The sequence below is a fragment of the Streptomyces sp. NPDC079167 genome (assembly GCF_040686735.1).
Classification (GTDB): Bacteria; Actinomycetota; Actinomycetes; order Streptomycetales; family Streptomycetaceae; genus Streptomyces.
Map to the genome: position 1 here is coordinate 285,346 of NZ_JBFBLO010000003.1, position 56,973 is coordinate 342,318.

Here is a 56,973-nt window from a genome sequence, read left to right on the forward strand (position 1 = left end):
AGCCACGAGGTCAGCATCAGCATGAGGGCGTTGACCACCAGTGTGATCAAGCCGAGCGTCAGGATGAACAGGGGCAGGGTGAGCAGCTTCACCACCGGCTTGACGATGAAGTTCACCAGACCGAACAACAGGGCCACGACGATCAGGGTGAGCGCCTTGCGCCAGGTGTTGCCACCGGTCAGCGTGATGTCCTGGAGCAACCAGATCGCTACGGCCAGCGCACCCGCGTTGGCGATCGTCTTGACTACGAAATTCTTCATGTGTCTGATCGTGGCAGACATGATCGGTGGCTGACACCGCCGGGACGGAGCAGCACGGGTGCGAGGGGCGGACGGACGATGAAGGCATTCAGACTGGACGAGCTGGAGGCGGAACGCGCTGCCAACGACGGCGCCTATCTGCAGTTCATCCGGGAACGCAACATGTCCGTGGGCCTGTACGCCCTGGACGCCGGCGCTCTCGACCCCCAGCAGCCGCACAAGCAGGACGAGGTCTACCTCGTCGTGAGCGGGCGCGCCTCGATCACGGTCGGTACGGAGACCACACAGGTGGCACGGGGGAGCGTCGTGTACGTACCGGCGGGAGCCGCTCACAAGTTCCACCACATCACCGAGGACCTCAGAGTGATGGTGATCTTCTCCCCGCCCGAGGGCTGACCCCGGTTTCCCGGGGGCGGGCCCCCTCGCGTCCCCATGTTCCCTAGGGGATCGCTCAGGGGACTTCAAGGGCTCCCGGACGCCCGTCGGCCACCCCCGCGCCTCTAGCATCGAGACAGGTACTCACAGAGACGAGGTAGCGGCGATGGCGGTGCGGGAGATTTTCGCGGGGATGCCCTGGTGGGTGAAGTGGGTCGCGGTGCCTCTCATCGCGATCGTCGTGTTCGGCGGCCTGATCGCCAGTGTGGTCGGGTTCGTCATCGGACTGCTGTTCAAGGCGCTGGTATTCGTCGTCCTCGTGGGCGGTCTGATCTTCGTCGTGCGGAAGTTCATGTCCTCGTCCGAGCGCAGCGACTGGTAGGAGCGTCGGCCGGACGACCGGGCACACGGGGCTCCGGCGTCAAGTGACGGGTCAAGGGATCCGACGATTAGCCCAGCTGAGCTAAGTCACGGTCGAAACCTCACTCGTGACTGAACGTACGGATACAGTGGCGTACCGCTGCCGCCAGCTGGGAAATGACGGTCCGTCACCATCCTGCCCAGTGGTTTGTGCGACCGTCCGGTCTCCGGACCCCAGGCTCGCGGCGGGCCCGTGGGGGCGGCCCCCGCGGGTGGGCGGAGAGCCCGTCACCATGCCTGGGGGTGACCTGTGACCACGGCATCGAGTACCGCTGTCCCGACGTTGATCGGTTCGGTTCAGCGGGCGTTGAGACTTATGGAGGCTGTGGGCACCCACCGGGACGGAGCGCCGGCCAAGCAGCTCGCCCGGGAGGCCGGGCTTCCCCTTCCCACCGCCTACCACTTGCTCCGGACCCTGACCCATGAGGGGTATCTCCGCAGGGAGAACGGCGTCTTCCTGTTCGGAGCCGCGGCCGAGCGGCTGGGGGGAGGCCCCGCGACGCCGCGCCCCGGGGTGATCGTCGAATCGCTCGCCCACTGGGCGGACGTCATCGGCGCCCCCGTGTACTGCGCCCTGTACAAGGACGGCGAGATCGAGATGATTGCCGTGGCGGAGACTCCGGCCGTCCCCGCGGTGCACGAGTGGGCCTCGTTCCGCGAGACGGGTCATGCCCACGCCCTCGGGCAGTGTCTCCTCGGCCAGCTCGACGAGCGTGCGCGCGAGGACCATCTCGACCGCCATCCGGTCCGGCCGCTGACGCGTTACTCCGTAAGGGACCGTCAGGCGTTGCTGAGCCGGCTGAGATCGATGAAACGTACGGAACCTGTCGTCGAACGGCAGGAGTACGCCATGGGAACCGTCTGCGCGGCCATCCCGATCACTGTCGGTAGCGCCGTGGCGGCCATGGCTGTTTCTCTCCCACTGCACCAAGAAGAACGGTTGCTCCCCGCAGTCGAACAACTACGCTGCGAAGTGACCACTCTCTTGCGCTCGTTCGTGTTCTCTATCAGTATCTGAAAAATCACTCCTTGTGATCTGCTATCGCGTGCACCACGATGGCGTCAATAGGGCCATGGGGGATCATTCCTGGCCAGTTTCATCTACTGCGGGGTTGAACGATGCGCGAGTCGGTTCAAGCAGAGGTCATGATGAGCTTCCTCGTCTCCGAGGAGCTCTCCTTCCGTATTCCGGTGGAGCTCCGGTACGAGGTCAGTGATCCGTATGCGATCCGGATGACCTTCCACCTGCCAGGTGACGCCCCCGTCACCTGGGCATTCGGCCGTGAGCTGCTGCTCGACGGTCTCAACAGCCCCAGTGGTGACGGCGATGTGCACATCGGCCCGACCGAGCCCGAAGGGTTGTCGGATGTACACATCCGCCTTCAGGTCGGCGCGGACCGTGCGCTCTTCAGGGCAGGCACCGCACCTCTTGTGGCATTTCTCGACCGGACGGACAAGCTGGTGCCGTTGGGGCAGGAGCACACGCTGGGTGACTTCGACGGCAATCTGGAAGAGGCGCTGGGCCGCATCCTCGCCAAGGAGCAGAACGCCGGCTGAAGTAGGAAGACCCGGCTGACCACCGGTCACCGGTGGCCCGGGTCCATGCGTCCGGTGTCCCGGCTCACGCCTTGCGGCGTCGTCCCCTCCCGGTCCGTGCGGGTGCAGGAGCTCCGGCTTCCGCGCCGAGCCCCGTGCGGTCCGCGGAGACCACCAGGGCCGCGAGCACCGTCGTCACCGGCACCGAGGCGACCAGCCCGATCGAGCCGATCAGCGTGCGGACGATCTCCTCGGCGACCAACTCGCTGTTGGCCACCGTGCCCACGCTGCTCTCCGCGATCGAGAACAGCAACAGCAGGGGAAGCGCCGCGCCCGCGTAGGCGAGTACGAGCGTGTTGACGACCGAGGCGATGTGGTCGCGCCCGATCCGGATGCCCGCCCGGTAGAGCCTGCGTACACCCATGGTCGGGTCCGCCTGGTGCAGCTCCCAGACCGCCGATGTCTGGGTCACGGTCACGTCGTCGAGTACACCGAGCGAGCCGATGATCACACCGGCGAGCAGCAGGCCGCTCATGTCGATGTCCGGGTACAGCCCATGGATCAGGCCGGTGTTGTCATCGGTGTTCCCGGACAGGCTCGCCCAGCCGATGAAGAGCGAGCCGAGCAGCCCGATCAGCAGCAGCGAGATGAGCGTGCCGATGACGGCCACGGAGGTGCGGGCCGTCAGCCCGTGGCAGGTGTAGAGGGCGATCAGCATGATGGCGCTGGCCCCGATCACCGCCACGACCAGGGGGTTCGAACCCTGCAGGATCGCCGGGAGGATGAACAGGGTCAGCACGGCGAACGACACGGCGAGTGCGATCAGGGCCATCAGACCGCGCAGCCTGCCCACCGCGACCACCACGAGCGCGAAGATCCCGGCGAGCAGCGCCATCGGGAACGAGCGGTCGATGTCGGTCACCGAGTACTGCAGGTCCCGGGGCGCGTCAGGTGCGTACGCGACGACCACCCCCTGGCCCTCGCGCAGCTGCCGGGGCGCGTCGGGCTGGACGACCTCGACGAACGTACGGCCCTTGTCCTTGCCGGTGGTCACCTCGACCGTGGCCTTCTTGCACTCCCCCGTCTGCTCGTTGACGGCTTCGCGTCCCGACGGGGTGGAGGTGTCTCCGGTCGGCGGCACCTGCGAGGCGTTGACGTCCGCACAGTCGACCCGCACGACCTCGGTGACCTGCCCGTCCTGGGTCTGACGGTCGAAGCCGACCCCCGTGCGTTCATGGGCGGGTGCCCCGCCGGGCCAGAAGGCCACGAGGCCGACCAGGACCGCCGTGGCGAAGGGGATCAGTACGGCCGCGATGACCTTGCGCAGGTGCTTGGACACGGGTGCGGCAGGCCCGTGGCTGTGGGTGTGGCCGTGCGCATGACTCTGTGCGCTGCCTGAGGCGGGGCCGTGGGGCTCGGGGGCGCTTCCGGGGGACGTCACCCCGCGATCATCCCAAGAACCGGGGATGCCCTCTGGCCAGCACGCCAGAACGGAGGTTAGCGTGGAGGCACATTTGTACACGCGGGAGCTCGGAGCACCGGGCTGAGAGGGCGCTGACCTCCGTACATCCGTACGGGACACGCTGCGCCGACCGCCGAACCTGTTACCGGGTAATGCCGGCGTAGGGAGTAGGTCTCATGACCACAGCGGACGCACGCACGCCTGCCTCGAATCAGAACGCCCCGCATGCGGAGGGCGAAGAGGCCGGGAAGTCCATCGGCTGGCACAAGGGGTACGTCCAGGGCTCACGCCCGGATCTCCGGGTTCCGGTCCGTCAGGTGCACCTCACCAACGGCAAGGACGTGACGCTGTACGACACGTCCGGGCCGTACACCGACCCCACCACCGACACCGACGTACGCCGGGGGCTCGCCCCGCTCCGGGAGAACTGGATCATCACCCGGGGGGACACCGAGGAGTACGCGGGACGGCCCGCGCGTCCCGAGGACGACGGGCTGAAGCACACCTCGCCGAGGGGCGGTCTGCGCAACCTGGACGCGGTCTTCCCGGGCCGCCCGCGCCAGCCCCGCCGCAGCCGCGACGGGCGGCCCGTCACGCAGCTCGCGTACGCCCGCCGGGGCGAGATCACCCCAGAGATGGAGTACGTCGCGATCCGGGAGAACGTCGGACCCGAGGTCGTGCGCGAGGAGATCGCGGCGGGCCGGGCGGTCCTTCCGGCCAACGTCAACCACCCGGAGACCGAGCCGATGATCATCGGCAAGCGCTTCCTGGTGAAGGTCAACGCGAACATCGGCAACTCCGCCGTCACCTCCTCGATCGAGGAGGAGGTGGACAAGATGACGTGGGCCACCAAGTGGGGCGCCGACACGGTCATGGACCTCTCCACCGGCCGCAACATCCACACCACCCGTGAGTGGGTCCTGCGCAACTCACCGGTGCCGATCGGCACCGTCCCCCTCTACCAGGCGCTCGAGAAGGTCGACGGCCGGGCCGAGGAACTGACGTGGGAGATCTACAAGGACACCGTCATCGAGCAGGCGGAGCAGGGCGTCGACTACATGACGGTGCACGCCGGAGTGCGGCTGCCGTACGTTCCGCTGACGGCCCGTCGCAAGACCGGGATCGTTTCGCGCGGCGGGTCCATCATGGCCGCCTGGTGCCTGGCGCACCACAAGGAGTCGTTCCTCTACGAGCACTTCGAGGAGCTCTGCGAGATCCTCGCGGCGTACGACGTGACGTACTCGCTCGGTGACGGGCTGCGCCCCGGCTCCATCGCCGACGCCAACGACGAGGCCCAGTTCGCCGAACTCCGGACGCTCGGGGAGCTGAACACCGTTGCCAAGCGGTTCGGCGTCCAGACCATGATCGAGGGGCCGGGGCATGTCCCGATGCACAAGATCAAGGAGAACATCGACCTCCAGCAGGAGATCTGCGAGGAGGCGCCCTTCTACACGCTCGGCCCCCTCACCACGGACGTCGCACCGGCGTACGACCACATCACCTCGGGTATCGGCGCGGCGATGATCGCCTGGTGGGGGACGGCGATGCTCTGTTACGTCACACCCAAGGAGCACCTGGGGCTCCCCAACCGTGACGACGTGAAGACCGGTGTCATCACGTACAAGATCGCCGCTCATGCGGCGGACCTGGCCAAGGGGCACCCCGGGGCGCAGGAGTGGGACGACGCGCTGTCGGACGCCCGGTTCGAGTTCCGCTGGGAGGATCAGTTCAACCTGGCGCTCGACCCCGACACCGCGCGGGAGTTCCACGACGAGACGCTGCCGGCCGAGCCGGCGAAGACGGCCCACTTCTGCTCGATGTGCGGTCCCAAGTTCTGCTCGATGAAGATCTCCCACGACATCCGGCGCGAGCACGGTGACGAGCAGGCCGCGATCGAAGCGGGGATGGCCGAGAAGTCCAGGGAGTTCGCGGCGAGCGGCAACCGCGTGTACCTGCCTCTGGCGGAGACGGGAGGCAGGTCGGCCGGCTGACACGGCCGGCTCGGCGGCGGCGGCCGGCCGGCTGATCCGGCCGCCACGGCGGAGGAGGGGCTCGCCAGGTCACCAGTGCCGGCCGGTCCGCCTCCGCCGAGCCCATCGCGAACGGCTTGTCGTCGTCGTCCGTCACGAGATGGATGCTGCCCTCCGTCACGCCGTCACCCGGCGGGTTCGTGGGGCGGTCCGGCGTAACGCGGTGCGGCAGCGGTCGTTTGCCGGGCCGTCAGATTGCGGCGGTAGAGCATGAAGAGTGCCCACAATGGCTGGTTCGAGCTGTTCGGCACCGTCCTGTCGTGCCTTCGAGGAACTTTCGGCGTCAGTATGGACACAGCCGTGCTGCAGGTCGATGTAAGTTTCCGCGGTCGCCCGAATGGTGTTGACCGTTTCCTTATCTGTGCTTTACCTTCCGCTGTGCTTGGCCGAAATTGGTGTGCGTCCCGAACGGGGGCGCCAGGGGAGGGAAGCACAGTGAACTGGTACCTGGCTGTACTCAAGAACTACGCGGGCTTCGGCGGGCGTGCGCGCCGCAAGGAGTACTGGATGTTCGTACTCTTCAACTTCATCGTCGCGGTGGTCCTGAGCGTGCTCGGCATGGCCATCGACTCGCAGATTCCTTACATCATCTACCTGCTGGCCGTGATCATCCCGACGATAGCCGTCGTCGTGCGCCGCCTGCACGACACCGGCCGTTCCGGCTGGTGGATCCTGATCTCGTTCGTGCCGCTCGTGGGCGGCATCATCCTGCTCGTCTTCATGTGCAGCGAGGGTGCGCGCGAGGTCAACGAGTACGGCCCGAACCCGAAGCTCGCCCCGCAGGGGATCTGAGCTCCTCACCGGGTGTGATGCCCGCAGAGGCCGGAGCGGCAGCGAGCCGTTCCGGCCTCTGCCGTGCCGGGCCCCGCCGGATCACTCCGGCTGGTGCTCCGGGCCGCCGTAGTCCGGGCTGGTGAAGTCGGGACTGGTGAAGGTGGGGCGGGGGCCGGCCGAGGGGCCGTCCTCCGGTCCGGAGAAGTCCGGCCTGCTGTAGCCGATCTTGGGGATCCGGTTGGCCGAGCGGTGCGGGGTGCGCGAGGCGGGCCCCGCGGTCGGATCGGCCAGCGCGTCCCGGAGGAAGGGCAGGATTCCGCGTTCCAGCAGAGCGTGGCGCCATGCCTCCCGGGCACGCGCCACGTCCTCCGGCAGTTCCTCCTCCTCGTCCACGGCCGGCAGCGCGGTGGCGCCGTTGCGCAGGGCGGTGGCGAGGAGACCGACCGCGGCGACGAGGATGGCGGCGGCGGCGACGGCGGCGAAGAACCATCCGGCGGCGACCATGGTCCCGGCGAAGGCCGGGGCCGGGCTGAGCGCCTTCAGGGGGTAGCCGACGGCCAGGAATATCAGCGCGGCCGTACCCGCGAGGACCGGTGCAAGCACGGCGATCACCGCGAGGGTGCCGGCGCCCGTGGTGTCGGATTCCTCCGTGCCGGTGCTCAGGACGGACCCGTGGGCGTCCGGTTCCCCGGGGCCGCGCAGCTCACCGCGTACCTTCACGTAGTGGTCGTACTCGGTGGCCGCCGCCGCGGTGATCAGCGGCGTGGCGTTGAGCGCCATGGTCCGCAGCTGTTCGGTGTTGAGACGGTCGCCGACTCCGTCCAGATCCGGCCGTTCGTGAGCATGACGCAGCGCGTCGGCAAGGATCCGCTCGTACTCGGGGCGGTCCTCGGCCAGCAGGTGCGGAGCGCTTTTCATGTGCATCCCCCGATGCTCCGTAAGGCCTGACCGACCGTACGGGCCGGGCGATCGGGCGGAAACGGAGGAGAGCCTGCGACTGGTACGCCGATGGTAGAGCGCCTACGGCACGGGGTGACAGGGTGTTTCCGGAAATTGGCCCAGCTGCTGACGGTGTCGGGTCGTCATGCGTCTTCCCCGACCACCGTCAGTCATGCAGGGGGAGTTGGACGACCAACAGCTTTCCGGCCATGGTCACTCCGCCGTCCATGGCGATGGCGAGCCCTTCCGCGTAGACGTGCGGACCGTCCACCACGGGCCGTGGCACGTCCTCGCCGTCCTCCGCTCCGACCTCTCCGAGGAGATACGGAATGGGGCTGTGACCGTGGACGACGCGCTGTCCGCCGTACGTCGACATCAGTTCGCGAACGGCCTCGGCGCCGCCCTCGTCGCGGAAGGCGAACCGCTTGGTGAGTTTGCGGAAGAGGTCCCAGCACTCATCGGCGTCGTTCCGCGTGAGAATGGCGTGCACCGTGTCATTGACGTCCTCGATGGTGGATCCGTAGTCGAGGTAGGCGGTCGTGTCGGAGTGCATCAGCAGATGCCCGTCCTCCTCGACCACGGCATCGAGCCGGGACATCCACTGGAGGTGGACGTCCTGGAGCCGTTCCATGTCCGTCTTCTGGCCGCCGTTGAGCAGCCAGGCGGCCTGGAAGGTCGCCGTCCCTGCACCGGAGTTCACGGGGGTGTCGCCGAACCTCTTGGCGCCGAGCAGCAGCAGTTCGTGGTTGCCCATGAGCGCCTTGCAGTACCCGCCGGCGGCTGCTGCCTCCGCGGAGAGACGCATGACGAGATCGATGACGCCGATGCCGTCCGGGCCGCGGTCGGTGAAGTCGCCGAGGAACCAGAGCCTGGCGTTGCCTGCCGCCCAACGGCCGTCGGCGTCGACGAGGCCCTGCTCCCGCAGCGCGGCCAGGAGCTCGTCCAGATAGCCGTGGACGTCGCCGACGGCGTACAGCGGGCCGCGGCCGGAGTCGGCGGCGGGCCGGGTCTCCTGGACGGTCTCCACCTGGACGGTGTCACCGCGGTTGATCACGGGGAGATCACGTTCGGTGGGGGTGTACCCCTCCGGCGGTTCGTCGCCCACCATGGCGCTGCCGGGGTGCGGCATGGGCGCGGGCACGGGCACCTGCGCATACGGCGGTACGCGGAAGTCACGCAACGTCGCTGTCCGCACCACGGGTTCCTGACCGGCCCCCTGAGTCATCGACCCCTCCACCACCGTCGCGCCTCCGTACACCTGACGGGCCCTGCCTGGTAGAGGTGGTCCGCGGTGTCGTGCGCCCATCATAGGAATGCGGATCGTGCTGTGTGACGCACCAGGGGTGTTGAATCCGTGCGAGCACCCGGTTCACCGGCCGTTTGGTCCGGATTAATCCGTTCAGTCCCCGGCGGGTGATCGCGGAGGGCTGACGGTGGTGCGTGGCGGACGCCGTTGAGAGGACGTCCGGACGATGAGCTCCGTCGGTATCACCTGCTCCACCGGGCCGTCGTGTTCGACTCCTTCGATGGCGTCGATGAGGAGCTGGACAACTGCCGTGCCGATTCTGCGGGGCTTCAGCGAGAGCGTGGTGATGGGGGGCTCGGTGGACGCGTACACCGTGGATTCGCTGCAGCAGACCAGCAGGAGGTCCTCGGGGACCCGCAGGCCGTAGCGGCGCGCGGCGGCCAGCAGATCGGTGCCGTTGGGGTCGAAGAGCCCGTAGACGGCGTCGGGGCGGTCCGGGCGGGCGAGGAGACGGTCCGCTGCGACGGCGCCGGCGCAGGGGTCGTGGGCCGGGTAGGACTCGTAGACCGGGTCCTGGCCGACCCGCTCGCACCAGTGCAGATAGGCGGTGGTGGAGAGCCGGGTGTACGTGTCGGTGGTGGTGCCGGTCAGCAGCCCGATGCGGCGGGCTCCCGCCGCCGCGAGGTGGTCCAGGAGGTCGAGGACGGCCGCCCGGTGGTCGTTGTCGACCCAGGCGGTGACCGGGAGCGTGCCTGCCGGGCGCCCGTCGGAGACGACGGGAAGCCCCTGGCGGACGAGTTCGGTGACCACCGGATCCTGGTCCGAGGGGTCGATGACGACCGTGCCGTCGAGTGCGACGTTCGACCACACGTCGTGGCGCGAGGTGGCGGGGAGGATCACGAGGGCGTAACCACGGGCGAGCGCGGCCGATGTGGCGGCTCTCGCCATCTCCGCGAAGTAGGCGAATTCGGTGAAGGTGAAAGGTTCATCCCCGTACGTGGTCACGGTCAGGCCGATGAGCCCCGACTTGCCGGTACGGAGGGTTCGGGCAGCCGCTGACGGGCGGTAGCCCAGCCGTTCGGCGACCTCGCGGACATGGCTGCGGGTGGCGTCCGGGAGCCTGCCCTTGCCGTTGAGCGCGTCGGACACGGTCGTGATGGAGACGCCGGCCGCCGCGGCTACATCCCGGATCCCCGCCCGTCCCTGCCGGCCGCTGCGCCGGGGCGTCTCTGTCCGGCTCACCTGGTGCTTCCCTGCTGCTGTCATGGCGAGCCGATAGTAGGGGGCCGGAGCCAGGTCAGGCCGCTCGCATATGCAGGCGTTGACAGGCACGTTTCTGCATGATCATTAAGCCACAAATGCCTTGCAAAACAAGGGCGTTGATGCGTTCAGTGTTGATGTGTCATGCATCGTTGTGCAGGAACCTGCTGAATGGTCCAGGTCTCGAAGAGGTCTCAACTCACCTGTTCGAGGGATGCGCGCCACGGAGTGAGCGACCGGCGTGCGGCGGAATGCGTGACGCTCCCCCTCCCGGTGCCCGCCGGGGCGGTGCGGGACGGGCGTTTCCCGGCCCGGAGGGCGATTTCGGAGCCTGGCCATTCGCACAGGTGCCCAATCCTCATAAGGTGAGCAGTATTGATGTGTACGGACGGTCGAGGAGGACCTGCGGTGAGCGAGACGAGTCCGAAGCTGCGCGCCGAGCTGGACGGCGTCCCTGCGTATGTGCCGGGAAAGCCGGCGTCCGCGGAGGGGCCGGTTGCCTTCAAGCTGTCCTCCAACGAGAACCCGTACCCCCCGCTGCCCGGTGTGATGGAGTCGGTGCTCGCCGCTGCCTCCGGCTTCAACAGGTATCCGGACATGGCCTGCACCGGTCTGATGAACGAGCTGTCCGACAGATTCGGTGTGCCCGTCTCTCACCTGGCCACCGGCACGGGTTCGGTCGGTGTCGCCCAGCAGCTGCTCCAGGCCACTTCGGGGCCGGGGGACGAGGTCATCTACGCCTGGCGGTCGTTCGAGGCCTACCCGATCATCACGCAGGTCAGCGGCGCGACGTCGGTCAAGGTCCCGCTGACCGAGGGTGAGGTGCACGATCTCGACGCCATGGCGGACGCGGTCACCGACCGCACGCGGATGATCTTCGTCTGCAATCCGAACAACCCGACGGGCACGGTCGTGCGCCGGGCGGAGCTGGAGCGGTTCCTCGACCGTGTCCCGGGCGATGTCCTGGTCGTGCTCGATGAGGCGTACAAGGAGTTCATCCGGGACGCCGATGTGCCGGACGGGATCGAGATCTACCGGGACCGGCCCAATGTCGCGGTGCTCCGCACCTTCTCCAAGGCGTACGGTCTCGCCGGTCTGCGGGTCGGTTTCGCGGTGGCGCACGAGCCCGTGGCGGCGGCGCTGCGCAAGACGGCCGTTCCGTTCGGTGTCAGCCAGGTCGCCCAGGACGCCGCGGTCGCCTCGCTGCGCGCCGAGGACGAGCTGCTGGGCAGGGTCGGATCGCTGGTCGGTGAGCGGGCCCGGGTGTACGAGGGGCTGGTGCGGCAGGGCTGGACCGTTCCGGAGTCGCAGGCCAACTTCGTCTGGCTGAGGCTCGGGGACCGCACGCAAGAGTTCGCCGGGGTCTGTGAGCGGGCCGGTGTGGTCGTGCGGCCGTTCGCCGGCGAGGGCGTGCGGGTCACGATCGGGGAGGCCGAGGCCAACGACGTGTTCCTGAAGGTGGCGGAGTCCTTCGGCCGGGAGCTTTAGCGGCGCGGCTGCCCCCTGCGTCTCCGGTGGCCCCGGACCTCGATCACCGAGGTCCGGGGCCACCGTGTTTCCTGGGCCGGAAGCCGCCGGTACACGGTCCGGCGGCGTGTCCGGTTCCGGGTGGTCCGGGCCGGTCGGCCGGAAACCACCCCCCACGCGACAGCTTCGAATGCGCGTGCGCCATAATTGCTTGTGAATGTGAACGCGTTCACAAGCGCGTCCCGTTTCCTCCCATGATCGGGTGGTTCGACGGGCGGCCTGGGGCGTGATCGCGGCGACGTAAGGAGAAGAGTCGTGGACCTGGCTCTGGCACCAGAGACCCTGGCGCGCTGGCAGTTCGGCATCACCACCGTCTACCACTTCCTGTTCGTCCCCCTGACGATCTCTCTCGCCGCGCTCACCGCCGGCCTGCAGACCGCGTGGGTGCGCACGGACAACGAGAAGTACCTCAGGGCCACCAAGTTCTGGGGCAAGCTTTTCCTGATCAACATCGCCATGGGCGTGGTCACGGGCATCGTCCAGGAGTTCCAGTTCGGCATGAACTGGTCGGACTACTCGCGGTTCGTCGGTGACGTCTTCGGCGCTCCCCTCGCCTTCGAGGCGCTGATCGCGTTCTTCTTCGAGTCCACCTTCATCGGGCTGTGGATCTTCGGCTGGGACAAGCTGCCGAAGAAGATCCACCTCGCCTGTATATGGATGGTGTCGATCGGCACGATCCTCTCGACGTTCTTCATCCTGGCCGCCAACTCCTGGATGCAGCACCCGGTCGGCTACCGGATCAACGAGGAACGCGGGCGTGCCGAGCTCACGGACTTCTGGAAGGTGCTGACCCAGGACACCGCGCTCACCCAGTTCTTCCACACCATCACGGCGGCCTTCCTCGTCGGTGGTGCCTTCATGGTCGGCATCTCCGCCTTCCATCTGGCCCGCAAGAAGCACATCCGGGTGATGCGCACCTCGTTGCGGGTCGGACTGGTCACGGTGGTGGCCGCGGGCATGCTCACCGCGGTCAGCGGGGACACGCTCGGCAAGGTGATGTTCAAGCAGCAGCCCATGAAGATGGCTGCCGCGGAGGCCCTGTGGGAGGGCGAGGACGGGGCGCCCTTCTCCCTCTTCGCCGTCGGCGACGTCGCCGAGGGGCACAACGACGTGGAGGTCTCCATACCCGGAGTGCTCTCCTTCCTCGCCGACAACACCTTCACCTCGTACGTCCCTGGCATCAACGACATCAACGAGCAGTTGCAGGAGACCTACGGGCCCGGCGACTACCGGCCCAACATCCCGGTCGCCTTCTGGAGCTTCCGCTGGATGATCGGCTTCGGAATGGCGTCCTTCGGGCTCGGCCTGCTGGGGCTGTGGCTCACACGGCGGAAGTTCCTGCTGCCGGCGGCTCTGCGCACCGGCGAGGACGAGGTGCCGAATCTGGTCCTCTTCAGGAACAAGGCGCTGAGCCCGAAGCTGGCCAGGCTGTACTGGGTCACGGCCCTCTGGACCATGCTCTTCCCGCTGATCGCCAACTCCTGGGGCTGGATATTCACCGAGATGGGGCGCCAGCCCTGGGTGGTGTACGGCGTGTTCCAGACCCGCGACGCGGTCTCCCCCGGGGTCTCGCAGGGGGAGATCCTCACCTCCATGATCGGGTTCACCGCGCTCTACGCGGTGCTCGCCGTCATCGAGGTCAAGCTCCTCCTGAAGTACGTCAAGGCCGGACCGCCAGAGCTCACCGAGGCCGACCTCAACCCGCCCACCCGGATCGGCGGCCACGACCAGGACGCCGACAGGCCGATGGCCTTCTCCTACTGAGATCAAGCGGAGCTGAGAGATGGAACTCCACGACGTCTGGTTCGTGCTCATCGCCGTCCTGTGGACCGGCTACTTCTTCCTGGAGGGGTTCGACTTCGGTATCGGAGTCCTCACCAAGCTGCTGGCCCGGGACCGCAAGGAGCGCCGGGTCCTGATCAACACGATCGGGCCGGTCTGGGACGGGAACGAGGTGTGGCTGCTCAGCGCGGGCGGCGCGACCTTCGCGGCTTTCCCTGAGTGGTACGCCACCCTGTTCTCCGGCTTCTACCTCCCCCTGCTGCTCATCCTGCTCTGCCTGATCGTGCGCGGGGTGGCCTTCGAGTACCGGGCGAAGCGGCCCGAGGAGCGGTGGCAGACCAACTGGGAGCACGCGATCTTCTGGACCTCGCTGATCCCGGCCGTCCTCTGGGGCGTGGCCTTCGGGAACATCGTCCGAGGCGTGAAGATCGACGCCGACATGGAGTACGTCGGCAACCTCTGGGACCTGCTCAATCCGTACGCCGTTCTCGGCGGGCTGGTCACGTTGTTCCTCTTCACCTTCCACGGCGCGGTGTTCGCCGCGCTCAAGACCGTCGGGGACATCAGGAAGCGGGCACGGGGGCTCGCCGTCAAGCTGGGCCTGGCCACCGCGCTGCTCGCGCTGGGCTTCCTCGCGTGGACGCAGGCGGACAACGGCAACGGCTGGAGCCTGGCTGCGATGATCACCGCCGTCGTGTCGCTGGTCGTGGCCATCGGCGCCATCGCGGCGGGACGCGAGGGCTGGTCCTTCGCGTTCTCCGGGGTGACCATCACGGCGACGGTCGCCATGCTCTTCCTGACGCTCTTCCCCGACGTGATGCCGTCCTCGCTGAACGACGCCTGGAACCTGACGGTCTCCAACGCCTCCTCCAGCCCGTACACCCTCAAGATCATGACCTGGTGCGCCGGTGTCGCCACTCCGGTGGTGCTGCTCTACCAGGGCTGGACGTACTGGGTGTTCCGCAAGCGCATCGGCACGCACCACATCGCCGACGCGCACTGACCGAGCGAACGACATGAGCTCACTGGGGAGCTGTTTCACGTGAAACCGATCGACCCGCGTCTGCTCCGGTACGCCCGGGCCACCCGGTTCTTCCTGGCCGCCGTGGTGGCACTGGGTCTGGTCGGAGCCGCCCTGGTCATCGCCCAGGCGATGCTCGTCGCGGAAGTGGTGGTGGGCGGGTTCGAGGACGGGCTGACCGTCACCGGGCTCCGCACGCCACTGCTCCTCCTCGCCGCCGTCGCGCTGGGGCGGGCGTTCGTGGCCTGGCTGACCGAACTGGCGGCGTACCGGGCGAGTGCGGCGGTCAAGTCCGAGCTGCGCGGCCGGCTCATGGAGCGTGCCTCCGGTCTGGGGCCGGACTGGTTGAGCGGGCAGCGCACCGGGTCGCTGATCGCCCTGGCCACCCGGGGTGTCGACGCTCTGGACGACTACTTCTCGCGCTATCTGCCACAGCTCGGCCTCGCGGTCGTCGTCCCGGTGGCCGTGCTGGCGCGGATCGTCACCGAGGACTGGGTCTCGGCGGCGATCATCGTGGTGACGCTGCCTCTGATCCCGCTCTTCATGGTGCTGATCGGATGGGCCACACAGTCCCGCATGGACCGTCAGTGGAGGCTGCTGTCACGGCTCTCCGGTCACTTCCTCGACGTGGTGGCCGGGCTGCCGACGCTGAAGGTCTTCGGCCGGGCCAAGGCGCAGGCCGAATCGATCCGCAGCATCACCTCGGAGTACCGCCGGGCCACGCTGAGGACGCTCCGGATCGCCTTTCTCTCCTCCTTCGCCCTGGAACTGCTGGCGACCCTCTCCGTGGCACTGGTCGCGGTGACGATCGGGATGCGGCTGGTCCACGGAGAGCTCGACCTCTACACGGGGCTGGTGGTTCTCATCCTGGCGCCGGAGGCTTATCTGCCGATCCGCCAGGTCGGTGCCCAGTACCACGCGGCCGCGGAAGGGCTGTCGGCCGCGGAGGAGATCTTCGCCGTGCTGGAGACCGAGCCCGCGGCCGGCGGCAGCCAGGACGTGCCCCCGTCCCTGCGGCTGGAACTGGAGGGGGTGACCGTCCGGCACGAGGGCCGCGCCGAGCCCTCTCTGGACGCCGCCTCCCTCGTGGTCGGGGAGGGGGAGACCGTCGCGCTGGTCGGCCCCAGCGGAGTGGGCAAGTCCACGCTCCTCGGCGTGGTGCTGGGATTCACCGCGCCCGACGAGGGGCGGGTCCGGGTCGGGGGGACCGATCTTGCCGCCCTCTCCCCCGAACGCTGGCGCGAACAGATCGCCTGGGTGCCCCAGCACCCTCACCTCTTCGCCGGAACGATCGCGGAGAACGTACGCCTCGCCCGGCCGGACGCGGACGACGCGGCGGTCATGGACGCGCTGCGGGCGGCGGGCGCGTACGACTTCGTGGCCGCGCTGCCGGCCGGTGCGGGGACGCCCCTGGGCGAGGACGGCGCCGGACTCTCCGCCGGGCAGCGTCAGCGGCTCGCGCTGGCACGGGCCTTCCTCGCCGACCGGCCTCTGCTGCTGCTCGACGAGCCGACGGCGAGCCTGGACGGTGAGACGGAGGCGGGCATCGTCGACGCGGTGCGGAGGCTGGCAGCGGGGCGCACGGTGCTGCTGGTCGTGCACCGGCCGGCTCTGCTCACGGTCGCGGACCGGGTGGTGACGCTGGAACCGGGGAAGTCCGGGGTGCAGCCGGGTGCTTCCGGTACGGCCACACCGAGCGGGCCCGGTGAGGCCGAGCGCACTCCGGGAGGGCCGGACGGCGGCGAGCGCCCGGGGGCGGCGGAGCCGGCGCTGCTCAGGGACACCGCGCCCCGCGCCGGGGGCCGAGTGCTGGCGCGGGTGCGGGAGGCCGCGGGTTCCCAGCACGGGAAGCTGGGTCTCGCACTGCTGCTGGGAAGCCTCGCCGTGGGATCGTCGGTCGGGCTCATGGCCGTCTCGGGATGGCTGATCTCACGCGCCTCCGAGCAGCCCCCGGTGCTGTACCTGATGGTCGCGGTGACCGCGACGCGGGCCTTCGGCATGGGCCGGGCCGTCTTCCGCTACGCGGAGCGGCTGGTGTCCCACGACGCCGTGCTCAGGATGCTCGCCGAGCTCAGGGTCGCGGTCTACCGCGGGCTGGAGCGGATCGCGCCCGCCGGTCTCCGGGCCACGCGGCGGGGTGACCTGCTGTCCCGGCTGGTCTCCGACGTGGACGCGTTGCAGGACTACTGGCTGCGCTGGCTGCTGCCCGCGGCGACCGCGCTGCTGGTCGGGACCGGGGCTGTCGCCTTCACCGGCTGGCTGCTGCCGGAGGCGGGGGCGGTGCTGGCGGTGGGGCTGCTCCTCGCGGGCGTGGGCGTCCCGTGGCTGAGTGGCGCGTGCGCGCGGCGGGCCGAGCGTCAACTCGCGCCCGCCCGGGCCTCGCTGGCGGTCCGGATCGCCGATCTCCTCGGCGGGACCGCCGAGCTGGCCGTCGCGGGCGCGCTGCCCGCCCGTAGGGAGCAGGTGCGTGCGGCGGACAGCGTCCTGACGCGGATCGCCTCACGCGCGGCGGCCGCGACCGCGCTGGGCGGGGGGCTCTCCGCCCTGATCTGCGGGCTCACCGTGGTGGGCGCGGCGATCGCCGCGCTGCCCGCCGTGTCGGACGGACGGCTGGCCGGGGTGGAACTGGCCGTGGTCGTCCTCACGCCCCTGGCGGCGTTCGAGGCCGTGACGGGACTGCCGCTCGCGGTGCAGTACCGCCGGCGTGTCGAGCGGAGTGCGGAGCGGGTCTACGAGGTACTGGACGCTCCCGTCCCGGTGGAGGAGCCGGCGGACCCCGCCGAGGCACCCGCCTCGCCCTTCCCCCTCGACGTACGAGGGCTGTCGGCCCGGTACGAGGGCGCGGAACGCGATGCGCTGCACTCCGTCGACCTGACGCTCCACCCCGGCAAGCGGCTCGCCGTCGTGGGTCGGTCCGGTTCGGGAAAGACCACGCTCGCCCAGGCCCTGCTCCGCTTCCTGGACGCCCGGGAGGGGACGTACCGCCTCGGTGGTGTCGAGGCGTCCACGCTGGACGGTGACACGGTCCGGACCTTCGTCGGGCTGTGCGCCCAGGATGCCCATGTGTTCGACAGCTCCATCCGCGAGAACCTGCGGCTCGCCCGCACCGATGCGACGGACGACCAGCTGCGGAAGGCTCTCGCCGCCGCGCGGCTGCTGGACTGGTCCCGGTCACTGCCGGAGGGCCTCGACACGCTGGTGGGTGAGCACGGGGCCCGGCTCTCGGGCGGCCAGCGTCAGCGGCTGGCACTGGCCCGTGCGCTCCTCGCCGACTTCCCCGTGCTCGTGCTTGACGAGCCCGCCGAGCACCTGGACCTGGCGACGGCGGACGCGCTCACCGCGGATCTGCTGGCTGCCACCGAGGGGCGCACGACCGTGCTGATCACCCATCGGCTGGCCGGGCTCGACGCGGTGGACGAGGTCCTGGTGCTGGACGGGGGCCGAGTGGTGCAGCAGGGGCCGTACGCCGTTCTGGCCGCGCAGGACGGACCGCTGCGCCGGATGCTCGATCGGGAACGGGAGCCGGTGCGTACGGAGCCGGAGCGTAGGCGACCGCTTTCGGTACGGGTCTGAGGGCGGTCGGCGGTTCGGATACGGGCACGAGGACGGCGAGCGGGCCATGCTTCCGACTTTCCGGACTATTCGGTGCTTACTAGGCTCATGTCATGGCCGAGCAGGATCCGAACGACCCGCAGGGGGCCGCGCAGCGGAACTCCGGCAGCCTGCGCGGGCTCTCCGCGGAACTGACCGCTCGGGTTCCGCAGCTGCTGGAGGCGACGAGGTCCGTCGGCACCGGCCTGGAGCTCCACTCCACACTGGAGCGCATCTGTGAGACCGCGGCGGAACTGGCCCATGCCCGCTACGCCGCCATCGGCGTCGTCGAAAGGCCGGGGGAGAGCCTCTGCGACTTCATCACCCATGGAGTGCCGGAGGAGGTCGCCCGGGCGATCGGACGGCCGCCCGACGGGCACACGGGTCTGCTGGGCGCACTGATCGAGGAGGGCGTGCCGATCCGGCTGGAGGATCTGGAGGCGGACCCACGCTTCGCCGGGTTCCCGGCCGCGCACCCGAAGATGCGTACGTTCCTCGGGGTTCCGATCCGGGTCCAGGGCAAGATCTTCGGCAATCTCTACGTGATGGAGAAGCGCGGCGGGGAGGCGTTCGGCGACGACGAACTGCACATGCTGCGGGTGCTGGCCACGGAGGCCGGGATCGCCATCGGCCACGCGCGGACGTACGAAGCCGCACGACAGCGTGAACAGTGGATCGACGGCTCGGTGGCCGTCACCACCGCCCTGCTCTCGGCCGGGGACGCCGACGAGGCACTCGCTGTCGTCGCCGAACAGGCGCGTCGCCTCGCCGACGCCGCGGCCGGCATCGTGCTGCTTCCGGCCGCGGAGGGAGGGCTGGAGATCGTCGCCGTCGCCGGGGACAAGCCGTCCGCTTCCCTGGGGGTGATCATCCCGCCGCAGAGCCCCGTGGTGGCCGCGCTCCTGCGGGGTGAGGAGGTGTTTCTGGACGATTCGGCGAGCGACCCCCGCATGATGACCGGACTGGCGGACCGGTTCGGCCCGCACATGCTGCTCCCCCTGCGCAGCGGTGGGCGGGTGCTCGGGGCGCTCTCCATCCCACGGGCCCGGGGCGGCAGGCCTTTCACCCGTGCGGAGCGGACGCTGGCCACCCACTTCGCGGCCCAGGCCGCGCTGGCCCTGAAGCTGTCCGAAGCCCAGCGTGACCGGGAGAGGCTCGCCGTGTACGAGGACCGGGACAGGATCGCCCGGGACCTCCACGACCTGGTCATCCAGCGGCTGTTCGCCACCGGGATCGTGCTGGAGGGTGCTCAGCGGCGCTCGCCGGTCCCCGCGGTGCAGGCCGGCATCGGGCGGGCCGTGGACGAACTGGATGTGACCATCCAGGAGATCCGTACGGCCATCTTCGCCCTTCAGCAGGAACCGGCCGAGGCGCCGTCGGGGCTGCGGACCCGTGTCCTGCGGGAGATCAACATGGCTGCCGTTCCCCTGGGCTTCATGCCCTCGCACCGTTTCGTGGGCCCGGTCGACTCACTGGTGGGGGAGCTCGCCGGCAAGAACCTCATCGCGGCGCTGCGGGAGGCGCTGTCCAACACCTTCCGTCATGCGCGGGCCTCGCGCGTCGAGGTGAGGGTGGATGCGACGGCGGTGCTGCCGGACGGGCGGGACGCGGTACGGCTGACGGTCGCCGACGACGGGGTGGGGATCCCGGAAGGCGGCCGGCGCAGTGGTCTGCGCAATCTCGCACGGCGTGCCGAGTCGCTGGGTGGCGCGAGCTGGTTCGGCCCGGGGGCCGGGGAGGGCGACAGCGGCACGACGGTCACCTGGCAGGTCCCGCTCTGACATCCGTCCCGCCGTCCCGACCGTCCGGCCGCGTCGGCCGACGGCTCAGCGAGCGGCGAGGATCCGTTCGATGACGACCGCGACGCCGTCCTCGTCGTTCGTGAGCGTCACACCGGACGCGGCGGCCACGGCGGCCGGGTGGGCGTTGCCCATGGCGAACGAGGCGCCGGCCCAGCTCAGCATCTCCACATCGTTGGGCATGTCCCCGAACGCGACCACCTCGGCGGCAGCGATACCGCGCTCCGCGCAGCACGCGGCGAGCGTGGCGGCCTTGGAGACACCGAGGCCGCTGATCTCCAGCAGCGCGGTGGGGCTGGACCGGGTGAACGACGCATGCTCCCCCGCCAGTTCACGAGCCAGCGCGAGGAAGGCGTCCGGAGCCATCTCCGGGTGGTGGGCGAGGATCTTGAGGACCGGCGTACCGGTGCCCGGAGCCTCCTCGTGGAGCAGTTTCTCCGCGACCGCGACCGTGGCACCCGGGTCCAGGTGGAACGGGGGGTAGGCGGGTTCGTAGTGGATGCCGGTGGCCAGTTCGACGGCGAACGAGACCCCGGGAGCGGCCTCGCGCAGGATGTCGACCACGGTCAGGGCGATCGCGCGCTCCAGTGGGTGGACCCTGATCAGCTGTCCCTCGTGGAGATCGGCCACAGCGGCTCCGTTCGCGCAGATGGCCATGCCGTGGGCCTGCACGTGCGGGCTGACGACATCCATCCAGCGAGCGGGCCTTCCGGTGACGAAGAAGACCTCGATCCCGGCCTCTTCGGCGGCTGCCAGGGCGGCGGTCGTACGGTCCGACAACGTCTTGTCGTCGCGTAGGAGAGTGCCGTCCAGATCGGTGGCGATCAGCCGGGTCACGGCAGGCAGAGGCGAGTCGGTAGCTGAGGTCACCCGCCCATTCTCCCGTACGCAGTCGCACGGGCGTGCAGAGGGGCGCACATCTGAGTGCGCGAGTTCTGAGCAGCGGAACATGACTCCGGCATATGTCCCGGGCTCGGCGTGAGAAGTCCGGCCGTGCAGGGGGTGGAGGGGGCGCCTCCCGCCGCTCCGGGGAGGCTCTCCCGGCCGACGTAGGGTCGGGTGCATGAGCATGCGCCTGAGCACCGTGATCCTGCCCGTCGACCGCTGGCACGAGGGGGGCCGCGCCAAGTGGCAGAAGGCTGAGGAGCTCGGCTTCCACGCGGCCTACACCTATGACCACCTGTCGTGGCGCACCTTCCGCGACGGACCGTGGTTCGGAGCCCTGCCCACCCTCACCGCGGCGGCCACGGCGACCGAGCGGGTGCGTCTGGGCACCCTCGTCACCTCGCCGAATTTCAGGCATCCGGTGACGCTGGCCAAGGAGCTGATCTCGCTGGACGACGTCTCGGGCGGCCGGATCACGCTCGGCATCGGGGCAGGAGGCAACGGCTTCGACGCGACCGCCCTGGGGCAGGAGCCCTGGACGCCGAAGGAGCGGGCCGACCGGTTCGGGGAGTTCGTGCCGCTGCTCGACCGGCTGCTCACCGAGGACGCCGTGAGCGAGCAGGGCACGCACTACTCCGCCGAGGAGGCCCGCAACATCCCTGGCTGCGTCCAGCGCCCCCGGCTCCCCTTCGCCGTCGCCGCGACCGGCCCGCGCGGCCTGAAGCTTGCCGCACGCTACGGGCAGGCTTGGGTGACCACGGGTGACCCGAAGCTGTACGAGGAGGGCACTCCGGAGCAGTCGGTCGAGGCCGTACGCGGTCAGATCGACAAGCTCGGCGCGGCGTGTGCCGAGGCCGGCAGGGATGTGGCCGAGCTGGACAAGGTGCTGCTCACCGGGTTCACCCCGGACCGCGGCCGGCCACTGGGGTCTCTCGGCGCCTTCGTCGACTTCGCCGGTCGCTACCAGGAGCTGGGCTTCACCGAGATCGTGCTCCACTGGCCGATCCCGGACTCGGACTTCGCCGCGGACTTCGACGTCTTCGAGACGATCGCCACCGAGGGCTCGGGGCAGTTGGCCTGATCATCGGCCCGGAGCCGGACGGTACCCAGGAGGAACACTGCCCCGGGCGGGCGGCAGTGGTTGCCGGGCTCAGGGGTGGGCGCGACGCTGGAGAGGAACCCGCAGTCGGCGTGCCCGCGCGTGTGCACGGCACCGGGTGCGGTTCGCCGGAAGGAATGAGTCGTCATGAGGATGCTGCTCACCGCGCAGATGGACACCGAGACCGCGAACCGCTCGGTGGCCGACGGAACCATGCCGAAAATCATCGAGGAGGTCGTCGAGCAGCTCAAGCCCGAAGCGGCGTACTTCACCATCCAGAACGGTCAGCGCACCTGCCTGATGGTCTTCGACATGCAGGACTCCGCCCAGATGCCGCCGCTCATGGAGCCCTTGTTCAGCGCGGGTTCCAAGATCGCGCTGCAGCCCGTCATGAATCTCGGGGACCTGCGAGCGGGCTTGAGCAGCATGAAGGGCTGACCCGCGTCATCCATGCAGGCGCAGATAGGCCGGCGGCACGGAGTCGGTGAGCCAGACCCCGTTGGCGCTGACGTGGAAGAGGTGGCCCGCGCGGTGCATGGCGCCGGCGTCCACCGTGAGCACGACCGGGGCGCCGCGCCGGGCACCGACACGGACCGCCGTCTCGCGGTCGGGCGACAGATGGACGTGGTGGCGGTTCATGGGCCGGAGTCCCTCGGCGCGGATGGTGCCGAGCACGCGTGCGACGGTGCCGTGATAGAGGTACGCCGGCGGTTCGGCCGGAGGCAGGCCGAGATCGACCCTGACGGAGTGGCCCTGATTCGCGCGGATGCGATCGCCCTCCACGGTGAACCGCTGCTTGTCGTTGACCGCGACGACGTGATCGAGGTCGTCACGGGTGAGGGCGAGGCCGTGATCGGCGCAGGCCCGCAGCAGCTCGTCCACGGGCACCCAGCCGTTGGGATCGAGACTGATCCCGATCCGGTCCGGCTCATGGCGCAGGTGCTTCGACAGGTATTTGGACACCTTGACGGTGCGTCGTTCGTCCATGCCGGAAGAGTGCCCGCGCCATCTCGTCCGGCGCACCTCGATTTCACCCCGCGTTCGCGGCACTCACAAGCGTGGGCGGGTTTGATCCACAGCCAACTCGCGTTATCCACAGGGTTTTTGACACTTCTGTGGACAAGTGCCGGGCTCCGTGGGGTATTTGAGTAACTATGCTGCCATGCAAGCCCTTTGGATGGGTTCGTGTGTCTGGCGCTCGGTAACTGGGTTCTGTGCCAATCCATATGATCAACCGCCCCTGTGTACACGCATGGTGGGTACAGCGGCTCGTCAGCGGACTCAACTGCCGCGGCATGCACCGCAGTCGCCGCAGTTGGCAGACGAACCGCGCGCCGGATCACAAAGGAGGCCTCAGTCGGGCGACGCCTCGCACTGCGCGAGGGCTGAACCGTGACAGCAGCCGCGCGCCACGCGCCTCAGGCGTCACCGGTACCACGGCACGGTTGTGCACCACGGCCCGCAGAATGGCTTGAGCCACCTTGTCCGCCGGGTAGTTGCGGATCGAGTACAGCCGGGCCGTCCGCTTCCGTAGGCGTGCCTCCTCGGCCTCGTCCACTCCTGCGAAGCGTGCCGTTCCGGTGATGCCGGTGTCCACGAATCCCGGACAGATCGCGCTGACTCCGATCGACCGCTCGGCCAGTTCCGCGCGGAGGCACTCGCTGAGCATCAGCACCGCCGCCTTCGACGTGCTGTACGCGGGCAGTGCGCGTGACGGCTGATAGGCCGCTGCCGACGCGACGTTGACGATGTGGCCGCCCTGCCCCCGGTCGGCCATCTGCCTGCCGAAGATCCGGCAGCCGTGGATGACGCCCCACAGATTGACGTCGAGAACCTTCTTCCACTCCTCGCTCGTCGTGTCGAGGAAGGACCCTGACAGGCCGATGCCGGCGTTGTTCACCAGGACGTCCACGACGCCGAGTTCGTCTGCGACCCTTTCCGCGAGGTCCTCCATCGCCTGCTCGTCCCCGACGTCCACCACCTCGGCCCACGCGGCGGCCGCCCCGATCCGCCGGGCCGTCTCAGCCGTCCGCGCGACGCCCTCCGCGTCCCGGTCCACGGCGACCACCCGAGCCCCCGCCTCGGCGAAGGAGAGCGCTGTGGCGCGCCCGATGCCCGAGGCGGCACCCGTCACCAGGACCAACTGTCCGGAGAAGCGGTCCGCATGGGCGCCCGACGCCGGCGTCCTTGCCGCTCCGGACCGGAACGGAGCCTCCTGGCCGTCGGACACCCCGCCGGTCGCCCCGCCGGACTCCCCGGCCAACTCCCCTGTGGGCTGCAGCCCGGACTCCTCGCCGACGAAGTCGCTGATCCAGTAGGCCAGCTGGTCCGGCCTGGTGCGTGGCACCCAGTGCTTCGCCGGGAGTGTGCGCCGTACCAACCGGGGGACCCACGCGTCCAGTTCGTCGTAGAGCGACGGTGAGAGGAAGGCGTCCCCGGTCGGCGTGATCAACTGCACGGGCACATGCGCGTACGCGTCCGGGCGTGGCCGGCGCAGGCGGGCCCGGATGTTGTCACGGTAGAGCCAGGCCCCGTGCGACGCGTCCCGTGGGAGCGATGCCGTCGGATAGCCGTCCGCGGGCACCTTCTCCATCCGCCGCAGAATCCTCGGCCACTGCCTGCCCAGCGGACCACGCCAGGCCATTTCGGGAAGGACCGGGGTGTGCAGCGCGTACACGTACCAGGACTTGGCGCCCTGGCCGATCAACTGCCCCAGGCCGCGGGGGGCCGGGCGGGACACGCGTCGCTTGATCCAGTGCCCGAAGTGGTCGAGGGATGGCCCGGACATCGAGGTGAACGAGGCGATACGGCCCTTGGTGCGCTCCACCGTGGCGAATTCCCAGGACTGGACCGAACCCCAGTCGTGACCGACGACATGGACCGGCCGGTCCGGGCTCACGGCGTCCACGACGGCCAGGAAGTCGTCGGTCAGCTTCTCCAGCGTGAAGCCGCCGCGCAGCGGTTCGGGCGCCGTCGACCTGCCGTGGCCCCGCACGTCGTAGAGCACCACGTGCCACCGCTCCGCCAGCCGTCCCGCGACCTCGGACCAGACCTCCTTGCTGTCCGGATAGCCGTGCACCAGGACGATGGTCGGCAGTGTGGGATCGCCCAGCTCGGCCACACACAGCTCGATCCCGCCCGTACGCACCCAGCGCTCACGCACGCCTGGCAGATCCACGCCGCCTCCTCGTCCGGTGCCGACGTTGCGGTACGCGCCCGTAACGTGACACCGCTGAATGTGGCAACCGACGGACGGCCGCGTCAAGGGATGCCCCGAACCTGTGGACAACGCCGTGCGGATGCCCCAGCCTCGGAGGGGGCCTCGAGTACGGCGCCCCTACGGGTCCGTACTCCTGGAGTCTGACGCGGATCCAGCCGTCTGGTCTGACGACTCCTGTGGCGGGCGCCACTACGGTCGATGACGTGACTGTGATCGCAACCGAAAGCCTGAGCAAGCGGTTCCCGAGGGTGACCGCGCTTGACCGGCTCTCCTTGGACATCGGACCCGGTGTGACCGGCCTGGTGGGTTCCAACGGGGCCGGCAAGTCCACACTGATCAAGATCCTGCTGGGTCTGTCCCCCGCCACCGAAGGCCGGGCCGCGGTGCTCGGGCTCGACGTCGCCACCGAGGGCGCCGCCATCCGGGAGCGGGTCGGATACATGCCCGAGCACGACTGCCTGCCCCCCGACGTCTCGGCGACCGAGTTCGTCGTCCACATGGCGCGGATGTCCGGGCTCCCGCCCACCGCGGCTCGCGAACGCACCGCGGACACCCTGCGCCACGTCGGGCTGTACGAGGAGCGCTACCGTCCCATCGGCGGCTACTCGACCGGTATGAAGCAGCGGGTGAAGCTGGCCCAGGCACTGGTCCACGACCCGAAGCTGGTCCTTCTCGACGAGCCGACCAACGGCCTCGACCCCGTCGGCCGGGACGAGATGCTCGGTCTGATCCGTCGTGTCCACACCGACTTCGGCATCTCGGTGCTGGTCACCTCGCACCTCCTCGGAGAGCTCGAGAGGACCTGCGACCACGTCGTCGTCATCGACGGCGGTGCGCTGCTGCGCTCCAGCTCCACCAGCGACTTCACCCAGTCGACCACGACACTGGCCGTCGAGGTAACCGACAGCGACACCCACCCCGACGGTACGGACGCCTTGCGCCGGGCCCTCACCGGGGCCGGGATCAAGCTCGTCGGACACGACGGTCTCGACGCCGAGGGCCTGCCGGGGGCAGGGCACATCCTCCTGGTGGAGGCGACGGGCGAGGAGACGTACGACGTGGTCCGAGACAGTGTCGCCGGTCTCGGGCTGGGGCTCATCCGGATGGAACAGCGGCGCCACCACATCGCCGAGGTCTTCCGCACCGAAGAGGCACCGCGGGCGGCCGTGGCCGCGACAGCGGGTGCCGCACAGCAGAAGGGGAGTGGTCGCGATGAGCACTGAGACCGGGACCACCGCCGGGAGCGACACCTCCCGGATCCACAACATCGGATACCGCTCCTACGACGGCGCACGGCTCGGCCGGGGCTACGCCCGCCGATCGCTGTACTCGCAGTCCCTCCGGGGCTCGTTCGGACTGGGCAGGTCCGCCAAGTCCAAGGTGCTGCCGATGCTTCTGTGCGGGGTGATGTGCCTGGTGGCGCTGATCCTCGTCGCGGTCGCCATCTACGCGCCCGGCATGACCAAGCTTCCCATCGACTACACGGACTTCGCGGTCTACCTGCAGGCCGTGATCGGACTCTTCATCGCCTCCCAGGCGCCGCAGTCCGTGTCGAGGGACCTCCGCTTCAAGAGCGTGCCGTTGTACTTCTCGCGGCCGATCGAGCGCGTCGACTACGTGGTCGCCAAGTTCGCCGCCATGGCGTCCGCCCTGCTCATCCTCACCGGGCTGCCCCTCGTCATCCTCTATGTGGGCGCGCTGCTGGCCGAGTTCGACCTGGCGGACCAGACCAAGGGCTTCGGGCAGGGGATGGTCTCGGTGGCACTGCTCTCCGTGCTGTTCGCCGGGCTCGGACTGGTGGTCGCCGCGCTGACGCCGCGCAGGGGCTTCGGTGTCGCCGCCGTCATCGCCGTACTGACCATCACCTACGGCGCGGTGTCCACGGTCCAGGCGATCGCCTGGGAGACGGGTTCGGCCGGTGCCGTCACCTGGCTCGGGCTGTTCTCGCCCATCACGCTGATCGACGGGGTGCAGACCGCGTTCCTCGGGGCATCCTCCGCCTTCCCGGGCGGTGAAGGGCCCGGAGCCGCCGCCGGTGTGGTCTATCTGATCGTTGTTCTCGCGCTCGTCGCCGGCTCGTACGCCGTACTGATGCGCCGCTACCGGAGGGTCGGCCTGTGACCACCATCGAGATCGACCACACCTCCCGCTGGTTCGGCAACGTGGTCGCCGTCAACGACGTGAGCATGACCGTGGGCCCCGGAGTCACCGGGCTGCTCGGGCCCAACGGGGCCGGGAAGTCCACGCTGATCAACATGATGGCCGGATTCCTCGCGCCGTCGACCGGCAAGGTGACGCTCGACGGCACACAGATCTGGCGCAACGAGGCGGTCTACAAGGCGATCGGGATCGTGCCGGAGCGGGAGGGCATGTACGACTTCCTGACCGGCCGCGAGTTCGTCGTCGCCAACGCCGAGCTCCACGGGCTGGGCGACGCCGCGGCGCACAAGGCGCTGGCCACCGTCGAGATGGAGTACGCCCAGGACCGCAAGATCTCGACGTACAGCAAGGGCATGCGCCAGCGCGTGAAGATGGCGTCCGCGCTGGTCCACGATCCCTCGGTGCTGCTCCTCGACGAGCCCTTCAACGGAATGGACCCGCGCCAGCGGATGCAGCTCATGGAGCTGCTGCGCCGGATGGGTGCGGAGGGGCGCACGGTGCTCTTCTCCTCCCACATCCTCGAGGAGGTCGAGCAGCTCGCCTCGCACATCGAGGTGATCGTGGCCGGCCGCCACGCGGCGTCGGGGGACTTCCGGAAGATCCGCCGGCTGATGACGGACCGGCCGCACCGCTATCTCGTCCGGTCCAGCGACGACCGGGCCCTCGCCGCCGCGCTGATCGCGGACCCCTCCACGGCGGGGATCGAGGTCGACCTCACGGAGAAGGCCCTGCGCATCCAGGCGGTCGACTTCGGTCGGTTCACGACGCTGCTGCCGAAGGTCGCGCGCGAACACGGCATCCGGCTGCTCACCGTCTCCCCGTCCGACGAGTCCCTCGAATCGGTCTTTTCCTATCTCGTAGCGGCCTGAGTAGTGGCCTGAAAGGAGCTGTGAAGCGTCATGTACGACCCCACAGTCGCCCGGCTCACCTACCGGGCCCTGCTCGGCCGGCGCCGGGCCGCCATCCTGTTCGTCCTGCCGGTCCTGCTGGTGGCCATCGCCGTGGCGGTACGGGCGTTCGCCGGTGCTGATGACGGTGTGGCCTCCGGGGTGCTGGGCGGTTTCGCCATCGCCACGATGGTCCCGCTCATCGGTGTCATCGCGGGCACCGGTGCCATCGGGCCGGAGATCGACGACGGCTCGATCGTCTATCTGCTCGCCAAGCCGGTGAAGCGGCCCGCGATCATCTTCACCAAGCTCATCGTCGCCATCGCCGTGACGATGCTGTTCTCGGCGCTGCCCACGTTCGTCGCGGGCCTGATCCTCAACGGCAACGGCGGCCAGATCGCCGTGGCCTACACGATCGCGGCGCTGGTCGCCTCGATCGCGTACAGCGCGCTCTTCCTGCTGCTCGGCACGGTCAGCCGGCACGCGGTCGTCTTCGGCCTCGTGTACGCGCTGGTGTGGGAGGCACTCTTCGGCAGCCTGGTGCCGGGGGCGAGGACGCTCAGCGTGCAGCAGTGGTCCCTCTCCGTCGCCGAGAAGGTCGCCGGGGAAGGCGTGATCACCTCGGACGTCGGCCTGCCGCTCGCGACCCTCCTGCTGGTCGGCGTGACGGTCGTGGCCACGTGGTACGCGGGTCAGAAGCTGCGGGCGCTGAAGCTCGCCGGCGAGGAGTGAGACCGGCCGCCCCGAACCCCCTGCAACCCCCGCCTTCCGGGCGGGGGTTGTCTCGTGTGCGGGGGCGGCCGGGGTCGCGTGACTGTACGTTTGTCGGCTCGTTGTACTGGGTGCGTGGAGGCAACTGGAATCTGTGGCGTCGAGCTTTCGTGAATTCGGGGAATGCCGGCGGCGGTGAGGCAGCGCCCACCCGGCCGGTCATCGAGTGAGTGGCAACCGTGAGCGACCTCCGCCCTCTCGGCCCGGGGACAGGGCTCTCCTTGTCGTCCCCACGCACGAAAGGCATACCCATGCCCACGGAAGTCGCCCTGCTCGAATCCCAGGCCCTCCGGGTCGAGCAGATGGGGCGCGTCGAAGTCCTCGACAAGGTCAAGAGCCTTGTCATGCTCCCTGATGGAATTCACCTTCGCACAGAGGAAGTGGCTCGCTACTTCGAGGTATCCACAACCTCTGTCAGAAGGCTGACGGACCGACACCAGAAGGAGTTGGTCAGCAACGGCATGATGGTGCTGCGGGGCGCTGAGCTGCAGTCCTTCCATAGCGACATGGTGTCGCTATGGAAGGGTGACGGTCTCGTAAGTTATCCACAGGCAGCCACGCAGCTCCGGCTCTACACCCGCAGGACCGTGCTCAACGTCGCCATGCTTCTTCGCGACAGCGACATCGCGCGCAGCGTCCGCACCCACCTCCTCGACGCGGAGGAGGACCTCAGGGCCTCGTACGTCTCGCTCGACCGTCGCGTCACCCGCATCGAGGGCTGCCTGGCAGACGTGGGAAGCGCGCTCCAGGAGCTCGGCCCCGTGCTCGGCCGGATGTCGCAGCGGCTCGACTCGCTCGATCGGAAGCTCGATGTGACCCATCAGGTCGTCGGTGCGATCAGCATCCGGCTCACCGATGTCTCGCACGACGTCATCCGCCTCGATGCCCGCATGGACGACCTCGCGCACCGGCTGAGGGATCTGGGCCGCCGCAGGAGCGGCTGACGTACGTCCGGGGGCCGCCGGAAAACGGGTGGCCCCCGGAGTCCGGTCTCCGGCACAGTGAGGGGACGGCGCGGGAAGGCGCCGTTCATCAGGACCGGGAGAGGAGCGCGGCGATGACCAGGAGTCCGAGTCCGTCGTGTTCCCGACAGGGCGGTCCGCAGCCGGCACCGCGGTAGCTTCATCAGCTGCCCGCGGTCGCCCGCGGCAGGACCCCCCGGGTGGCCCCCCGCTGCGCGTCGCGCGCGTGGCCACTCCCCGGAGGATTGGCCGAGTGGTAAGGCAGCGGCTTGCTAAGCCGTCGTCGGGGCGCGACCCCCGCGCGCGTTCGATCCGCGCATCCTCCGCCGGAGCCCGAAGAGCGAAGACCGGAGCCCGAGGACCGGAGCCCGAAGACGAAGAGGCTCCGAAGCCCGAATACGAAGGCTCCGGAGCCCGAAGTGGCCCCGGAGCCCGGAGAACAGCTCCGCCTACGCGCGCGTGGGCGTCCGGAGCAGCTCCTCCAGCACCACAGCGATACCGTCGTCCTCGTTCGACGCGGTGACCTCGTGCGCCACGGCCTTCAGTTCGTCGTGCGCGTTGGCCATGGCCACGCCGTGCTGCGCCCAGCCGAACATGGGGATGTCGTTCGGCATGTCACCGAACGCCACGGTGTCCGCCGCCTTGAGTCCCAGCCGGCGGGCGGCGAGCGAGAGCCCGGTCGCCTTGCTGAGCCCCAGGGGCAGGATCTCCACGACCCCCGGGCCCGCCATGACGACGTTCACCAGGCTGCCGACGGCCTGCCGGGCAGCCTCTGCCAGTGCGTCGTCGTCGAGTTCGGGGTGCTGTATGTAGACCTTGTTCAGCGGAGCGGTCCACATCTCGGCGGGGTCGGCCATGAAGACGGCGGGCAGCGGGCCCTCCTGCACCTGATACCCGGGCCCGACCAGCACCTCGCCCTCGAGGCCGTCACGGCTCGCCGCCAGCGCGAGCGGGCCGACCTCCGCCTCGATCTTGGACAGCGCGAGCCCCGCGAGCTGCCGGTCCAGGGTGAGGGAGGTCAGCAGCTTGCGTTCACCCGCGTGGTAGACCTGCGCGCCCTGACCGCACACCGCCAGGCCCTTGTAGCCCAGGTCGTCCAGGATGTGCCGGGTCCACGGCACCGCGCGTCCGGTGACGACGATGTGCGCGGCGCCGGCCGCGGTCACCGCGGCCAGCGCCTCCCGGGTGCGGTCGGAGACCGTGTGGTCGTCACGCAGCAGGGTGCCGTCGAGATCGGTCGCTACGAGCTTGTACGCGAAGGTCACTTGGAGACCGGCTCCAGAAGCTCGCGCCCGCCCAGGTACGGACGGAGGACCTCCGGTACCCGCACCGAACCGTCGGGCAGCTGGTGGTTCTCCAGCAGAGCCACGATCGTGCGCGGTACGGCGCAGAGCGTGCCGTTCAGCGTGGCCAGCGGCTGGACCTTCTTCCCGTCCCGCATACGGACGGAGAGCCGGCGTGCCTGGAAGCCGTCGCAGTTCGACGCGGACGTCAGCTCGCGGTACTTGCCCTGGGTCGGGATCCACGCCTCGCAGTCGAACTTCCGCGAAGCCGAGGACCCCAGGTCGCCGGTCGCGACGTCGATCACCTGGAACGGCAGTTCAAGACCGGTGAGCCACTGCTTCTCCCAGTCCAGGAGCCTGCGGTGCTCGGCCTCGGCGTCCGCCGGGTCGACGTACGAGAACATCTCGACCTTGTCGAACTGGTGGACGCGGAAGATGCCTCGGGTGTCCTTGCCGTACGTGCCGGCCTCGCGACGGAAGCAGGGCGAGAAGCCCGCGTACCGCAGCGGCAGCTTGTCGGCGTCGAGGATCTCGTCCATGTGGTACGCCGCGAGGGGGACCTCCGACGTGCCGACCAGGTAGAAGTCGTCCTTCTCCAGGTGGTACACGTTCTCCGCGGCCTGGCCGAGGAAGCCCGTGCCCTCCATGGCGCGCGGGCGGACCAGCGCGGGGGTCAGCATGGGGACGAAGCCGGCCTCGGTGGCCTGGGCGATCGCCGCGTTGACCAGGGCCAGCTCCAGCAGCGCGCCGACGCCGGTCAGGTAGTAGAAGCGCGAGCCGGACACCTTGGCGCCGCGCTCCATGTCGATGGCGCCCAGCGCCTCGCCGAGCTCCAGGTGGTCCTTGGGCTCGAAGCCCTCCGCGCCGAAGTCGCGGATGGTGCCGTGCGTCTCCAGGACGACGAAGTCCTCCTCGCCGCCGACCGGCACGTCCTCGTGGACGATGTTGCCGAGCAGCAGGAGGAGCCGCTTGGCCTCGGCGTCCGCCTCGTCCTGCGCGGCGTCGGCCGCTTTCACCTCGGACTTCAGCTGCTCGGCCTTCTTGAGGAGCTCGGCACGCTCCTCGGGGGTGGCCTTGGGGATCAGCTTCCCGAGCGACTTCTGCTCGGAGCGGAGTTCGTCGAAGCGGATGCCGGACGACCTGCGCAGCTCGTCGGCGGAGAGCAGGGCGTCGACGAGCGCGACGTCCTCTCCACGGGCGCGCTGGGAGGCGCGAACACGGTCGGGGTCCTCACGGAGCAGGCGAAGGTCAATCACCCCTCAAGGCTACCGGTGCGGGGATCCGCCGCTCGAACCGATATAGACGAGCGTGGCGCTTTGCCCGAATTGCCGGAATCAATAATCCTGGGGGAGTCGTGAGCCGACAATGGGGTGAAGATCGTCAATTAAAGGGTCGCATTGCCACGAAAAAGGGAACAAGGCGACCCGTCATTTGATGTATCGCCGGTGCGTGGGCGGGGAGTTGGGGGCCTCGGGTGGGTGGGTTGTCCACAGGGTGTCGTCGATCCCATTAGTTATCCACAGGCTGTGAAGAAGATCTGTGGATGCCGGAGGGGATCGTTCCGAAAGCGGCATGACGGGACAGGGATCCGCAACTCAAACCTCACTCGCGCACTCATTCGGGTGGGTTTTCCTCCTTCCAATGAGTTGATCAACGGAATTGGAGGGACACGAGGGGAGCTGTGACCCCATGAGGGATCCAGGAGTACTGGGGCGATTTGTCGACCATGTCGCGTTGCGGTGTCGACTTGTCCCCAGGTCGAAGGGGTTGCCTGTGGATAACTTTGTGCGTGAAATGAAAATCTGCAGGTAGGACCGGCAGGGATCGGGACGGCCCCTTCCCACAGGCTTCAGACACGGCCGTCCTGGCTGCGGGCCAGCCAGTCGGAAGCCTCGGTGAAATCGGTGTCCGACGTCCCGATCCGCAAGGGGCTCACCTCGTCGGGCGTCACCCCCGCGCGCGGATACGAACCCAGGAACCGGACCTTCGGGCAGATCCGCTTCAGTCCCATCAGCGCCTCGCCGACGCGCCGGTCCGCGATGTGCCCCTCGGCGTCCACGGCGAAGCAGTAGTTGCCGATGCCTGCTCCGGTGGGCCGGGACTGGATCAGCATCAGGTTGACGCCCCGCACGGTGAACTCCTGGAGCAGTTCGAGGAGGGCGCCCGGACGGTCGTCACCGAGCCAGATGACCACGGAGGTCTTGTCGGCTCCCGTGGGTGCGGAGGGCCGGGCGGGGCGCCCCACCAGGACGAAGCGGGTCTGGGCGTTCTCCGCGTCGTGGATCTCCGTGACCAGCGCTTCCAGGCCGTAGGTCGCCGCGGCGAACTCACCGGCGAAGGCGGCGTCGTAACGCCCCTCCTGGACCAGCCGCGCGCCGTCGGCGTTCGAGGCCGCCGACTCCCACACCGCGTTCGGAAGATGGGCCGCCATCCAGTTCCGCACCTGAGGCTGTGCGGCCGGATGGGCGCTGACGGTCTTGATGTCCGAGAGCTTCGTCCCGGGGCGCACCAGCAGGGCGAACGTGATGGAGAGCAGCACTTCCCGGTAGATCATCAGCGGATCGCCCGTGGTCAGCTGGTCGAGAGTCGTGGTGATCCCGCCCTCCACGGAGTTCTCGATGGGGACGAGTGCCGCCGCTGCCTCCCCGTTCCGCACCGCGTCCAGTGCCGCCGGCACCGAGACCATCGGGACGAGTTCGCGGGTGGCGGCTTCGGGGAGCGTACGGAGGGCCACCTCGGTGAAGGTGCCTTCGGGGCCGAGGTAGGCGTAGCGCGTGGCTGACATACGGTCACCCTAATGCGCCGCCGCACGGTGCCGTGCGCCTTGCTCCGGCGGGCGCCCGGGCCGTGGAACCCGCCCCCGGCCTCGGGCGTGGGGCGCGCGGCCTCACGCCTCCAGCAGCCGCTGCCCCACGTACTCCCCGGCCGCGACGCCCCCGGGTACGGCGAAGAGACCGCTCGCCTCGTGCCGGATGAACGGTGAGAGCGCGTCCCCGCGGTCGAGTTTCCGCTGGACCGGGATGAACCCCTTGTACGGATCGGCCTGCCAGCAGATGAAGAGCAGACCGGCGTCCGGGGTGCCGTCGTCGGAGATTCCGTCGTGGTACGAGAACGGGCGGCGCAGCATGGCGGCGCCCCCGTTCTTCTCCGGGGACGAGATCCGGGCGTGCGCGTTGTCGGGGATCAGCAGCCTGCCGTCCGCCCCCGCCTTGTCCAGGTCCATCCCGGTGTCCTCCGAGCCGCCGCTGAGCGGGGCGCCGTCCGCCTTCCGCCGTCCGATGACCTCTTCCTGACGCTTGACCGTGAGCTCCTCCCAGTCGTCCAGGAGCATCCTGATCCGCCGGACGACGGCGTACGAGCCGCCTGCCATCCAGTCGTACGCCGACGAGCCGCCGGAGGGCACGAAGATCCGCTTCTCGAAGTCGCTCTCGGCCGGTTTCGGGTTGTTGGTGCCGTCGACCTGGCCCATCAGATTGCGCGTGGTCATCGGGCGGTCCGTGGCGCCCGGGGTGCGGTTGAAGCCGTTCATCTGCCAGCGCACGCGGGCTGTCGAGCCGGCCTCCTTCTGGAGGGCGCGCAGCGCGTGGAAGGCGACGAGCCCGTCGTCGGCGCCGATCTGCACCCAGAGGTCGCCCTCCGACCGCTTGGCGTCGAGGTGGTCCGAGGAGAAGGCGGGCAGCGGATCCAGGGCGGCAGGGCGGCGGTCGGTCAGACCGGTGCGGTCGAAGAACGTCCGCCCGAACCCGAAGGTGACGGTCAGGGAGGACGGACCGGCGTCCAGGGACACCCCGGTGTCGTGGGCCCGGCCGTTGTCCGCCGGCTCACCGGCCATCAGGCGTTCCGCCACGGCCGACCAGCGGCGCATCAGGGCGGCTGCCTCCTTACGTCCCGCGGCGGGTGCCAGATCGAAGGCGACCAGGTGCCCGCGGGCCTGGAGCGGAGTGGTGATCCCCGCTTGATGTTTCCCGTGAAACATCGCCTCGGTCGAGCCGACCGTGGTCAGCGGCGTCGGCGCATCCCCTCGCGTCGCCGCATAGCCGCCCGCGCCGCCTGCCGCGCCCAGGACGAGGCCCGCCGCTCCGGCCGCGCCCGCACCGCCGATCAGCCGACGCCGGGAGACGACGCTCGTGCCACCGGAACTCCGGTTGGGGTTGTCCTTCTTCTTGCTCACCCTGCTCAGCCGATCTTCACGTTCTTGTCGATGGTCGTCTGGTCGATGTCCGAGGTGCGCACCGTCACGGCGACCTTCCAGTCGCCCGCCATCGGGATCTGTACCCCGCTCGCGGTCCAGTGCCCCTCGGTGAGGCGGTCGGGGACGACCGGCAGCGGGCCGATGTCCTTGGACTCCAGGGTGAAGGCGAGCTTCACCTCGGGGACGTCCAGCGGACGGCCGTCGGGTGTGTCGACCCAGAGGTGCACGCTGTTCGATCCGGTCCCGCCGGGCGAGATGTCCAGGCGCACCGTCCCCTTGCCGTTCTCGCCGCCGGTGTCGAAGGGCAGGTTCAGGTTCAGCTGCCCGCCGGTGACCGGCGCCGGAGCCGTCGTGGTGGTGCCGCGCGCGGCCTCCTCCTCGGTGCGGCCCGGCTCGGTGGACGTGAGGATCGTCGTGACGACGAGCAGCACGACGGCGATGCCCGTCTCCACCATCACCGAACGCCGCAGCCCGGAGCGGTCCGGATCGGCGTCGCGGGCGCGCTTCTCCTTCGTCGCCGTCAGGGCGGCCCGCTGCCGGGAGAGCTGGGCGGCGCGCTCCGGATCCATCTCCCCGTCGGACACGGTGACGGGTTCCGGCGATTCCGGCGCAGCGGCCGCGGCGGTGTCAGCGGTGTCATCGGTGGCGGACACGACGGTGTCAGCAGTGTCATCGGTGGCGGACGCGGATCCGGTGCGCTCGGTCAGCCGCCCCGTCCACCTCCGGGATATCCACGCGACCCCGAGGAGCAGGGCGACGAGCGCCACCTTCACGAGCAAAAGCTGCCCGTAGCGGGTCCCGGTCAGCGCGGACCACGAGCCGACCTGACGCCAGGACTGGTAGAGGCCGGTCGCGGCGAGGACGACCACACTGCCGAACGCCACGCGCGAGAACCGGCGTACCGCGCCGCTCGTGATGTCCGGCGTCCGGTACAGGGCGACCAGCAGCGCGGTGAGTCCGCCCAGCCAGGCGGCGACGGCGAGGAGGTGCAGCACGTCGACCGGCATGGCGATGCCGGGCTGGATACCCGTCGACGCGTGCTCGGCCAGGGCCCACGTACCGGCGATCCCGATGGCGATGACCGCGCCGCCCGTCGCGAGTCCGAAGGTGAGGTCCTGCTTCTCCTTCTCGTCCTCGCGCTTGGCGTACGCCCCGAAGAGGACGGCGATGAAGAGCGCGGAGGCACCCAGGAGCAGCAGCCGGGAGACCAGCGCGGCCCCCGGCTTGGTGTCGAGGACGGACTGGAGGCCGTCGAGGTCGAAGGCGTCCGCGAGCTTGCCCGAGCCGGTGTACGGATGGCGCAGGAGCAGCATGGCCAGGGTGGCCGCGGTGAGCGTGACCCAGCCGCGTACGACGAGCCGCTGCAGCGGACGCGCGCCCGCCCCGCGCTGCCAGCAGGCGAGCACGAAGGCCGAACCGCCCGCGAGCAGGATGAAGCCGGCGTACGCGGCGTAGCGCGCGATGCCGTAGAGCGCACCCACGAGCCCGCCGCCGGCTCCGCCCGAGGGCAGCGCCACGGTGGTCTCCGAGGGGGCGCCGACGGAGAACGTGAAGGCTCCCGAGACCGGATGGCTGTCCGCGGAGACGGCCTGCCAGGCCACGGTGTACGTGCCATCGGGCAGGCCGCTGTGGAGCTGGACGGCGTACCGTACGGCGCCGCCGCTCGTCAGGTCGCGGGGCGCGCCCTCGTCGGCGCGCTCACCGCTGGGGTCGAGGACCCGGATCGAGTCGTCGTCCATGGCGATCTGCTCGGAGAACGTGAGCGTCACTTCCTCGGGCGCGGTGGCGACCACCGCCCCGTCCTGCGGATCGCTCCCCGTGAGGGCGGCGTGCGCGGACGCGGGGCTCGCGCCGGCCAGCACCAGTCCGAGCAGCAGGCTGATCAGCGTGGCGAGGAGCGCGGCCGCGACGAGCGGCCGTCGTATCGGGGAGGGACCGAGGCGCGGGGCGGTAGCCGTCATGGGGTGTCAGTACCTCACTGCTTCTTCGGGTCGTAGGTGGTCTCCCGCACGGGGATGTCGACCTTGATGGGGTCGGCCTTCTCGAAGTGCAGTTCCACGGAGACCGTCTCTCCCCGCTTGGGCTGCTGCTTCAGCTCCGTGAACATGATGTGGTTCCCGCCGCGTTCGAGATCGAGCTCGCCGCCGGCGGGCACCTCGAACGACGTGACCATCCGCATCGTCCGGTTCTTCGTCTCGTGGATGGAGACGTGGTCCGAGAGGGAACTCGTCACCGAGGTGAGCCGGTCGGTGGCGTCGCCGCTGTTCTTCACGAGGAGGAAGCCGGCCGCCATGTCGCTGACGGGCTGGGGCATGAAGGCCCCGGTCACCTCCAGCCGCGGCACGCTGTCGGAGGAACACGCCGTCAGCGCGAGCCCGGTGGTGAGGGCCAGCGCTCCGGCGACGGCAGTGCGGCGGTTCACGGGGTCTCCCCCTTGACCAGTTCCGGGAGGTCCTCGGTGTAGTCCTCGGCCGTGGTGTCCTCGCTGTAGAGCACGTACCCCTTGTCGGTCTTCGGGGAGAACGCGATGACCTGGGCACCGTGCATCGAGACGACCGTGCCGTCCTTCTCCTTCTTCGGCGGGTCGATGCCGATGCCGATCTGCCGCGCTCCCGCCTGGATGGCCGCGAAGTCGCCGGTGAGACCGGTGAAGTCGGGATCCTGGGCCTTGAGCCAGCTGCCCAGGGACGCCGGGGTGTCCCGCTCGGGGTCCGTCGTGACGAAGACGACCTGGAGCTTGTCCTGTTCGGCCTCGGGCAGGGCCCGCTTGGCGACCGCGATGTTGCTCATGGTCAGCGGGCACACGTCGGGACAGTTGGTGTAACCGAAGTAGATGAGGGTCGGCTTGCCCTTGGTCTTCTCACGCAGGTCGTACTTCTTGCCGTGGGTGTCGGTGAGCACGAGGTCGGGCTTGGTGAACGGCTGGTCGAGCACGGTCGCGGGCCCGGACCCGGCCGAGGAGGAGACGTCGGCGACGGAGTTGTCCGCCGAGTCCCCTCCGCTGCCGCAGGCCGACAGGGTCAGTGCCGCCGCGGCGGCGAACGCCGCGGCCAGCACCGTCTTCTTGCTGTGCATGGAGAGCTGTTTCCTGATCTGTGAATACGGGTGGTGGGGCAGGGGGATCAGGCGCTGCGGCGGCGGCCGGCGAGGACGCCGAAGGCGACCCCCGCGATGCCGACGACGATGCCGACGACGCCCAGGACGCGGGCGGTGTCGTCGGTGCCCGACGAGGACGCGTCCTCCGACGACGCGGTCGTCTCCTTCGCCTCGTCCGTCCCGCCGCTCTTGTCATCGGCGGCGGCACCGTGGGCGTCGGCCGCCGGGGCGGTCAGCGCGAGCACCGGAGCAGGGCTCTCGGGCTCCTCGCCGCCCTCGGTGGGCTCCTCGATCCAGCGGACGACTTCCTTGTTGCTGTACGTCTGGAGGGCCTTGAAGACGAGCTGGTCGGCGTCCTCGGGGAGCTGCCCGACCGAGAGCGGGAACTGCTGGAAGAACCCGGGCTCGATACCGCTGTCGTCCGCGGTCCAGGTGACCTTGGAGACCGCCTCGTTGATCTTCTTGCCGTGCACCTCGAGCGGCTCGGCCAGCTTGCTCTTGGTGACATCGATCTTCCAGCCGGCCACCGGCTGCGGGCTGACGGACGCCAGCGGGTGGTCCGTCGGGAAGTTGACTTCGAGCTTGACGGTGGAGGCGTTGTCGCGCTCGTTGGGCACCTTGAAGTTGACGGTGGCGTAACCGCCCTTGGCGGCCTCGCCCTGCGGCTGCACGCTGACGTGGGCCGAGGCGGTGCCGGCGAGCAGCAGGACGGTGGACGCGGCGACGCCGCCGGCGAGGGCGATGCGGGAAACGTTCATGGCAGGGATCACTCCACAGGTCATGAGGAAAGGGTGGTCCGGCGCGCTGAGGCGCGACGGCATCACGACCACCTCTTCACCGGAGTCCCGGCCGAGGGGTCGTGTCAGGCTGCGCGTACGTATACGGGCGGCGGCCCGCGCCTGATCACCATGTGCTGCAGAGGGTCCCCGGTGGCCGGTGCGGGGGCGTCGACGGCGCTGCGAAGAGGACGCGGCCCGGTCGTGGGCCGGCCCGGGAGCCCCGCACGCAGTGCGCGTACGAGCGCCATCGCCGCCCGCAGCGCGCGCAGCCGGGCCGCGGCCGCGAGCTGCCGGCCGCCGTGCGCCGAGAGCCTCGCCAGCCGGAAGAGGGCGATCTCGCCGCGGCGCAGCAGCCAGCCCGTGGCGAGCGCGGCGAGCAGGTGCCCCAGGAGCATGGGAAGGCTGGGCAGGCCGGACATCAGGGTGTCCAGGAGCGTCGGAGCGGCATCCGGAGCGGCTGCCGCCCCGGACGCCAGGTGTGTGTGCCCCTGGGCCACGGTTGCGGGGTCCAGCCCCGCGGTGGTCACGATGCGGTGGGCCTCGCCGGCGCTCAGCTGCGCCGGTCCCGCCCCGCACACAAGCCCCGCGGCGAAGCGGATCAGCGAGTCGTCCCCGGACCCCGCCACAGCGGCCGGTGTGTGCCGCCCGAGCCCGAAGACGATGTGCAGGGCGAGCTGCCCGGCCGCGAGGGCGGCCGTGATCGAGAGGAGGGTCCGCTCACGTCCGGCGAGCGCCGTCGCCACGGCGAAGACTCCGGCGAAACCTGCCAGCAGACTCCAGCCGGGCACACCCACACCTGCGGCGAAGCCGTGTCCGGCGGCGGCGAACACGACGCAGACCGCGGTGAACACCGCGGTCCTCAGAAGCCGCATACCGGCTCCGGCGCGTGCGACAGGCATAGACATGGCCGGGTCATCATCCCACTGAGCCCCCCGTCCCCGTACGGCAGGTCCGGAAGGTTTGCATCCGTCCCCATCAGGGAGTGATCAGGGGGTGTTGCACCTGTTCATGCGTGGATCGATGCCGCTCCGCGCCCCTGGCCCGGGCCGGGCATACACCGGTGGACGGAGTATCCGCATCCGCCGAATGAGCGCCGTCGTGGCCGATCCGTGCTTACGGAGCGCCGATCGCGGCAATACGTATCGGTATGTCGAGCCGCAGCCAGGAGGCTGGAGCATGAGCATGTGGTGGTCACTCCATTTGCGGCGCGAAGCTGCGAGCGTTCCGCTCGCCCGTCGTTTTCTGCTCGGCACCATGGAGACCGCGGGGGTGGACCCCGACATCTCCTACGACCTCTCCGTCGCGCTCAGCGAAGCCTGTGCGAACGCCGTCGAGCACGGCGGCGGCCTGGGGGACGCGGGTGACGCCGGAGACGCAGGCCCGGCCCCCACCGGTGGCGGGCAGCCCGGGCGCGCCTGCGGGCAGTACCGGGTCACCGCGTATCTGGACGGCGAGAAATGCCGTATCGAAGTCGCCGACTCGGGGCCGGGTTTCCCCTCCCGGCGCACGCTTCGCACTGCCGCACAGTCCTCCGCCTCGCGACCTGCGGGCGACCCCTCGCACCCGCGTACGGCGGTGCACCCTCCGGTCATGGCCGAGAGCGGGCGCGGGCTCTGCCTGATCGAGGAGCTCGCCGATCACGTGCACTTCGGCAACCGGCCGGGTCACGGCGCGGTGGTGAGCTTCGACAAGGTCCTGAAATGGCGGGAGGGCGCGCTGCTCATGGTGTCCTGAGCAGCGCGCCCTCCGTGGCACGGGGCGCGGCCTTCCGCGCCGGCCGTGTCAGCCCTTGAGCCGGGCCATCCACGCCTCGACCTCGTCGGCCCGGCGGGGAAGCGTGGCGGACAGGTTGCGGTTGCCGTCCTCGGTCACGAGGATGTCGTCCTCGATCCGGACGCCGATCCCCCGGTACTCCTCGGGCACGGTCAGGTCGTCGGCCTGGAAGTAGAGTCCGGGCTCGACCGTGAGGCAGACCCCGGGCTCCAGGGTGCCGTCGACGTACGACTCCGTGCGCGCGACGGCGCAGTCGTGGACGTCCATGCCGAGCATGTGGCCGGTGCCGTGCAGCGTCCAGCGGCGCTGGAGGCCCAGCTCCAGGACCTTGTCCACGGACAGGTCGCCCAGCAGACCCCACTCGACCAGCTTCTGCGCCAGGACCCGCTGGGCGGCGTCGTGGAAGTCGCGGAAGGCGGCGCCGGGCTTCACGGCCGCGATGCCGGCCTCCTGGGCCTCGTACACCGCGTCGTATATCTTCCGCTGCAGCGGCGAGAACGTGCCGTTGATCGGCAGCGTGCGGGTCACGTCGGCGGTGTAGAGCTCGTCGGTCTCCACGCCCGCGTCGAGCAGCAGGAGCTCGCCGGAGCGGACCGCGCCGTCGTTGCGGACCCAGTGCAGCGTGGTGGCGTGGGGGCCGGCCGCGCAGATCGAGCCGTAACCGATGTCGTTGCCGTCGACGCGGGCGCGCAGGAAGAAGGTGCCCTCGATGTAGCGCTCGCTCGTCGCCTCGGCCCTGTCGAGGACCTTGACGACGTCCTCGAAGCCGCGCGCCGTGGCGTCGCAGGCCTTCTGCAGCTCGGCGATCTCGAAGGCGTCCTTGACCAGACGGGCCTCGGAGAGGAAGACGCGCAGCTCCTCGTCGCGCTCCGCGGTGACCTTGTCGGTCAGGGCGGCTTCGATGCCCGCGTCGTGACCGCGGACGTTGCGCACCGGGCCGGTGGCCTCGGCCAGGGCGGCCGGGAGTTCGCGGACGTCCTTCGCCGGGATGCCGAGCAGCTGCTCGGCCTCGGTGAGGGAGTTGCGGCGGCCGACCCACAGCTCACCCTGGCCGTCGAGCCAGAACTCGCCGTTCTCACGGTCGGAGCGGGGCAGGAGGTAGACCGTCGCCGTGTGCCCGCCCCCGGACGGCTCGAGGACCAGGACGCCGTCCTGCGTCAGGTCACCGGTGAGGTACGCGTACTCGGTGGAAGGGCGGAAGGCGTACTCGGTGTCGTTGGAGCGGGTCTTCAGGTTGCCCGCGGGAATGACGAGCCGCTCGCCGGGGAAGCGCGCGGAGAGCGCCGCGCGACGGGCGGCGGTGTACGAGGCCTGGGCGATCGGCTCCAGGCCGTGCAGCTCCGTGTCGGCCCAGCCGGACTTCATGTTCTCGGCGAGCTCATCGGAAATGCCCGGGTACAGGCCGTTCTTCCGCTGCTTGATCGGCTCTGCTTCTGCTGTTTCCGGGGTCTCCGGGGCGAGCTCCTCAGACACGTTTTGTCCTCCTTGTGCGACACTGGGCCTTCTCCATCGTACGGGCGTACGGAAGGGGGCCCAGTGCCGGAAGACCTCTTACACGTCCGGGGCCGCGACCGGCGGTCCCCGGGGGGCCGGCGGCCGGGATCTCAGTCGAAGCGCGCGGCCAGCAGGGCGACGTCCTCGGCGCCGTCGTTCCCGTTCGCGCCGTCGGACAGGAGGGTCTGCAGGACGTGGTCCGCGACGGCCCCGGGGTCCTGGCGCAGGACCTTCGGCACCCCGGCCGCCGCCGAGTGCAGCCGTGCGAACGCCCGGTCCCTGGTGTCACCGGTACGGCGCAGCAGCGCGTCGGTGTAGAACAGCACCGTTTCGCCGGCCCGGGGCGTGAATTCCACGCTCGGCGCCTGCCAGCAGGACAGCATGCCCAGCGGTGCGGAGAGGGTCGTCTCCACGAATTCGGTGCGTCGCTCGCCGGTCACCAGCGGCGGTGTGTGCCCCGCGCCGGCGAACACGATCGTGCGCCGGTCGGGTTCGCAGTACGCGTAGAGGGCGGTCGCCGCGGAGGCCGGTTCGGTCAGCCGCAGCAGCAGTTCGAGGTCGGAGAGTACGGCGACGGGGTCCTCGCCCTCCATCACGGCGTAGGCCCGCAGCCCTGCGCGGAGCCGGCCCATGGCGGCCAGGGCGGCAGGCCCCGAGCCGCCGACCGATCCGACGGCCAGGCCGAGGGCCTCGTCCGGGAGCGGCAGCGCGTCGTACCAGTCACCGCCGCCCGAAGGCGCGGCACGGCGGCGGGCGGCCAGCCGCACTCCGGGGACCCGGGGCAGCCTGCTGGGGAGGAGCTCCTCGGCGACGACTGCGGCATCCGCCCTGGCGCGTTCGAGTTCGAGGAGGCGGGCGACGTGTTCCGAGGCGTAGCGGGCGTACACCCCGACGAGATGGCACTGGCGTTCCAGGGGTTCCGCCGGTTCGTCGTAGAGCCAGACGGCCGCGCCGAGCCGGCCGGCGGTTCCGGTGGCGAGGGGCTGTGCGTAGCTGGCGGCGTAGCCGAGCCGGGCGGCGACCTCGCGGCAGCGTGGATCGAGGCCGGAGTCGCCGAGGATGTCGGGGCTGGCCAGGGGGCCGTCGGTATCAGGGAGGCCGTCGAGGAACCGGCCGTACGAGGTGGCGCTGCGCGGCACCGTCTCGATGTGTCCGAGGTCGGCCCGGGCGAGGCCGAGTCCGACCGTGCGGGACGGCCCGCGGCCGTCGGCCGGTTCGAGGACGAGAAGCCCGCGGCCCGCGCCGACGAGTGCCGCCCCGGCGGTCAGGAGCTCGTCGAGAGCGCTGTCCAGGGTGCTGGTCCCGGCCAGCCGCTCGGTGAGTTCGTGCAGCGTGGTGAGGTCGGAGACCCAGCCGGCCAGCCGGTCCTGGATGAAGGCGACCGGCGCGACGGGCACGACTTCCGTGGGCGCGGCAGTGTGCGTTGAAACGGGAACCATGGGATCGATTCCAGCCACTTTCGGAAGGTGGGGGGCGCTCATGGCAATCGGCTTTCCGACTGGTGCGTTTTGTCGAATAGCATCGCAAACCCCCATGTCGTTCTGCGCCGCTATCGGTGCAACCACATGTACACGCACCCACATCTACACGCACAACTGAGGTGATGTCCAGCATTGTCCTTGCGGTATTTATGGTGTCCATGAGGCAGCCAACTTGGCCGAAAAATGCACCCCCGGGCGGTTTTTTGCGATCGACTGGGCGTGCTCGACAGGGAGAGCCCTCGGGGTGAAATGCCGGAGGGAGCGTCATCCCGGTCATGCGGGGTACGTAATCGTGGATGGCCGGGGGCAGTTGTGACCGCCCCGGAACCCGACAGCGAGCCCGGGCGTCCTTACAGGTGACGGCCGCCCGCCCACCGCCCCGAGTGGCGGGATTGCACAAGGGACGGCACGCGCGATGCGCACGCCGACCGCGTGATGTTTTGACTGGACTCGGCTCGGTTCAACTCGGTTCGACTCGGCTCAGCTCCATTCTGTTCGGTTCCACTCTGCTCGGCTCGGCTCACGCTCGGCACCGACTGACGTCCGTACCGCAGACCCGATGAGCAAGCACGCACAGCGAAGAGACGCACACGTGGTGTAACGAGCACGTGGTGCGATGTGGACCTCGGCGTTCAACGGAAAGGAACGAGCGCTCATGCGCGAGATCCTCGGAAGGCGACGCAGGCACCGGCCCCGGCGCAAGGCAAGTTCCGCCCAGCTCGACGCGGCGCTGGCCTGTGCCACCGTCCGGAAGTGGCCCGTGCTCCCCGGAGCAGGGCTTGCGACGGGAGCCGTACGCGGTGAACGCGGCCGCGGCTGCGCCTGTCCTGATCCCGAGTGCGCCGTACCGGGCGCACATCCCTTCGACCCGGGCCTGCTCGCGGCGACCACCGACGCGCGCATGGTGCGCTGGTGGTGGACCAACCGGCCTACCGCGCCCGTCGTCCTGGCCACCGGGGGTCAGGCGCCCTGCGCGCTGAGCCTGCCGGCCGTCGCCGGTGCCCGGGCCCTGACCGCGCTCGACGGCATGGGGCTGCGGCTCGGCCCCGTGGTGGCGACACCCACCAGGTGGTCGCTGCTGGTCGAGCCCTACACCCTGGAACGGCTCGGCGAACTGCTGCACGCCAAGGACCGGGTGCCCAGCTCTCTGCGGTTCCACGGTGAGGGCGGTTATCTCATCCTGCCCCCGTCCGAGGTGGGCACGGGGCAGGTGCGCTGGGAACGCGCGCCGGAGGCGGGGAACGCCGCGCCGTGGCTCCCGGATGTGGAGTCCGTCCTGGACGCGCTCGTCGAGGCGAGCAACAGCGCTCCGGACGGCGGGAGCCGGCTCGCCTACTGAGCGGGCGGTGGTCGACCGACCGACGCGGGAACAGCGGGCGGCTCACTCGTTCAGGGGTGTGAAGCCGCCCGGTTTCCGTGCGTCACGGCCGGCCCGCACCAGGAAGATGTAATTGCATCCGGGCAAAAACCGGTGCCCGCAGGCTTTCTGGCGGCCTTTTCGCGGATTGCGCAAACGGTGCGCGCGGTGCGGCCGGTGTGAATGTTTCCCGGGTGCCGGGGGCTCTTTCCCGGTGCCCGGCGGCATCGTGGCTTTCTGTCCGAAAGCGAGCGCCCGGTGTGCCGGGGGGCCTGGGGTGCGCGCCGCTCCGGCGCTGCGCCGGGCCCCTGCCCCGTACAGGGGAGTTGACGGGCGCGAGCCTGTCGGGCGGGCGATCCGCCGAGACGGTCGGCAGGTGGGGCCGGTCAGTCGCCGCAGGCCGCCGGTGAGCCGAGTGCTCCGGCGTGCGCCCCGGGCGCACGGGCCTGGAAACGAGGACGTCCGGCCGCTGGCGACGGGGGATGCACCAGCGACCGGACTTCCAGAACCGTAACAAGAGATCTGCCGTTAGCAAATTCGATCTCGCCTATTCGGACACCGATTTACCGACGGGTACGGGGAGTTGTGACGGGCGTCACCGCCGCGTCCCCGCTCTCGTCACTGTCAGCTGAGCGTCACTTGGCGGTTGGTGAGCCCCCCGCGTGCGCGGCGCTCATCGGCCGTCAGCGGAGCGTCCGAGGCGAGCGCTCCGGCGAGCCGCTCCGCGAACTCCGCCGCGGGCTTCTCGCAGTCCTCGGCCCCCATCGCGCTCGGCAGGTCCCAGACCGGGACCATGAGCCCGTGCGCACGGAAGGAACCCACCAGGCGGGTCTCCTCGCCGAGCGAGGAGGCGCCCGCCGCGTGCAGCCGGGCGAGGGCGTCGAGGAGCTGCTCCTCGGGGTGCGGCATGACCCAGCGCAGGTGGTTCTTGTCCGGCGTCTCGCACCAGTAGGCCGCGTCCACGCCGGAGAGCCGGGTGGTGGGGATGGCGGCCGCGTTGGCACGCTCCAGCGATGCCGAGACCTCCGCCGAGGCGTTCTCCGCGTCCGGGACCCAGAATTCGAAGCCGGAGTGCACGACCGGCTCGAACGCGGCGCCGGGGTCGAGGACGTCCTGCAGGCGCGGGCCGTCGGCAGGAACCCGGCGGGCGGTGACAGGGGAGCCGGGCTCGGCCTCCAGCGCGCGCTGGAGGGTGTCCGCGAGATCGCGGCTGAGGTCACCGGACGAGGTGTCGTTCTGCAGGGCGAGAAGGACGGAGCCGTCGTCGCGGCGCAACGCCGGCCAGGCCATCGGCAGCACGGTCGCGAGCGACACGGACGGTACGCCCTCGGGGAGCCCGTCCTTCAGCGTCAGCTCGACGGTGGCGGCCGGGACCAGCTCGCGCAGAGCGATCCAGTCGCACTCCCCGGAGATTCCCTCGAAGGGGCGCTGGACCAGCTCGGTCACGGCGTGGGCGGCGGCGCGCCCGTGACACGCCTTGTAACGGCGGCCCGAACCGCACGGGCAGGGCTCACGAGCCCCTACGACCGGGATTTCACCGTCCTTGAGCTGCGGCTTCCCGGCCTTGGACTGAGGGCGCTTCTTGGCCATGGTGGGCGTTCTCCCGATTGCGACAGTGCGGTCTCGGGCGCGAGCCTAGCCGTCCCTGTGACGGCCGGGGCACACTCGCCGGGGCGTACCCGCCGTGGTCCATCCGCCGTGGCACCCTCGCCGCCTGTCACACCGTGCCGCGCGCCGAATGTTCCGGCCCCCGCCGCGGGCCGAGCGCTCCACCGTGCCGCGAGCAGAAGGCTCCACCGTGCCGCGAACAGAAGGCTCCACTGTGCCGCGCGTCGAACCGCTCTCAGCCCGCGTCGTCGAAGGCTTCGAGAGCGTCGGCGAGTTCCAGACCCTCCAGCGAGCCGAATCCACTCATCGAGCCCAGTCCGTCCAGTCCGTCCAGTCCGTCGAGACCGGACCGCTCGCGGCGTGCGGACCTCCCGGGGCCCGGGGACGCCGTCCTGAAGCCGCCAGTGCCGGGGCCCGCGGAGACGAGGGCCCAGACGGTGACCTCGCCGGCCGTGTCGTCCCGTACGCCCCACTCCTGGGCGAGGGCGCTGATGATGTTGAGCCCGCGTCCACCGCGCGCGGTGACCGACGGTGTTGCCGGGACCGGCCTGGTCGGCCCGCCGCCGTCCGTGACCTCGACGGTCAGGTCACCCGTTCTCTCCACGCGCCACGCGGCGCGGATGTCGCCGTCCCCCACCTCTGAGTGCCGCCCCAGCGGCCTGCCGTGCCGACAGGCGTTGCTGAGGAGTTCGGAAAGGATCAGTACAGCGTCGTCGACCACGGTGTCCGAGACCCCGTTGCTGCGCAGCTGCTCGCGCATGCAGTGCCTCGCCCGCCCCACGCCCGCAGGGCCATGGGGTACGGCCATGCTCGACGACGCGGGCACTTCCTGTGCCACCACAAACGCCACCCCCGAGACCTCCTTTGCCCCACGCCACGGATTGGATGCCCCCGTGGGCTGCACCGGAAACCGGCCAAGGCCCTGTCAGTGATGCACTCGTAACGATCGATTGCGGAACGAATGCGCCGGTGCACCCCGGGTAACTGATGTTAAGAGCGGCCAAGTTGCGAAAGAACCTGTTTCGGGCGGTTCGTGATGATTGCCTCCACCCCCAGGCGTACGCAGAGCTCGACGTCCTCCGGCTCGTTCACGGTCCACACGTGCACCCGGTGTCCCGCTCTGTGCAGCCGTTCGATGTATCCGGGGTGATTGCGTACGATCCGCATCCCCGGGCCGGCGATCCGGGCCCCCGCGGGGAGCCGCCCGTCGCGCAGCCTCGGTGAGACGAACTGCATCAGGAAGACGGTGGGCAGGGTGGGGGCCGCGGCCCGGACGCGGTACAGGGACCGCGCGGAGAAACTCATGACACGTACCGGGGACGGCCCGTCGGCCGGCGGAGCGTGCAGGCCGAACCGCTTGAGCAGATGGAGCAGCCGCTCCTCGACCTGTCCTGCCCAGCGCGTGGGGTGCTTGGTCTCGATGGCCAGCTGGAGCGGACGGCCGCCCGCCCGGACGTCGTGGGCCAGCTCGAGGAGCCGTTCCAGGGTGAGCACGGAGGTGAGCTCGCCCGGCACCGGGTCCCAGTCCGGGGACTCCTCGTGGTCCTTCGCGTGGTTCTTCCAGGAGCCGAAGTCGAGGGCGGCGAGATCGGCCAGTTCCAGGGCGGAGACGGCACCCCGGCCGTTCGACGTGCGGTTCACCCTGCGGTCGTGCACACAGACGAGCTGCCCGTCCGCGGTGAGACGGACATCGCACTCCAGGGCGTCCGCACCGTCCTCGACGGCCTTCCGGTACGCGGCCAGCGTGTGCTCAGGGGCGTCGTCCGAGGCGCCGCGGTGGGCGATGACCTGGATGGGAGGCTGTGGTGAGGGTAGGCGTGCGTGGGTCACCGCGTCATGGTGTCACCGAGACGCGTCAGGTGCTGACACCTTGTTGCGTAGGACCGTTTTGCCTGATGTAAAGATTGGTGTGCGGATGCACAGGTCCTGCTTACAGTGGCCTGACGTGCTGTGGGAAAAGCTGACTGCAGACACGTGCACAGCGGATCTCTTGCCGAATGCCGAGTGGAACCGAGGAGTAAAGAGCTGTGAGCACCGAGAACGAGGGCAACGAGGGCAACGCGGTTCCGTCCGTACCGTCTGTTCCGTCCGCACCTCCCGTGCCGGCTGCCGCTCCTGAGGGCACCCCGCAGGGCGGTCCGCCCGCCCCGGAGGCCCCGCCTGCCGCTCCTTCGGACGCGCCGACGGCCCACATTCCGGCCGCGACGCACCAGACAGGCGCCGAGCCGCCCGCCGCGGGGCCCGAGCATCACCCGTACGCGCCGCCGTCACCGCAGCAGCCTCCGGCCGGCTCGGCCGCCTGGCCGCCGCCCCCTCCGGCCATCCCCTCGTACGCCGACGGCGGCAGCCCTCCGGTCTGGGGAGCCCCGGAGCACTCGGAGCCCGAGCGCCCGCGCAAGCGCCGTGCGAGCGGCCTGGTCGCCGCCGTGGCGGTGGCCGCGCTGGTCGCCGGCGGCGTCGGCGGAGCCCTCGGCTACTGGGCCGCGGACAGCAACGACTCCGGCTCCTCCGGCTCGACCACGGTCGCCGCCTCCAACAGCCCGAAGGACTTCAAGCGCGACCCGGGGACGATTGCGGGTGTCGCGGCGGGCGCGCTGCCCAGCGTGGTCACCATCGACGCGCAGTCCGGCGACGGCGAGGGCGGCACGGGCACCGGGTTCGTGTACGACAAGGAGGGCCACATCCTCACGAACAACCACGTGGTGGCCTCCGCGGCGGACAGCGGCCAGCTGACCGCGACGTTCTCCAACGGCAAGAAGTACGACGCCGAGGTCGTCGGCCGGGCCCAGGGCTACGACGTGGCCGTGCTCAAGCTGAAGAACGCCCCGGACGGACTGACCCCGCTCGCCCTGGGAGACTCCGACAAGGTCGCGGTGGGCGATTCCACCATCGCGATCGGCGCGCCCTTCGGCCTCTCCAACACGGTCACCACGGGCATCATCAGCGCGAAGAACCGCCCGGTCGCCTCCGGTGACGGTTCCAGCAACAAGAACTCGTACATGAGCGCCCTTCAGACGGACGCATCGATCAACCCGGGCAACTCGGGCGGTCCGCTCCTGGACGCGGGCGGCGCGGTCATCGGTATCAACTCGGCCATCCAGTCCACCAGCGGCGGCGGCGTCGGCCAGTCCCAGGCGGGCTCCATCGGTCTCGGCTTCGCGATTCCCGTCAACCAGGCGAAGAACGTCGCCGAACAGCTGATCAAGACGGGCCAGCCGGTCTACCCGGTGATCGGCGCGACGGTGACGATGGAGGAGAAGACCGGCGGCGCCGTCATCTCGGACGAGGGCGCGGGCGGCACCCCCGCCGTCACTCCGAACGGCCCGGCGGCCCAGGCGGGTCTGAAGGCCGGTGATGTGATCACCAAGTTCAACGACACGACGGTCGAGAGCGGCCCGACACTGATCGGCGAGATCTGGACGCACAAGCCGGGCGACAAGGTCACGCTCACCTACCAGCGCGACGGCAAGACGTCCACGGCCGAACTCACCCTGGGCGAGCGCAAGGGCGACAGCTGACCGGCTAGGCTGTTCCACGCATCGAGCCGACCCGGGCCACCGGGACCGGCGACGACGCGGGGTGGGTTGCCCGAGCGGCCTAAGGGAACGGTCTTGAAAACCGTCGTGGCAGCGATGTCACCGTGGGTTCAAATCCCACACCCACCGCCAGGTCAGAGAAGTAGCAGGTCAAAGGGCGGGTCTCCGAAGTGGAGACCCGCCCTCTGCGTTCACCCGGTCTCACCCCGACCGCCCGTATCCCAGCGTTGACCAGGGTGTGTGGCCAACCCGTGGCCAAGGTGGCCACGCTGCTCAGGCGTCGCGGCGCACTTGCAGAGCAGCATCGATCATGCGGTCGACGCGTCTTGGTGGCCGCGCAGGATCTTGGCGTAGAACTTCCACAGCACGGCCGGGCTGTGGCCAGCGCGCCGCGCGACCTCCACCGGGTCTACCCCGGCTTTGATCCAGAGGGAGACGCCGGCGTGCCGCAAGGAGTACGGCACCTTGGCGAGAGGCGTCGTCACTTCCTCGGTGGACAGCTTCGATCCTTGCCGCCTGCCAGACCTCGGTGTACTCGGTCGAGCGAACCCGGCCGCCCCGTACCGCTCGAAAAAGGCGACCGTCAGGCGCGGTGCCGTGCTCGTCCAAGTGCCCGCGCAGGAGCGCGACCAGGACAGGGGGAATCGGGACCGGGCGGGTGGCCTTGCGTGCACGACGCTTCAAGCCGCGTTCTTCGTAGGAGTTACCGTCGTCCGTCCAGCCCGCTCCGACTTCCGGTCGGCTCTTGGACAGCACCAACTCGCCCCAGCCCTGCTCCGGCAGTTTGCAGTGGCTCCGCTTCAGGCCAGCCACTTCTGCCGGCCGCATCGCCGCGTAATACATGCATCCGAAGAAGGCGTGCAGAGGGCGCCCCCGGGGACCGCTTGCACGTACCGCTGCCAGTAGCTCCCCTGCCTGCTCGGGGCCCGGAACGTACTCGAAGTCGACTTCGTCGGTGGTCGGACTATGACGCCTCAACCTAGGAGTCATCAACTCCTCTTGAGGACTTATGCTGAGATCGCCCAACGATCAGGGATGGTGAGCACCACATGGCCAAGCGCTACGAGACGATCGCGGACGCGTTGCGGACAGAGATCCGTGCAGGACAGCTCAACCCGGGGGACCGGCTGCCGTCGGAATCCGCCCTCGCGGACCGTTTCAAGGTCAGCGTCCCGACGATTCGCCAAGCGCTGGGCGTGATCCAGGGGGAGGGGTTGATAGAGAAGCGCCATGGCACAGGCAACTTCGTCCGTCAGCCGCGGACCATCATCTACCGCACGAACGAACGGCATCAGTGGGAGAAGGACCGAGCCCGTCAGCCGAAGGCTGAGCGGGAGAAGACCGGCGCGACTGAGCACGACACCGGCTTGGTAGTCGATGACCTCGTGTTTCAGGCGGAGTATGAGGTCACGACCGCGAACGCGGACCTCGCCCAAGCCTTCGGCATTCCCGCCGGCACGGAACTTCTGGAACGCCGGTACCGGACCCGCTACAACCAGGAGGATGCCCCGTTCGCTCTGGTCAGGTCATACCTCGTACGGGACGTCGTGGCGGGCAACCCTGATCTGCTCGATGCCGACAACGAGCCGTGGCCCGGGGGCACGCAAGCGCAGCTCCATACGATCGGTATCGAGCTGGATCGGATCACGGAGCGGGTTACGGCTCGGCCTCCGACTGTCGAAGAGCTGGAGCGTCTCGGCCTGACAGCAGGAGTCTCGGTGCTGATCGTGCGCAAGACTTCGGTCGACACTCACGGCCGTGTGGTGGAGCTCTCCGACATCACGCTTCCTGGGGACCGTACTGAAATGCTCTTCGTGAGCCCTCTGGGCAGGTGGTGACCATGACCAACCTCGTGACCGTCATGACGGCAGTGCACGGACCAGGTGCCCACCACCTGCCCGACGCGTACAAGTCCCTGCTCGCGCAAAAACTTCCGGACGGGTGGGACTGGCAGTGGGTGATTCAGGAGGACGGCAGGACGGATTCGGTCACGCCGTACGTGCCCGACGACCCGCGCGTGAGCTTCGGCCAGGGCCGCGCCGGCCGCGCTGCGATGGCTCGCACGATGGGGCTGGCACGTGCTGAAGGCGAGTACGTCAAGGTTCTGGATGCCGACGACATGCTGACGCCGGGAGCCCTTGCCCGTGACCTGACAGCACTGATCGCGAACCCAGGTGTCAGCTGGGCAACCTCCAGGGTCTTGGACCTGCTTCCAGACGGCACCACTGTTGGCTTTGAGGGGGACCCGCCTGAAGGCGCGATTGAGCGTGGATCAGTGCTTGAGCACTGGCGGGCTCACGACTATCGAGCCCAGGTGCACCCGGCCACCCTCATCATGCGGAGAGACCTACTGCTGGCGCTGGGCGGGTGGATGGCGCTCCCCGCATCCGAAGACACGGGGCTGCTCTTGGCTATGAATGCGGTGAGCACAGGGTGGTTCACTGCTGAGACTGGGCTGCTCTACCGCAAGTGGCCGGGGCAGGTCACGAGCCGGGCCGCGCACGTTGACGAGGTAGAGAGGGAGGCCAGGATGGCCGTCGTCGAATCCCGAGCGTCGGTCCTCGCGTCGCTCAGCGACTGGCGCTTTAACGCTCAGTGAGGCAGGAACGACGAAGGGCCGCACCTCCCGATCCACGGAGGCGCGGCCCATGCGCTTACTCAGGCGCCGCTCTCTCTGGGCGCGCGCGGGAGAATCAAGTCTCGGGATGAGTGTGCGTCGCCGTGAAAGTTGCCGTTGACCCCGAGGTCATCACGCGCGGCCTCATGGAAGACATTGATAGCGCTGAAGACCGTTCGGTGCAGCTCTCGCCAGTCCTCCAGCGTCCCGTCTGTGGCGCCCCGAGCCTGCCAATCGATCGCGGCGGCAGCGCGATTCACGGCATGAGCGGCCTCGATGACTTGGTTCTCAGCGAGCAGCATCACCCGCTCGAAGGCGCGCCCCCGGCTTCCTTCCGCCTCTGCGAGTTCCAGTGTCAGGTCCGACTCGGCCCGGTCTATCGCCCGCATCCCGTTCCGTACCTCGTACAGCAGCACGGCAGAGTAGACGCACCTACGCACGTGGTCGATGTACCCGGTGTACGCATCGAGCTTCCGCTCATCCCACCTGGTCAGCATGGCGTACCTCGTGCGCTGCCGCTCCATCAGGTGGTTTGTCATGTGAGTGGTGAGTGCGCCGACAAGCACGGCGGCGATGGTCACCAACTGTCCAACGAGATCCATGAACTCCCCCAGCCCGGCGTTATATTCAGCGGGGATCATAGAGGGAGACGTCAGCCGAGTCTCTCGGCATCGGTCCGCGAGAACACGAACTCGGTCTCTCCCTCGACCGGCCCTTCCCAGCGCAGTGGGGCCGGGCCGTGTTCTCGTATGGTCCTCGGATAGCTGGCTGCTTCGTAGTCGTTGGGCAGGTGGTAGGGATGGAAGCCGTGCGCAGCGAGCGCATCGAGCAGTCCTTGAGCGGTCTCGCCCAACTTTGCTAGGCGTTCGGGTGTGACCTCGATAGCCAGTTCCGCGTCCGGCCTTAGCCGCTCAAGAGCTGGCACGAGGCCCCGCACCACGGCGCCCTCAGCTCCCTCTACATCGACTTTGATCACGCGAGCTGAGGCCAGTTCGGATGGCCTGAGGATGTCGGGCAGTGGACGGGCAGGGACGGCTACCTGCGACTCCGCCTTGCCGGCATACGGGACGATGCTGTTCGCGCCCATGTTGGCCGAGCTGGCGAGTATGAAGTGGAGCATTTCAGATCGGTCCGAGACGGCCTCACTGACTGCACGAACGTTACTCGCCCGGTTGAGGGCCACGTTGGCAGACAGGAGAGTGTGGAAGTCCGGGGACGCTTCAATGGCAACCACGCTCCCCGAGGTGCCTACCAAGCGGGACGCCAGCAGGCTGTAGTAGCCGATGTTGGCGCCCGCGTCCACGAAGGTGTCCCCAGGCTGAAGAGTGCGCTGTAGCCACTTCGTCAGGGGCGGCTCCCACACCCCGAAGGTGTAGATGTACCGCTGGATTAGGTCTCGGGTGTCCGTATGGAGTCGTATCCCGGCCGCAGACAGGGCCACCGATTGTCGTGGATGGTCCTGAAGCCATGCGTTGAGGAAATTCCGAACGACAGCAGACTTACCGACGGCTAAAGGTGCGTACCGAACGTAGGTACGCGCCACAGTGGCCGCGAGGTCGGCCGCACGGGAACTGGCTCTATGCATGTGCGCTCCCTTCGGGCGGGTGTTTCTTGCTCCATGGTGGAACCATAGAAGATTGATCTGGTAGGCACTTAGCGATACCAGAAGTCGTTCGTGAGAGCACAGCTCAGGGCCTCGGCCCTTGGGGATCGACTAGCCTGACCGGGTCGTTACTGGGCGCCGCTGTTCCGTCGTGATCTGATACATCGATCAGAAGCCGGAATAGCCAAATTAGTCGAACCGCCCTGGATAGGCCTAGGAATAGAAGAAAACCAATCGCCCACCCAGGCCAGCCGACATTCTGCTCTGTGTCACCCAACATCGTTGCGAGGCAGCCAGCTGATACAGCCGTCATAGAGGTGAGGATGCTGACCCAGTTGCGTCTTAGGCTTTCCCCGAAACGAGCACGCAAAAATGTCATTCGGCGCCCAGAGCTGGTCGCATATTGACTAATGGCCGCTGTCCCGAATCCGCCGATAATCGCTGCTACCGAAGCAACAGTTGCATAGATGTTCATTCGTTGATCCAGTGAATGACCATCGAGTACATGCCCGTGCTGCAAGGCGCCAAGAGTCGACACGCTAATGGCAGCAATCAGCCAGTCTGTGGAGGGGTGTTCACTCCATAGATTATGCACTCTTCGAATGGGTTGAATCCCACGAGTCATCACTTCCCCCTTCGGCTACCGAGAGCCTAGGGCATGGGTCTGACAGCGTCACGGAGCTCGCTCTCATGCGCTGCGGCTACGTCGAGCACTGCGTGAACAGCCGCCTCGTACCAAGGAGCCTGCCCCTCACTCCTGCGTAGGACGACGGGTTTTTGCGCCGTGATGTGGTCTGACACGAAATTGATCTGGTCTTCCACGAGTGCGCCGTCGGAAGTGGATAGCGTGACGTGGGCAATTGCTCGGTCAACGGATCCGTCGGGGCCTACCAGGCTGCCGAAATCTGAAATGAAATGCTGAACGTCCTCTCGAAGCCTCCTCTCGCCCCTTGAGCGAGCAGTGTCCCGGCCGAAACCTCGACGCTTTGGGATCTTCATGGTGAGCGTAATGAGAGCGTCTGGGTTCTGCTTGTGTGCCTTTCGCGAAAAGTCCCCCAATCCGTCAGCGTCGGAAGGGAACATCATTCGGCCGGGGCGTAGGCGCATTTCGAAGAAATTAACCGCTTCTGCACTGTTCAGCTTTTCCCATGCTTTCTTGCCTACCAGGGGCATCACTGCAAGCTCTTCATGGGCAACGTTCATGCTGTTTAGCCATCGCTGCAACGCCGTGGGGCGCGGCGCTGAGGCGCTGCCTTGAATTACGCCGATTACATTTCCGAAGGGAAGGAAGCAGATGATCGTCGTGTCGACGACGCTGCGATTTCCCTCTAGTTGCAGGTCGGAAATATGCTGATGCTCCCAGTCGATCTGTTGAATATCGCCATCCCGGAGGCGCGCCAGTACCAGATGTTGACGCCCTTGCACGGAAATTGGGTCACCCACGTACACGTCGTCAAGGTGACGGTACCGGCGCTGCCGCATTTCTCGTTGCCCAAGATTGCTCAGAACTTGTGGCCAATCGAGGTGAGGAAACCTGAGGTCACCTGCTTCCTTAGGCCTGACGATTTCATAGAAAGCGACAGTCTTCTTACGACCCGTGCTCGCCAACTGGTGCCCCCCTGCGAATTACATCCTTAACCGGACAGTATGGCTCCACAGGGCGCCCCCTGTCAGGGGAAGAGCCAAGGGGAGACCCTCACCCGAGCAAAGCGTGTCCGCTGTCGAGTTGGGGCTACGTCCATGTCGACCAGACGCTGGCTACTGTGCCAGCCAGGACCCCCGCGCCGGCCAGCCAGGCGGGACCGCGCAGATCAGCCATGGCTTGCTCCAAGATCAGGCGTTGTACCCACTCGTAGGTGTACGTCGTCCTGCCGAAGTTGAACTTCGGCGTGCGGATCGCGTACATGGCGGCGGACTGACCGTTGGGGTAATTCTCCGGCGGTGCATTGATCACGCCATCAATGGCGTCAAGATCGGCCACCAATTTCCTGTACTCCCTGCGAGTTGACCGCCATCCCCAAACGACCGCGGCGATGGGCAGTAAGCCCCCGAGCGTGGCGAGGACTGTGAGTATCCACTTCATGACCGCACCCTAGGGCTCGCCTGACGGCCCCACACCTGATCCGTCCGTACTGACGAATGGGAAGT

50 protein-coding genes, 2 tRNA genes and 1 riboswitch (1 of these 53 only partly in view) are annotated in these 56,973 nt (G+C 69.1%); of the genes, 25 read left to right on the forward strand and 27 right to left on the reverse strand.

Annotated elements, in window-relative coordinates; all coding sequences use genetic code 11:
- Positions 1-260: the 5' portion of a phage holin family protein gene (locus AB0P41_RS08940; RefSeq protein ID WP_356709008.1), read on the reverse strand. It extends 118 nt beyond the left edge of the window; only the first 260 of its 378 coding nucleotides appear in the window; it begins with the start codon at positions 258-260; its stop codon lies beyond the left edge, outside the window.
- Between the two features lie 78 nt (positions 261-338).
- Between AB0P41_RS08940 and AB0P41_RS08945 the strand changes: the two genes are divergently transcribed.
- The 4 genes from AB0P41_RS08945 (at position 339) to AB0P41_RS08960 (ending at position 2,612) form a co-directional block, all read left to right on the forward strand.
- Positions 339-656, forward strand: a complete 318-nt coding sequence (locus AB0P41_RS08945) for a cupin domain-containing protein (protein ID WP_356709006.1) — start codon at positions 339-341, stop codon at positions 654-656.
- A 151-nt stretch (positions 657-807) separates the two neighbouring features.
- Positions 808-1,017: a DUF5326 family protein gene (locus AB0P41_RS08950; RefSeq protein ID WP_099173639.1), complete on the forward strand. Its 210-nt coding sequence runs from the start codon at positions 808-810 to the stop codon at positions 1,015-1,017.
- A 288-nt stretch (positions 1,018-1,305) separates the two neighbouring features.
- Positions 1,306-2,073, forward strand: coding sequence for a helix-turn-helix domain-containing protein (locus tag AB0P41_RS08955; protein WP_356709004.1), 768 nt, complete (start codon positions 1,306-1,308; stop codon positions 2,071-2,073).
- A gap of 101 nt (positions 2,074-2,174) precedes the next feature.
- Positions 2,175-2,612: an SsgA family sporulation/cell division regulator gene (locus AB0P41_RS08960; protein ID WP_073750747.1), complete on the forward strand. Its 438-nt coding sequence runs from the start codon at positions 2,175-2,177 to the stop codon at positions 2,610-2,612.
- A 64-nt stretch (positions 2,613-2,676) separates the two neighbouring features.
- Here the strand turns inward: AB0P41_RS08960 and AB0P41_RS08965 are convergent, their stop codons facing one another.
- Complete coding sequence (locus AB0P41_RS08965; RefSeq protein WP_356709002.1) at positions 2,677-4,032, reverse strand: YibE/F family protein; 1,356 nt, start codon at positions 4,030-4,032, stop codon at positions 2,677-2,679.
- A gap of 71 nt (positions 4,033-4,103) precedes the next feature.
- Positions 4,104-4,237, forward strand: a riboswitch (TPP riboswitch).
- On the opposite strand from AB0P41_RS08965, the gene thiC reads away from it, so the two are divergent.
- A complete protein-coding gene (gene thiC / locus AB0P41_RS08970) occupies positions 4,230-6,044 on the forward strand; it encodes a phosphomethylpyrimidine synthase ThiC (protein WP_365931024.1) in 1,815 nt (604 codons plus the stop codon). It overlaps the preceding riboswitch by 8 nt.
- 474 nt (positions 6,045-6,518) lie before the next feature.
- Positions 6,519-6,875, forward strand: a complete 357-nt coding sequence (locus tag AB0P41_RS08975; RefSeq protein ID WP_356708998.1) for a DUF805 domain-containing protein — start codon at positions 6,519-6,521, stop codon at positions 6,873-6,875.
- Positions 6,876-6,956: 81 nt separating this feature from the next.
- Here the strand turns inward: AB0P41_RS08975 and AB0P41_RS08980 are convergent, their stop codons facing one another.
- The 3 genes from AB0P41_RS08980 to AB0P41_RS08990 all read right to left on the reverse strand — a co-directional run bounded on the left by AB0P41_RS08980 (position 6,957) and on the right by AB0P41_RS08990 (position 10,308).
- Entirely contained in the window at positions 6,957-7,781 is an 825-nt protein-coding gene (locus AB0P41_RS08980; RefSeq protein WP_356708996.1) for a hypothetical protein, read from the reverse strand.
- Positions 7,782-7,962: 181 nt separating this feature from the next.
- Positions 7,963-9,021 (reverse strand): metallophosphoesterase, encoded by a 1,059-nt coding sequence (locus AB0P41_RS08985; protein WP_365931026.1) that lies wholly within the window; start codon positions 9,019-9,021, stop codon positions 7,963-7,965.
- Positions 9,022-9,195: 174 nt separating this feature from the next.
- The gene (locus tag AB0P41_RS08990) at positions 9,196-10,308 is read right to left on the reverse strand and encodes a LacI family DNA-binding transcriptional regulator (RefSeq protein ID WP_356708992.1); all 1,113 of its coding nucleotides are present in this window, start codon (positions 10,306-10,308) and stop codon (positions 9,196-9,198) included.
- Positions 10,309-10,710: 402 nt separating this feature from the next.
- Between AB0P41_RS08990 and hisC the strand changes: the two genes are divergently transcribed.
- From hisC to AB0P41_RS09015, 5 genes are all read left to right on the forward strand, one after another.
- A complete protein-coding gene (hisC, locus tag AB0P41_RS08995) occupies positions 10,711-11,790 on the forward strand; it encodes a histidinol-phosphate transaminase (RefSeq protein ID WP_365931029.1) in 1,080 nt (359 codons plus the stop codon).
- A gap of 294 nt (positions 11,791-12,084) precedes the next feature.
- On the forward strand, positions 12,085-13,593 hold the full coding sequence (locus AB0P41_RS09000; RefSeq protein WP_365931031.1) for a cytochrome ubiquinol oxidase subunit I: 1,509 nt from the start codon (positions 12,085-12,087) through the stop codon (positions 13,591-13,593).
- A gap of 19 nt (positions 13,594-13,612) precedes the next feature.
- Entirely contained in the window at positions 13,613-14,614 is a 1,002-nt protein-coding gene (gene cydB, locus AB0P41_RS09005; protein WP_365931032.1) for a cytochrome d ubiquinol oxidase subunit II, read from the forward strand.
- A gap of 39 nt (positions 14,615-14,653) precedes the next feature.
- Entirely contained in the window at positions 14,654-18,205 is a 3,552-nt protein-coding gene (gene cydD / locus AB0P41_RS09010) for a thiol reductant ABC exporter subunit CydD (RefSeq protein ID WP_365931033.1), read from the forward strand.
- 92 nt (positions 18,206-18,297) lie between these two features.
- Complete coding sequence (locus AB0P41_RS09015) at positions 18,298-20,004, forward strand: GAF domain-containing protein (protein ID WP_365931035.1); 1,707 nt, start codon at positions 18,298-18,300, stop codon at positions 20,002-20,004.
- A gap of 45 nt (positions 20,005-20,049) precedes the next feature.
- Here AB0P41_RS09015 and AB0P41_RS09020 read toward each other — a convergent pair whose 3' ends face one another.
- On the reverse strand, positions 20,050-20,892 hold the full coding sequence (locus AB0P41_RS09020; protein ID WP_356708980.1) for a Cof-type HAD-IIB family hydrolase: 843 nt from the start codon (positions 20,890-20,892) through the stop codon (positions 20,050-20,052).
- A gap of 193 nt (positions 20,893-21,085) precedes the next feature.
- Here AB0P41_RS09020 and AB0P41_RS09025 point away from each other — a divergent pair, with 193 nt between their 5' ends.
- Positions 21,086-21,988: an LLM class flavin-dependent oxidoreductase gene (locus tag AB0P41_RS09025; RefSeq protein ID WP_365931036.1), complete on the forward strand. Its 903-nt coding sequence runs from the start codon at positions 21,086-21,088 to the stop codon at positions 21,986-21,988.
- Positions 21,989-22,153: 165 nt separating this feature from the next.
- Positions 22,154-22,444 carry a hypothetical protein gene (locus AB0P41_RS09030; RefSeq protein WP_356708976.1) on the forward strand — a complete coding sequence of 97 codons (291 nt, stop codon included), beginning with the start codon at positions 22,154-22,156 and terminating at the stop codon, positions 22,442-22,444.
- A gap of 6 nt (positions 22,445-22,450) precedes the next feature.
- Here AB0P41_RS09030 and AB0P41_RS09035 read toward each other — a convergent pair whose 3' ends face one another.
- Both AB0P41_RS09035 and AB0P41_RS09040 read right to left on the reverse strand, forming a co-directional pair.
- On the reverse strand, positions 22,451-22,993 hold the full coding sequence (locus tag AB0P41_RS09035) for an RNA 2'-phosphotransferase (RefSeq protein WP_365931038.1): 543 nt from the start codon (positions 22,991-22,993) through the stop codon (positions 22,451-22,453).
- Between the two features lie 352 nt (positions 22,994-23,345).
- Positions 23,346-25,184: an SDR family oxidoreductase gene (locus AB0P41_RS09040; protein ID WP_365931040.1), complete on the reverse strand. Its 1,839-nt coding sequence runs from the start codon at positions 25,182-25,184 to the stop codon at positions 23,346-23,348.
- A gap of 251 nt (positions 25,185-25,435) precedes the next feature.
- On the opposite strand from AB0P41_RS09040, the gene AB0P41_RS09045 reads away from it, so the two are divergent.
- From AB0P41_RS09045 to AB0P41_RS09070, 6 genes are all read left to right on the forward strand, one after another.
- On the forward strand, positions 25,436-26,449 hold the full coding sequence (locus AB0P41_RS09045) for an ABC transporter ATP-binding protein (protein WP_356709441.1): 1,014 nt from the start codon (positions 25,436-25,438) through the stop codon (positions 26,447-26,449).
- Positions 26,439-27,347 (forward strand): ABC transporter permease, encoded by a 909-nt coding sequence (locus AB0P41_RS09050; protein ID WP_356708970.1) that lies wholly within the window; start codon positions 26,439-26,441, stop codon positions 27,345-27,347. The genes AB0P41_RS09045 and AB0P41_RS09050 overlap by 11 nt, the downstream gene beginning before the upstream one ends.
- Complete coding sequence (locus AB0P41_RS09055) at positions 27,344-28,255, forward strand: ABC transporter ATP-binding protein (RefSeq protein WP_365931042.1); 912 nt, start codon at positions 27,344-27,346, stop codon at positions 28,253-28,255. Before AB0P41_RS09050 ends, AB0P41_RS09055 begins: the two co-directional genes overlap by 4 nt.
- Before the next feature lie 30 nt (positions 28,256-28,285).
- Positions 28,286-29,005 (forward strand): ABC transporter permease subunit, encoded by a 720-nt coding sequence (locus AB0P41_RS09060; protein WP_365931044.1) that lies wholly within the window; start codon positions 28,286-28,288, stop codon positions 29,003-29,005.
- A gap of 290 nt (positions 29,006-29,295) precedes the next feature.
- On the forward strand, positions 29,296-29,988 hold the full coding sequence (locus tag AB0P41_RS09065; RefSeq protein WP_356708965.1) for a hypothetical protein: 693 nt from the start codon (positions 29,296-29,298) through the stop codon (positions 29,986-29,988).
- A gap of 257 nt (positions 29,989-30,245) precedes the next feature.
- Positions 30,246-30,332: transfer RNA gene (locus tag AB0P41_RS09070), tRNA-Ser, on the forward strand.
- A gap of 123 nt (positions 30,333-30,455) precedes the next feature.
- On the opposite strand, the gene AB0P41_RS09075 is transcribed toward AB0P41_RS09070, so the two are convergent.
- The 9 genes from AB0P41_RS09075 to AB0P41_RS09115 form a co-directional block, all read right to left on the reverse strand.
- A complete protein-coding gene (locus AB0P41_RS09075) occupies positions 30,456-31,271 on the reverse strand; it encodes an HAD family hydrolase (RefSeq protein WP_356708963.1) in 816 nt (271 codons plus the stop codon).
- A complete protein-coding gene (gene serS / locus AB0P41_RS09080; protein WP_356708961.1) occupies positions 31,268-32,545 on the reverse strand; it encodes a serine--tRNA ligase in 1,278 nt (425 codons plus the stop codon). Before serS ends, AB0P41_RS09075 begins: the two co-directional genes overlap by 4 nt.
- Before the next feature lie 593 nt (positions 32,546-33,138).
- On the reverse strand, positions 33,139-34,074 hold the full coding sequence (gene pheA / locus AB0P41_RS09085; RefSeq protein WP_356708959.1) for a prephenate dehydratase: 936 nt from the start codon (positions 34,072-34,074) through the stop codon (positions 33,139-33,141).
- A 102-nt stretch (positions 34,075-34,176) separates the two neighbouring features.
- Positions 34,177-35,460, reverse strand: a complete 1,284-nt coding sequence (gene efeB, locus AB0P41_RS09090) for an iron uptake transporter deferrochelatase/peroxidase subunit (protein ID WP_356708957.1) — start codon at positions 35,458-35,460, stop codon at positions 34,177-34,179.
- A 5-nt stretch (positions 35,461-35,465) separates the two neighbouring features.
- Positions 35,466-37,442, reverse strand: coding sequence for a copper resistance protein CopC (locus AB0P41_RS09095; RefSeq protein ID WP_365931046.1), 1,977 nt, complete (start codon positions 37,440-37,442; stop codon positions 35,466-35,468).
- A 14-nt stretch (positions 37,443-37,456) separates the two neighbouring features.
- The gene (locus tag AB0P41_RS09100) at positions 37,457-37,903 is read right to left on the reverse strand and encodes a copper chaperone PCu(A)C (RefSeq protein WP_356708953.1); all 447 of its coding nucleotides are present in this window, start codon (positions 37,901-37,903) and stop codon (positions 37,457-37,459) included.
- On the reverse strand, positions 37,900-38,556 hold the full coding sequence (locus AB0P41_RS09105; RefSeq protein ID WP_365931048.1) for an SCO family protein: 657 nt from the start codon (positions 38,554-38,556) through the stop codon (positions 37,900-37,902). Before AB0P41_RS09105 ends, AB0P41_RS09100 begins: the two co-directional genes overlap by 4 nt.
- Positions 38,557-38,603: 47 nt before the next feature.
- Entirely contained in the window at positions 38,604-39,335 is a 732-nt protein-coding gene (locus AB0P41_RS09110; RefSeq protein ID WP_365931050.1) for a YcnI family protein, read from the reverse strand.
- Between the two features lie 104 nt (positions 39,336-39,439).
- The gene (locus AB0P41_RS09115; protein WP_365931052.1) at positions 39,440-40,261 is read right to left on the reverse strand and encodes a hypothetical protein; all 822 of its coding nucleotides are present in this window, start codon (positions 40,259-40,261) and stop codon (positions 39,440-39,442) included.
- Positions 40,262-40,532: 271 nt separating this feature from the next.
- Here AB0P41_RS09115 and AB0P41_RS09120 point away from each other — a divergent pair, with 271 nt between their 5' ends.
- Entirely contained in the window at positions 40,533-41,090 is a 558-nt protein-coding gene (locus AB0P41_RS09120) for an ATP-binding protein (RefSeq protein WP_365931054.1), read from the forward strand.
- 48 nt (positions 41,091-41,138) lie between these two features.
- Here AB0P41_RS09120 and AB0P41_RS09125 read toward each other — a convergent pair whose 3' ends face one another.
- Complete coding sequence (locus AB0P41_RS09125) at positions 41,139-42,602, reverse strand: aminopeptidase P family protein (protein ID WP_365931056.1); 1,464 nt, start codon at positions 42,600-42,602, stop codon at positions 41,139-41,141.
- A 131-nt stretch (positions 42,603-42,733) separates the two neighbouring features.
- Positions 42,734-44,158, reverse strand: a complete 1,425-nt coding sequence (locus tag AB0P41_RS09130; protein WP_365931058.1) for a PP2C family protein-serine/threonine phosphatase — start codon at positions 44,156-44,158, stop codon at positions 42,734-42,736.
- Between the two features lie 601 nt (positions 44,159-44,759).
- Here AB0P41_RS09130 and AB0P41_RS09135 point away from each other — a divergent pair.
- Positions 44,760-45,443, forward strand: coding sequence for a bifunctional DNA primase/polymerase (locus AB0P41_RS09135; protein WP_356708940.1), 684 nt, complete (start codon positions 44,760-44,762; stop codon positions 45,441-45,443).
- Positions 45,444-46,085: 642 nt separating this feature from the next.
- Here AB0P41_RS09135 and AB0P41_RS09140 read toward each other — a convergent pair.
- From AB0P41_RS09140 to AB0P41_RS09150, 3 genes are all read right to left on the reverse strand, one after another.
- Positions 46,086-47,051 carry a DUF5926 family protein gene (locus AB0P41_RS09140; protein ID WP_365931060.1) on the reverse strand — a complete coding sequence of 322 codons (966 nt, stop codon included), beginning with the start codon at positions 47,049-47,051 and terminating at the stop codon, positions 46,086-46,088.
- A 253-nt stretch (positions 47,052-47,304) separates the two neighbouring features.
- Entirely contained in the window at positions 47,305-47,877 is a 573-nt protein-coding gene (locus AB0P41_RS09145; protein ID WP_356709439.1) for an ATP-binding protein, read from the reverse strand.
- Between the two features lie 182 nt (positions 47,878-48,059).
- Positions 48,060-48,899 carry a glycerophosphodiester phosphodiesterase gene (locus AB0P41_RS09150; protein ID WP_356708937.1) on the reverse strand — a complete coding sequence of 280 codons (840 nt, stop codon included), beginning with the start codon at positions 48,897-48,899 and terminating at the stop codon, positions 48,060-48,062.
- Positions 48,900-49,096: 197 nt separating this feature from the next.
- Between AB0P41_RS09150 and AB0P41_RS09155 the strand changes: the two genes are divergently transcribed.
- Both AB0P41_RS09155 and AB0P41_RS09160 read left to right on the forward strand, forming a co-directional pair.
- Positions 49,097-50,587, forward strand: coding sequence for a trypsin-like peptidase domain-containing protein (locus AB0P41_RS09155; RefSeq protein ID WP_365931062.1), 1,491 nt, complete (start codon positions 49,097-49,099; stop codon positions 50,585-50,587).
- Positions 50,588-50,647: 60 nt separating this feature from the next.
- A tRNA-Ser gene (locus AB0P41_RS09160) sits at positions 50,648-50,737 on the forward strand.
- 176 nt (positions 50,738-50,913) lie between these two features.
- Here the strand turns inward: AB0P41_RS09160 and AB0P41_RS09165 are convergent.
- On the reverse strand, positions 50,914-51,090 hold the full coding sequence (locus tag AB0P41_RS09165) for a hypothetical protein (protein WP_365931064.1): 177 nt from the start codon (positions 51,088-51,090) through the stop codon (positions 50,914-50,916).
- 564 nt (positions 51,091-51,654) lie between these two features.
- Between AB0P41_RS09165 and AB0P41_RS09170 the strand changes: the two genes are divergently transcribed.
- Together AB0P41_RS09170 and AB0P41_RS09175 are read left to right on the forward strand one after the other, a co-directional pair.
- Complete coding sequence (locus AB0P41_RS09170) at positions 51,655-52,443, forward strand: GntR family transcriptional regulator (protein WP_356708931.1); 789 nt, start codon at positions 51,655-51,657, stop codon at positions 52,441-52,443.
- A 2-nt stretch (positions 52,444-52,445) separates the two neighbouring features.
- Complete coding sequence (locus AB0P41_RS09175) at positions 52,446-53,204, forward strand: glycosyltransferase family 2 protein (protein WP_365931065.1); 759 nt, start codon at positions 52,446-52,448, stop codon at positions 53,202-53,204.
- Positions 53,205-53,263: 59 nt separating this feature from the next.
- Here AB0P41_RS09175 and AB0P41_RS09180 read toward each other — a convergent pair whose 3' ends face one another.
- The 4 genes from AB0P41_RS09180 to AB0P41_RS09195 all read right to left on the reverse strand — a co-directional run bounded on the left by AB0P41_RS09180 (position 53,264) and on the right by AB0P41_RS09195 (position 56,908).
- Entirely contained in the window at positions 53,264-53,863 is a 600-nt protein-coding gene (locus AB0P41_RS09180; protein ID WP_365931067.1) for a hypothetical protein, read from the reverse strand.
- Between the two features lie 11 nt (positions 53,864-53,874).
- A complete protein-coding gene (locus AB0P41_RS09185) occupies positions 53,875-54,807 on the reverse strand; it encodes an FkbM family methyltransferase (protein ID WP_356708925.1) in 933 nt (310 codons plus the stop codon).
- A gap of 669 nt (positions 54,808-55,476) precedes the next feature.
- Entirely contained in the window at positions 55,477-56,433 is a 957-nt protein-coding gene (locus tag AB0P41_RS09190; protein ID WP_356708923.1) for a hypothetical protein, read from the reverse strand.
- 124 nt (positions 56,434-56,557) lie between these two features.
- Positions 56,558-56,908 carry a hypothetical protein gene (locus tag AB0P41_RS09195; RefSeq protein WP_356708921.1) on the reverse strand — a complete coding sequence of 117 codons (351 nt, stop codon included), beginning with the start codon at positions 56,906-56,908 and terminating at the stop codon, positions 56,558-56,560.
- Positions 56,909-56,973: the final 65 nt, after the last annotated feature.

Excerpts from the sequence above, each read along its gene's own strand:
- AB0P41_RS08945 (WP_356709006.1), top strand. The coding sequence starts at position 339 with ATGAAGGCATTCAGACTGGACGAGCTGGAGGCGGAACGCGCTGCCAAC.
- AB0P41_RS08960 (WP_073750747.1), top strand. The coding sequence starts at position 2,175 with ATGCGCGAGTCGGTTCAAGCAGAGGTCATGATGAGCTTCCTCGTCTCC.
- thiC (WP_365931024.1), top strand. The coding sequence starts at position 4,230 with ATGACCACAGCGGACGCACGCACGCCTGCCTCGAATCAGAACGCCCCG.
- AB0P41_RS08980 (WP_356708996.1), bottom strand. The coding sequence starts at position 7,781 with ATGCACATGAAAAGCGCTCCGCACCTGCTGGCCGAGGACCGCCCCGAG.
- AB0P41_RS08985 (WP_365931026.1), bottom strand. The coding sequence starts at position 9,021 with ATGACTCAGGGGGCCGGTCAGGAACCCGTGGTGCGGACAGCGACGTTG.
- AB0P41_RS08990 (WP_356708992.1), bottom strand. The coding sequence starts at position 10,308 with ATGACAGCAGCAGGGAAGCACCAGGTGAGCCGGACAGAGACGCCCCGG.
- cydB (WP_365931032.1), top strand. The coding sequence starts at position 13,613 with ATGGAACTCCACGACGTCTGGTTCGTGCTCATCGCCGTCCTGTGGACC.
- AB0P41_RS09015 (WP_365931035.1), top strand. The coding sequence starts at position 18,298 with ATGGCCGAGCAGGATCCGAACGACCCGCAGGGGGCCGCGCAGCGGAAC.
- AB0P41_RS09025 (WP_365931036.1), top strand. The coding sequence starts at position 21,086 with ATGAGCATGCGCCTGAGCACCGTGATCCTGCCCGTCGACCGCTGGCAC.
- AB0P41_RS09030 (WP_356708976.1), top strand. The coding sequence starts at position 22,154 with ATGAGGATGCTGCTCACCGCGCAGATGGACACCGAGACCGCGAACCGC.
- AB0P41_RS09035 (WP_365931038.1), bottom strand. The coding sequence starts at position 22,993 with ATGGACGAACGACGCACCGTCAAGGTGTCCAAATACCTGTCGAAGCAC.
- AB0P41_RS09050 (WP_356708970.1), top strand. The coding sequence starts at position 26,439 with ATGAGCACTGAGACCGGGACCACCGCCGGGAGCGACACCTCCCGGATC.
- AB0P41_RS09060 (WP_365931044.1), top strand. The coding sequence starts at position 28,286 with ATGTACGACCCCACAGTCGCCCGGCTCACCTACCGGGCCCTGCTCGGC.
- AB0P41_RS09065 (WP_356708965.1), top strand. The coding sequence starts at position 29,296 with ATGCCCACGGAAGTCGCCCTGCTCGAATCCCAGGCCCTCCGGGTCGAG.
- pheA (WP_356708959.1), bottom strand. The coding sequence starts at position 34,074 with ATGTCAGCCACGCGCTACGCCTACCTCGGCCCCGAAGGCACCTTCACC.
- AB0P41_RS09095 (WP_365931046.1), bottom strand. The coding sequence starts at position 37,442 with ATGACGGCTACCGCCCCGCGCCTCGGTCCCTCCCCGATACGACGGCCG.
- AB0P41_RS09105 (WP_365931048.1), bottom strand. The coding sequence starts at position 38,556 with ATGCACAGCAAGAAGACGGTGCTGGCCGCGGCGTTCGCCGCCGCGGCG.
- AB0P41_RS09110 (WP_365931050.1), bottom strand. The coding sequence starts at position 39,335 with ATGAACGTTTCCCGCATCGCCCTCGCCGGCGGCGTCGCCGCGTCCACC.
- AB0P41_RS09115 (WP_365931052.1), bottom strand. The coding sequence starts at position 40,261 with ATGTCTATGCCTGTCGCACGCGCCGGAGCCGGTATGCGGCTTCTGAGG.
- AB0P41_RS09120 (WP_365931054.1), top strand. The coding sequence starts at position 40,533 with ATGAGCATGTGGTGGTCACTCCATTTGCGGCGCGAAGCTGCGAGCGTT.
- AB0P41_RS09130 (WP_365931058.1), bottom strand. The coding sequence starts at position 44,158 with ATGGGGGTTTGCGATGCTATTCGACAAAACGCACCAGTCGGAAAGCCG.
- AB0P41_RS09135 (WP_356708940.1), top strand. The coding sequence starts at position 44,760 with ATGCGCGAGATCCTCGGAAGGCGACGCAGGCACCGGCCCCGGCGCAAG.
- AB0P41_RS09140 (WP_365931060.1), bottom strand. The coding sequence starts at position 47,051 with ATGGCCAAGAAGCGCCCTCAGTCCAAGGCCGGGAAGCCGCAGCTCAAG.
- AB0P41_RS09145 (WP_356709439.1), bottom strand. The coding sequence starts at position 47,877 with ATGGCCGTACCCCATGGCCCTGCGGGCGTGGGGCGGGCGAGGCACTGC.
- AB0P41_RS09170 (WP_356708931.1), top strand. The coding sequence starts at position 51,655 with ATGGCCAAGCGCTACGAGACGATCGCGGACGCGTTGCGGACAGAGATC.
- AB0P41_RS09175 (WP_365931065.1), top strand. The coding sequence starts at position 52,446 with ATGACCAACCTCGTGACCGTCATGACGGCAGTGCACGGACCAGGTGCC.
- AB0P41_RS09180 (WP_365931067.1), bottom strand. The coding sequence starts at position 53,863 with ATGATCCCCGCTGAATATAACGCCGGGCTGGGGGAGTTCATGGATCTC.
- AB0P41_RS09185 (WP_356708925.1), bottom strand. The coding sequence starts at position 54,807 with ATGCATAGAGCCAGTTCCCGTGCGGCCGACCTCGCGGCCACTGTGGCG.
- AB0P41_RS09195 (WP_356708921.1), bottom strand. The coding sequence starts at position 56,908 with ATGAAGTGGATACTCACAGTCCTCGCCACGCTCGGGGGCTTACTGCCC.